This window comes from Pantoea ananatis PA13 (assembly GCF_000233595.1).
Lineage (GTDB): Bacteria > Pseudomonadota > Gammaproteobacteria > Enterobacterales > Enterobacteriaceae > Pantoea > Pantoea ananatis.
In genome coordinates, this window is the sequence record NC_017554.1 from 3,902,634 (window position 1) to 3,960,304 (window position 57,671).

Consider the following 57,671-nt stretch of genomic DNA (forward strand, 5'->3'; position numbering starts at 1 on the left):
CCTGCCCGGCCGTTTCATTAGAAATCGCCGGGCACTTCGCCCCTGTTTAACGTCGAATTGACTGTACTGTGAGTCTGCAGCCAAATCTGCGCAGAGATGTTGCAGCCTGATGACAGCCACTATAGATTGAGTCAAAAATCCATGGAATGTCCCCCTGTTGATAAGAGACATATTCATACGATAAGAGGATTTGACGTTGTCTGAATTCGTGTCAGTGATACTTTTTCTGACCGCGATTGCTGTTTATTCCTGTAAAGCAGGCCGAAGCAGAATCTGGTTTTCCCTCACCTTGTGCTTGTTAATGCTGTTCGTGCTGCTCAACGCCACGCTGTTCGCCAGTAATTATTTTACCGGCGACGGCATTACTGACGCTGTAGTGTATACCCTAACGAACAGCCTCACCGGTGCGGGCCTGAGTAAATACGTTGTGCCCGCCCTTGGGCTGGTCATCGTGCTGTTTTTACTGTTTTGTGCCCTGTCATGGCTGCTGTGCCGCCGTGAGCGGCCCTTTCATTCAGGCTGGAGCCTGGTGGCTTTTGCCTGTGCCGCCGGCGCGGTACAAACAACGCCAGCCTTTCAGCAAGTGAGTTCTCTCATTACCTCGCACTCACTGCGCGAAAACTCCGACTTTGCCACCGTCTATAAAGTCCCGAAAAAGCGCATTGCGCAGCCCGCACTTAACGTGGTGTATATTTATGCTGAAAGCCTGGAGCGGACCTACTTCGACCCGATTGCCTTCCCTGGGCTGGCTCCCGAACTCAGCCGGGAAAAAGAGCAAAGCATCGACTTCACCCAGACCGAGCAGCTTCCCGGCACGGATTACACCATTGCCGGTATGGTCGCATCGATGTGCGGTATCCCGCTTTTTGCCCCTTTCGACGGAAATGCTTCCGCCTCCCTTTCCAGTTTTTACCCACAGAACGTTTGCCTGGGCGATATTTTAAAAAATTCCGGTTATGAAAACTGGTTTATTCAGGGCGCTGACCTGCGCTTTGCGGGTAAAGATGTCTTTTTACGTTCTCACGGCTTTGACCCTGCGCGCCTGTACGGTTCACAGGAACTCAAAGACAAGGTTAGCGATCCCACCTACCGCAACAACTGGGGTTATTACGACGATACCGTGTTGGACGAGGTGTTTGAAACCTATGAGGCACTTTCGCGCCAGCAGAAACGTTTTGCGCTGTTTGCGCTCACGGTGGATACGCATCATCCTGATGGGTTTATTTCCCGAAGTTGCCAGCGCAAAAGTTACAGCTATGCGGGCAAGCCAAATCAGTCGTTCAGCGCCGTATCCTGCTCGCAGGAGCATATCGCACGCCTGATTGCCCGTATTAAGGCCTCTCCCTGGTTTAAGAATACCGTGATTGTGGTGGCATCCGATCATCTGGCCATGAACAACACGGCGCATCCCTTTCTGATCAAGCGTCCTCGTCACGATCTGTTTATGGTGATCCGTGGCGATCAACCGCAGGCAGAAGTGATAGATATGAAACGCAGTACGCTGGATAACGGCGCGACGTTACTGGATATTCTGGGCGGCGACAATGCGATAGGTTTGGGACGTAGCAGCCTGTCTGCAGTGTCGTTGTCGAGCCAGTTTGAGGATATGAAAACCAAAGTGTTGAGCTGGAAAGCCGATATCATTCAGCTGTGGAACTTTCCCAAAAAGATCGACAGCATCACGCTGGATCAGACGAAAAATACGCTCAGCTTTTCCGGGGCCAGCTTTGCCTTGCCCATTCTGCTGCGGGTGACGGAGAAGCATGTAGAGCCACTGCCTGAGGGGGAATATTCGGCGCCTTTACGTTATCAGCTGGCCGACTTTACCTCGGCGGAAAAGTTTGTCTGGGTCGATCGCTGCTTTAAAATTGCCCGTATCTGGCAACCGGCGCTGGCCCTGTCCAGCGACTGGTGCCTGGCAATGGGCCAGCTCGCGGGCCATCCCTCCGTCATGCGTATGGATAGCCCCCTGTGGAAAGGAAAGGTGCAGTTCCCGGCAGGCCCCCAGAACGATGCAAACTATCAACATGCCGTGGCGCAGCTGCGCATCGACGATAATGCGATTCGTTATGATGCCGACAGCTTTCTGTTCGCGGTTCCCGGCGCACCCGCAAGCGTGAAGCAGTTCAGCGGCCTTTCCCGTACGGAAAACTGGGGCCGCTGGTCAAACGCCAATCTTGCCCCGGAAGTGACCATAGAATTCGTTAACCCTTTGCCCGCCAGATTTGATCTGGTGATTACCGCTCGCGCCTATGGCCCCAATGCGCACCGACCCACAAGGGTGCAGGTAGGCGACACAAAACAGCCTCTGATGCTGGGAGAAGAAGCATCAACCCAGACGCTGCGTTTTGATAACACCCGCGGAAGCCATCGGTTAACGTTTACCCCACCAGAGCCGCAACTCAGCAATCTTAACAACATCGCAGGTCAGGACCCACGCAAACTCGGCATCGGTCTGATTACGTTAAAGGTTGTCCCCGTTCCCTGATGTTTATTCACGATGACGGTTAGCCCCCACCTTTTACACTGCCTGGTAAGCGGGCTGTGTAAAAGAGGCTAACTGACAACTTTTTTTTTGCGGCCCACCCCGCAAAAAGATGAAAACTACGCGTTTAACTAATTGATATAATGGAATTTATTTCGCAATATGTTTTTTATCTTCTGTGACCAGACCGGCTCTCCTGACATGATATTCAAATAACGTGATGAATCGGGAAGGCTCTTGAATGACACTCACCATGATGAATACACACAAAGCGTTTAAACGTTTACAGCGCGCAGGCATCAACGATCGCCAGGCAGAAGCGATGGTGGATATTTTTTCGGCATTAAAGCAGGACAATGCGCTGTCCCGTGCTGATGTCATGCAGGCTTTTCAGCGTCAGAATCAGCATATCTTTTCGCTAAGCACGCAACTGAAGAAAACGGAGTCGTGCCTCAGAACCGATGTGGATGAACTCAAGGCAGACGTCAGCGTACTCAAAACGGACGTTGCCGTGCTCAAGACCGATGTCAGCGTACTCAAGACCGACGTCGCCGAGCTCAAAACGGATGTCAGCGTACTCAAGACCGACGTCGGGAGTTTAAAAAACGATATGCGTTGGGTACAGCGTCTGCTGATGATCATGACCACCACGTTGCTTATGGCGACCATTAAATATGTGCTTGCCTGAGCCGTTACCCGCGCTTCAGGCCTTAACCTCGCAGAGTTTCCAGCTTTTCACGCTGTCGCCCGTCGGCTGTAAAGTTAGCCTCTGCCAGCCAGCGTTCCAGCCCATTTTTAACAGCTGGCCATTCACTGTCGATGATTGAGAACCAGCTTGTATCGCGCGTGCGGCCTTTATAAACGCGGGCCTGACGAAATTCACCTTCAAAGCGAAATCCCAGCCGAAGCGCGGCCCGACGCGAAGGCAGATTACAGCTGTCACATTTCCATTCATAACGCCGGTAGCCCAGTTGCTCAAAGGCATAACGCATCAGAAGAAAATGCGCTTCGGTCGCCATTCTTGTTTGCTTTAGCAATCGGGAAAAGGTGACATATCCCACTTCCATCACCCCATTTTGCGCATCAACACGCATCAGCGATAGCGTTCCGACGGCCTTACCGGTTTCAACATCAATGACGCTGAAATGCAACGGATCCTGACTCGCCTCCATCGTAGCAGCATGGGTGAGCCAGGCGGCTTCATCATTAAACGGCCCATCAGAAAGATAGGTCCAGTCACGGCCATCTTCTGCCAGCGACCAGGCCTGCCAGAGTGCTTCAGCATGCGAAGCCACGCTAAAGGGCTCCAGACGGCAAACCTGACCTTGAAGCACCTCACGCTGAGGTAAGGGACGTGGCTGCCAGTCGGGCATGGATTGCCCTACAGGTTGACCATACTGATTGACGTGTTGCGACATCATGCCTTCTCCATTGCAGTGAATAAAAACACGTTGCCATGTTGCAAACACGTTGAGAAGTCATCACTGATAAAAAAGACAGAAATAGAAAACGGCCGCTTAACGCGGCCGTTGAAAGAAGAGATAACTAACAAAGCGCCGCAGGACTATCCGCGGAAGAAGATATCGCCGGATTTACCCATAACGATCTTACCGGTGTCGTTAGTAATCAGAATGTAATTGGCATTGATATAAGCCCAGTGGGTATCTGGCTGAGGCGCAGGCAAATTACGTTTCTGCCACTCGGTGATGGTGTAAGTCTTGCTGCGGTACTTATCAGGCACGGTATCACCGATTTTATGCTCTTTATAATCAATGATAATAGTGCTGAGATCGTAATTTGGCTTGCCTGGATTGCCTGCTGACTGCGAAGGCGTTGTTGGGGTAATACCGTCGTTAGAGTCAGAACTCATCGGCGCCTGCGGCTGGGCAGGTGCTGCAGCACCGGGCTGCGCGTTGTTATCGCCAGGTTGAGCGGTTGGATTAGCCGGTTGAATCTGCGGCGGCGGTGGCACATTGTCGGTGGTTTCACCCGCAGCCTGAGCGGCGGGGATCAGGCTCAGCGAGCCGAACAGTAAACCAGCTGAAATAAAAGCAATTTGAGTCCTGCGCATAATAATTTCCACATTGAATTGATTTTAATAACAGTAGACTACTCTGAAGACAATCTAAACAGGGCTGCGGTTCCGTCACTCATAAAGGTAAGTGTAAGGAATCACGACTCATTCTGGACCCAACCTACACCTTACCTGTCTTTCTCTGCCAGGTTAAGCAACAATGTGATACCAAGATAGTTGCTCCAGGTAAACGCGTTTTGCAGTACCACGATGGCATTGCCTGCCTGCTTGTCAAAACCGATAAAAGCCGAATAACCACCAATATAGCCGACCTGATAGGTAATGTTCCTTCCTGCCAGCCTGTCTGTAACCCAGGCGATATTCTGCGTCTGTGCGCCCTGCTGATACACGCCTTTATTGATCTCAGCAAAGGCACGATTACGCGCCGGATCGCTGCCCGCAGTGAGATGTGCACGCAGATAGACGCTCAGATCCCGTGCGTTGCTGTAAAGACTGCCCGCCGCGACCATATTACGCTGGAAACGCCAGTCCGGGGTGAGATCACCGCGCGGGATAAGCTTTGGCTGATCGCCAGCATGCCCTAACGCCCGTGTGGAAAAACCGCTTAAACGCTCAGGCACAAAGCTGGTGTTGTTCATTCCCAGCGGTCGGAAAATCCGTTGGTGGGCAAGCGTTTCAATATCACTATGGCAGCGTTCACGCAAAATATAGCCCAGCAGCGCATAGCCAAGGTTAGAGTATTGCGCTCCCCGCTGACGCGGCGCAGAAAAATCCGCCAGGTATTCCAGAACGTCATCACTATCCAGGTTGCCATAAAAGTTCTGACCGCTGCGCAGATAGCCCATAAACTGCATAAACATCGGCAAATCCATATCCTGACGCGGCAAACCCGAGGTATGGGTCACTAACTGTAATAGCGTGATTTGACGTGCATCCTGGCTCAATCTGACGTCAGAGGGCAACAAATCGGCCAGCGTGTCACTCCAGTGCAGTTGGCCTTCGTTAACCAACTCAATAATCACCTCTGCGGTTACGCCTTTACTCAGTGAGCCGAGCGCAAATAAGGTTTCAGGCGTAATCGGATAGCGATGTACGTCATCGGTGACACCCGCGCTGTAAAACAAGGTGGGATTAAGATGATGGATAATTGCAATACTGATGCCGGACACCTGTTTACGCTGCATATAATGGCGCACCAGATCGTCCAGGTTGTCATGAAAATCGCTGTGCGTCAGATAAAGCTTGTCGCCTGCTGGCGCAGAGGTCTGCGACAGCGTGCCGCAGGCAGCCAATAACAGCGCGCTTATCATCAGAACTGCACTGCGTCTAAACAGGTGCCCGCATTCGCTCAACAGGCGGTGTAACCTCTGGGGGTATACTCTTTTCTGGTCACGTCCTCGCGCCCATTTTATTGTTGTTATCAGGCACTGACGAACGTTCATATCAGCATCATGCTGGGGGATTATTCCGCTGTGCTTATATCGACACAGATTAGCCAAATCTTTATGCTTCTGGTCATCGTTTCCTACTGAAGGATGTCACCCCTGGCAGGACATACGTAAGGGAAACGAAGCAGGTTGGCGCCCGATAGCCACGATCGTGCAGAAAAACGCATTGCAGGCCGCGAAGAGTAACATAACAGGCCTGGTAATGCCTCTGCTGAGTCCGCTGCCGTTCAGGGTAACCCGACGACACTGCCATCAGCGCAATAAGCGTGTACACTGCGCGTTTTTACACGCAGTAAATTTTCTGCTGCACCAGATACGTCCGGAGATATCCCATGAAAGAAGGCCCGTTAAGCGAAAAAGAGCTGCAATGGCTCGAAGATATGCTGGAAAAATACGGTAGTGAAGCGTCGATTCTTGATGTTTCAGAACTGGATGGCCTGCTTACTGCCGTGCTTTCAGGTCCGACGACGGTAGAGCCAAGCCGCTGGCTGGTCGCGCTCTGGGGCGGCGAAAAGCATATTCCCAAATGGAGTAATGAGCGCGAAATGACGCGCTTTATGGAACTCAGTTTCCAGCACATGAATGACATTGCTGACCGCCTGTCTGAGTTTCCAGAACAGTTTGAACCCCTGTTTGGCGTGCGCGAAATGGAAGGTCTGGAATTTACCGTCGTTGAAGAGTGGTGCTACGGCTATATGCGCGGCGTGGCCTTAACCGACTGGTCTGCACTCCCTGCTGAACTCCAGGACTCACTGGACGCCATCGCCCTGCACGGCACAGAAGAGAATCTGGAAAAGGTTGATGCGCTCACGCCTGAAGAAATGGAAAGCAGCATTGATGCTATCCGCCCTGCCGCCCTGGCGCTTCATGATTACTGGATCTCACAGCCCGAAGCGATTCCTCAGGTGCAGCAGCCGGTCACTGCGGAAAAACAGCCGGGCCGCAACGATCCCTGCCCCTGCGGCAGCGGAAGAAAATACAAGCAGTGCTGCCTGCATTGATTGAAGAGGGAGCCCGGTCCACTGGCTCCCTTGTTTATTCTGCCACCGTTAACTTCACCACTCACGTCGGAAGAGCCTTATGGCTAACCTGCCGCTTCGCCCTCATTTCTGACAGAATGCTGGATCGCTACGTGCTCATGACCCAGACCAGCGCGTTACTGGCGATAAAACGGACCAGCAGGGCAATGGCAATAAGAAGCCTGTCACGGTGAATCCTGTTTTCCTCAGCCTGCAGAAGGGGGTGGCTTTTTTCGCGTTCCCGCAGCGCGAAACAGCCTATTCCCCCTCTTCTTTTTTAATCATATCGATGGCGACCACGTTATGTTTCATCGCCTCATTCAGCACCTGTACCGCCGAGGACGCATCGCGGTTTTTAATCGCCATAAAGACTTTGATGTGCGCCTCAACACTTTCAAGCGTAATGCCCAGTGAGCGATTCAGTTCTTCAAGATAATAGTAATAAATATCTTTGATTGACTTCATCACGTTGTAAAACACGCTGTTATGAGAGGCACGGATAATCGCCAGATGAAATTCGTAATCCGCTTCCGAATATTTCTTATAATCGCCTTTATTAATAAGCATGTTATTGAGCGCCTGCTCCAGCAGGCCAATATCCTCTTCAGTGGCATGTTCCACTGCCAGCTCAACACATTTAAACTCGACGGTCTGGCGAAAAACCATCATGTCGTTAAAGGCTTCCCGGCTCAGATGCATTAACGGTCTGGCATTGTGATTAAGCATCTGTGGCGAAAAGTCTTCACACACGTAACTGCCGCTGCCCTGACGGGTAATCACGATACCCAGATCGCGCAGGCGCTGCACCGCGCTGCGTATACTGACCCTGCTGACATTAAAAGAGTGCGTCAGCTCCGCTTCAGAAGGTAAACGCGTGCCTGCGGACCAGCTACCGTCCAGTAGCTTCGCCTTAATTTGCTCGAACACTTCGTTAACGACGTTCTGTTTCTGAATGGATTTTATGCTCACAACACCTTCTCATATGATGTCCTACATGACGCCATTCTATCTTATCCTTTCCAGCAAAGTCCTGCGCTAACGCAGTGACAGACAGGGTTCAACCTTGCCTTACTCGCCGCTTCCTGCCCGGATCGAGGGGGCAACAGGATGACAACCATCCGGCACGCCGCCCGAGGCATCGGCCTCTGCGGTAAGATCCCGATCCACCACCTCTGGCATTATCAGTGAAGCCAGCAGGCCGATACAGGAATAGCCGATCAGCATGATCGCAATCGGATACCAGGTGCCCGTGAGCTGGCAGAAAATACCGGCCAGGAGCGGCCCTAAGCCAGTGGCAAACAGCCCACCGATCTCCTTAGAGATGGCCATTTGCGCGAAACGGTTTCTGGAACCAAACATCTCTGCCATGGTGATCCCTTCAATCGCCGCCTGGCCCAACACTGCGATATTGTGAATGACGATCAGGCAAACCATGATGGTACTCACCGCCTGCGCGTTATCGACGATGAGTGAAATCATCGGATAAGCCAGAATAATCGAGCCCAGCGTCAGAATGCGGTAAGGAATACGGCGCCCTATCCGGTCTGAGAGCCAGCCGATAAGTGGAATTGTCATAAATCCTATTACCGAGCTCACCATGATGGCATCGGTGGGAACCGCCTTATTGAACAACAGCGTCTGAACCATATAACCCGCCAGAAAGGTCTGGATGATGCCCGAGTTACCCGCCTGACCAAATCGCAGCCCGGTAGCAATCCAGAAGGCTTTGCCTTTGATTAACTGAAAAACAGACTGTGCCGGCTGATCGTGGGGCTTGACGGTGGCAGATTCGGCAACGTTTTCAAACACCGGACTTTCTTTCAGGTTGAAGCGCAGCCAGATAGCAAATCCCATCACGACGAAACTGGCCAGGAAAGGAATACGCCATGCCCAGGCAATGACTTCGTCATTGGTGAAGAAAAAGAACATAGCCGCCCAGATGGCGGTTGCACTTAACGTGCCGCAGTTGGTGCCCATGGCAACCAGCGAGGCAATAATGCCCTTTTTCCCTTTGGGCGCATATTCAGCCAGCATAGTGCTGGCACCCGATATTTCTGCACCGGCGCCTAATCCCTGAATAATACGCAGCGCCACCAGCAGCAAGGGCGCTAAAATACCCACCTGCTGGTAAGTGGGTAATACGCCAATTAAGGTGGTACAAACGCCCATTAAGGCGATAGTGATAAACAGGACTTTTTTTCGGCCAACACGGTCGCCCATTTTCCCAAAAAAAACGGCGCCGACGATTCGCGCGATATAACCTGCACCGTAGGTTCCCATTGCCAGAATCAGCGCCATCGCACCCGACTGTTCGGGAAAAAAGACTTCATGAAAAACTAACGCCGCACCAAGAGAATAGAGCTGGAAATCCATAAATTCTAACGTTGTACCCAGCCATCCTGATACGGATGCCCGGACCAGATCAGAGGTATTACGTTCTGTGGTGTTGGTATTTAAATGACTCATGTTTTCACCCTGAGGTCGACGATGCGTTAACAGGCGACTAAATGACAGGCGAGTGCCGCTTACGCGGAGCGTGAGGATTTCTTCACCCGCGACAATCACCGATGTTTTAAGCCAGAGTAATAACTACAGGTTCTGAGATATTTTATGAAAACTGAACTAATACTTTTGAATGTTGTGTTTTATCACTGGCCGCCTTTAATGCCGCCTCAATATCGTGATAGGCATAATTGCCGGAAAGAATCGGACGCGGATCGATAATGCCTTTTTCCAGCCATTTCACCGCCACATCAAATTCATCGATAAAACGGAAGGAGCCTTTCCAGCTAATTTCTTTTACCAGCATCTGCGCTACCGGGAAATTAAGCGGACTTTTTCCCATCCCAATTTGAACCACAACGCCGCCAGGCCGCGTAACCAGAATACTGGATTCAATCGCTGCTTCGGCTCCGCTGGCTTCCAGCGTAACGTCGAAATATCCCCGATTTTCACCGTAGCGGGCAACGGCGGCACGATCGCTCGCATCCACTGCCGAGTCAGCCCCCATTTCTAACGCGATGCGGCGGCAGCGCTCGCTCGGATCGAACGCCACGATCTCTGCCGCGCCGGAAGCGCTTGCGGCGGCAATCGCTAAGGCGCCGATGGGGCCCGCACCCATCACCAGCACCCTTTTCCCGACGATGCTGCCTGCCACGTTGAGCGCATGGATCACGACGGCGGTAGGCTCAGCAACGGCCATGACGCTGGCCGGAACCTGCTCATCATAAGCCACGCACTGCTTCGCAGGCACCACGACATATTGTGCAAATCCACCATTCACGTGCGGAGTGAACTGGGCGCTCCCCATAAAGCGCATGGTGGCGCAGGCATTCTGTTTACCTGCCCGACAATACTCACACTGACCACATGGCTGTGATGGATTAATCGCGACTTTTTGTCCCGGTTCTAACCCTGATGCTGCCGGCGCCTGGAAAATCCGCCCCACAAATTCGTGACCTATCACCAGTGGTTGCTTAATCACGGATAATCCGGCACGTCCTTCATGGTAATAATGAATATCCGAGCCGCAGATGCCGCCGCACTCCACTTGAACAACGACATCATCATCCGAATACTTCAGTTCGCGCTGCTCAACCGCGATCTCTTTTTTACCCTTTGCCACGCAGGCATGCGTCATTATGCTGTGCACATGTTTTTCCTCTTCCGGGTCAATAACGCTTACAGCACGGCCAGCCAGCCGCCATCCACGTAGATAATCTGACCATTGATATAATCTGAGGCAGGCGATGAAAGAAAAACGGCCGTACCGGCCACTTCTTCTGGCCGTCCCCAGCGCTGCGAAGGGTTACTGCTTTTCACCCAACTGTCGAACCGGGCATCGTCCACCAGCGCACTGTTCATGTCCGTCAGGATATATCCCGGCCCAATCGCATTGGTCTGGATATTAAACTGCGCCCATTCGGCCGCCATTGAGCAGGTCAGCATCTTAATGCCGCCCTTGGCAGCGGTATAAGGTGCAACGGTTGGCCTGGCCGCCTGGCTGGTCAACGAACCGACATTGATGATTTTGCCGCCCCGATCGCGGGCAATCATGCGTTTGGCTGCCGCGCGCGAAACCAGAAAGGCGCTGGTGAGGTTGGTATCAATCACCTTTTGCCAGTTTTCCAGTTCCAGCTCCAGCATGGGTTTGCGGTACTGGATCCCGGCATTATTTATTACGATATCGACTGCGATGCCCTGCTCATCCAGACTGGCGAACACCTGCTCTATCGCGCTTTCACAGGTCACATCAAACACCCGGCCGGAGACGCGATAGCCTTTATTTTTAAGCTGTTCAACGGCCTCGTTCAGCACCGCTTCACGCGTGCCGTTCAAAATAACCTCTGCCCCGGCAGCGGCTAATGCTTCGGCGTAGGCAAACCCCAGGCCGCGGGAGGACCCCGTTATCAAAGCCGTTTTACCGGTCAGATCGAACATTGCAGTCATAATCCACCTTCAAATATGTATGACAACTATCTTATTAAGGTGAATTTGCCGGCAGATTAAATCAATACACAAAGCGTATTTATGAGGCACATATCACAAATGCTTAACAGAAAAATCCATCAAGTCATTGTATTTAATAGACATAAAAACAATACATTTAGCCTGAGACGTTTCATTAGATCGCCGTCACAAAAATAGCAGTGCAGAGTTCAAGCCGGATAAATTTATGATAGAAAGGCAATGTTGTATGACAACATACCATTAAACCCTGCGTAGCAGCGATGAGTACGGTGCGGTTAATGTTCTGAATAATAAGGAGCTAGTGTGAGCAATCTGTTCATCACCAATGTAAAAACAATTTTGACTGCGCCGGGCGGCATCGATCTGGTGGTGGTTAAAATTGAAACTAATGAGCCCGGACTGTACGGTTTGGGTTGCGCCACCTTTACCCAGCGCATTTACGCCGTACAAAGTGCCATTGATGAGTACCTTGCCCCGTTTCTGATTGGCAAAGATCCCGCCAGAATAGAAGATATCTGGCAGTCCGCCGCAGTGAGTGGCTACTGGCGCAATGGTCCGGTAATGAATAATGCCCTTTCCGGCATTGATATGGCGCTATGGGATATCAAAGGTAAACAGGCTGGCCTGCCGGTTTATGAACTGCTGGGTGGGAAATGTCGCGACGGTATTGCGCTCTATGTGCACACCGATGGCGCCGATGAAGTTGAAGTGGAAGACAGCGCTCGCGCCAAAATGGAAGAAGGCTACCAGTATATTCGCTGCCAGATGGGCATGTACGGCGGTGCCGGTACTGATGACCTGCGACTGATTGCCAATCGCATGGTGAAAGCGAAAAATATTCAACCCAAGCGCTCGCCTCGCACCAAAGCCCCGGGGATCTATTTTGATCCGGAAGCCTATGCGAAAAGCATTCCGCGTCTGTTTGATCATCTGCGCAATAAACTGGGTTTCAGCGTGGAGCTACTCCATGATGCCCATGAACGTATTACGCCGATTAATGCCATTCATATGGCTAAAGCGCTGGAGCCTTATCAGCTTTTCTTCCTTGAAGATCCAGTTGCTCCCGAGAATACGGAGTGGCTGAAAATGTTGCGCCAGCAGTCTTCCACGCCGATCGCAATGGGCGAGCTGTTCGTTAACGTGAATGAGTGGAAGCCGTTGATCGACAATAAGCTGATTGATTATATCCGCTGTCATATCAGCTCGATTGGCGGTATCACACCGGCGAAAAAAATCGCCATCTACAGTGAATTAAACGGTGTTCGCACCGCCTGGCACAGCCCTGGGGATATCTCCCCGATTGGGGTTTGCGCAAACATGCATCTGGATCTGAGCTCGCCTAATTTCGGCATTCAGGAATACACGCCAATGAATGATGCGCTACGTGAAGTCTTCCCGGGCTGTCCTGAAGTGGATCAGGGCTATGCTTACGTCAATGACAAGCCGGGGTTAGGGATTGATATCAACGAAGCGCTGGCGGCGAAATTCCCCTGCGAGGGCGGCAATCCGACCTGGACGATGGCCAGGACTCCGGATGGCACAGTCTGGCGTCCCTGAGTCATCAGGTCTTTTTGCAGAGGCTCAGCAATGGGCCTTTTTGCTTTTCCCTGGCATTGTTGGCCTGGCCGGCCTGGACCACAACAGGCCGTTCAGGTCGGCTTTACTGTGTTCAGGGACAGATAAATAACCAACAAGAACACGCTTCTCTGCTTTTTTAAGCCTGGTCTGCGCGCTGTTTAAACCTCCCGTCCCCTCGCGAACATTCCCTCTGTTATGGCGATTATTCTTCGGGTTTATTCACGATATTATTGTCCTCATCCATCTGGTAAGGCATATCCGCTTCTATTCCCCCCTTTCCGGTTTTAGCGACCACATTAGTGTAGCGCTTTCCATCCCAGCAGCGAAAAATCAGAACTGAGTTTTCCCCGGCGGTCAGGGTTGAACCATTGCTTCCTATCAGCTTGCTACGGCATCCGGCGGTGAGAATGCTGTTGATGCCCGCCGTCAGCTTGCTTCGGTCTCCCGCCATGAGGATGCAGTCATTGCCTGCCGTGAGTTTGCTGCGATCGCCAGCAGTAAGGTAGCTGTTGTTGCCTGCCAGAAGCTTGCTGCGATCCCCGGCGGTTTGGGTGCTGTCCGCTCCGGCAATCAGCTTGCCGCGCTCTCCGGCCATTTGCACGCTGTCTGCCCCGGAGATCAATGTGCTGCGATAACCCGCCGTTTGTGAGCTGCCCTTTCCCGCAATCAGCATGCTGCGGTTGCCGGTGATTTGGGTGCTTTCCGGGCCAGCAATCAACGAGCTTCGGTGGCTGGCGATCTGATTACTGCCATATCCCGCCGTCAGACTACTGCGTCTGCCCGAAATCAGGCTGCTTCCGTAACCGGCGGTGAGTACGCTGCGAAGTCCGCTGATCAACGTACTACCATAACCCGCCGTCAGGAAGCTGCGAATACCGCTGGTCAGCGAACTGCCGTAGCCTGCGATCAGGGAGCTGTCGGCGCCCGCCGTTGCGGTACTGCCGTAACCTGCCGTTAGCGTACTACTGTGCTCGGCCGTTTGCGTGCTGCCGTAACCGGCTGTCAGCGTACTTTGATAACCCGCCGTCTGGGTACTACCGTAACCGGCAATCAATGAGCTGTCATAACCGGCCATTGAGGTACTTCCGTATCCGGCAGTCAACGAACTCTGTTCTCTGGCAGTCTGCGAGCTCCCGTAACCAGCCATCAACGTACTTTTAAAACTGGCGGTCTGGGTGCTGCCGTAGCCTGCGATCAGTGAACTCTCATAACCTGCCGTAGAAGTACTGCCGTAGCCGGTCGTCAGATCGCTATTCTCCTGCGCCGTCTGGGTGCTGCCGTAACCGGCCGTCAGGATGCTGTTGTAACCCGCTGTCTGCGTGCTGCCGTAGCCCGCGATTAACGAGCTGTCGTAACCCGCCGTCGAGGTACTGCCGTAGCCCGTGGTCAGATCGCTATTCTCCTGCGCCGTCTGGGTGCTGCCGTAACCGGCCGTCAGAATACTGTTGTAACCGGCGGTCTGCGTGCTGCCGTAGCCCGCGATCAGGGAACTGTCGGGGCCTGCCGTCGAGGTACTGCCGTAGCCCGTGGTCAGATCGCTGCGCTCCTGCGCCGTCTGGGTGCTGCCGTAACCGGCCGTCAGAATACTGTGATAACCGGCGGTCTGCGTGCTGCCGTAGCCTGCAATCAGAGAGCTGTCGGCACCGGCGGTTGAGGTGCTGCCATAACCTGCGGTGAGATCGCTGCGCTCCTGCGCCGTCTGGGTGCTGCCGTAACCGGCCGTCAGGATGCTGTTGTAACCCGCTGTCTGCGTGCTGCCGTAGCCTGCAATCAGGGAGCTGTCGGCACCGGCGGTTGAGGTGCTGCCGTAGCCGGTCGTCAGCACACTCTGTTCGCGCGCCGTCTGCGTACTGCCGTAACCCGCCGTCAGGCTACTGTGATAGCTGGCGGTCTGGGTGCTGCCGTAGCCCGCAATCAGGGAGCTGTCGGCACCGGCGGTTGAGGTACTGCCATAACCTGCGGTGAGATCGCTGCCCTCCTGCGCCGTCTGGGTGCTGCCGTAACCGGCCGTCAGAATACTGTTGTAACCGGCGGTCTGCGTGCTGCCATAGCCTGCAATCAGGGAACTGTCGGCGCCGGCGGTTGAGGTGCTGCCGTAGCCGGTTGTCAGCACACTCTGTTCGCGCGCCGTCTGCGTACTGCCGTAGCCCGCCGTCAGGCTACTGTGATAACTGGCGGTCTGGGTGCTGCCGTAACCTGCAATGATTGAGCTGTCCGAGCCTGCCGTGCCGGTGCTGCCGTACCCGGCAGTGAGGTCACTGCCTTCTCTCGCCGTCTGGGTACTGCCGTAGCCCGCCGTTAGCACACTGTTGTAGCTGGCTGTCTGCGTGCTGCCATAGCCTGCGATCAGTGAACTATTTGCCCCGGCTGTAGACGTACTGCCATAGCCGGTGATGAGATCGCTTTCGTTCTGCGCGGTCTGCGTACTGCCGTAACCCGCTGTCAGCGTGCTACCGTAACCCGCTGTCTGGGTACTGCCATAGCCCGCGATCAATGAACTTTCATAGCCTGCCGTAGAGGTACTACCATAACCGGCCGTAAGATCGCTGCCCTTCTGCGCGGTCTGGGTACTGCCGTAACCGGCTGTCAGCGAGCTGTCTTCGCCCGCCGTCTGGGTACTGCCGTAACCGGCGATCAGAGAGCTGTCGTCACCCGCCGTACCGGTACTGCCGTAACCGGCCGTAAGGTCGCTGCCCTTCTGCGCGGTCTGGGTGCTGCCGTAACCGGCTGTCTGAGTGCTTTCTTCCCCGGCCGTCTGGGTGCTGCCGTAGCCCGCGATTAGTGAACTGTCGGCACCCGCCGTGCCGGTACTGCCATAACCCGCGGTAAGATCGCTGCCCTTCTGCGCGGTCTGCGTGCTGCCGTAACCGGCTGTCAGCGAGCTGTCTTCGCCCGCCGTCTGGGTACTGCCGTAACCGGCGATCAGGGAGCTGTCGTCACCCGCCGTGCCGGTACTGCCGTAACCGGCGGTGAGATCGCTGCCTTTCATGCCGGTCTGCGTGCTGCCGTAACCCGCCATCTGGCTGCTCTCTTCACCTGCGGTTTGGGTACTGCCGTAGCCCGCGACTAATGTGCTGTCTGATCCCGCTGTACCGGTGCTACCATAACCGGCAATTAATGTGCTGCTATCACCCGCCGTCTCAGTACTGCCATATCCGGCAATCAGCTGACTCTGATGCGTGCCGCTGAGCGTACTGCCATAGGTTGCGATTTCAATCGTTTGTGTCGGCTGCGTACTGCCTGATTCGATGGTCGCATCAATATCATCTGTTACAGGGAGCGATCGATTGCCTGCCTTTACCTCTGAAATGACATCAGGCGCTCCAGGCCCGGCCTGCATTTCCGTACAGGCAACGTAATCAGCCCGATGGTGCAGGATAAATTGCATCGCACTGGTTTTCGTTCCAACGTGAAGAACCTCAGCACGGGGAAATTTAATCCAGCCATGAGTTTCAATAGCGATACACTCATCGGCATCCACTTCAGCGACAACCCACCTGGCATCAGCGTGCAGGCTCAGCGGTGAATCCGATCCTTTTCCCCAGATTAGCCCCGTTAGTCCGTTCTCAAAGCCTTTAACCGGCTTCCAGTATTTACACTCTACGATACCGCTTAACGGCCAGATGATTCCGCCGTGATCGGCCATATTATTAGCACAGGTACGTAATATTAAAACCTTGTCTTCTTTCATGTCTAAACCTTCATTTCATTAGGGCATGAAAACAGTCTTACTCCTCTGGTTCTAAAAGAACCTAATCCTAATTGTTTAACCATCGCCCAACTCACAAACATTAATGAGATCACGAAATATTAATAAATAATAAATTACCGCCACTTAATTTTCAGAAACCATAAAATTAATAAATAAAACAGAATTAAATATTCACCAATAATCAATTCACCCCAAAATAATAAGAGAAAAAAACACGAACAAGCCAGTTAAACAACTGGCTTTCAATGTGCAGGCAATGAATTATAGTTATCAAATACCACAATAAACCATTTACCTCTGAGGAATAAGAACAGTGTAAACCGCGTTTATTTATCTTTCAGAAAGGATTATTGCCTTGAGAATCTTTCAGGCACCATCCCGTGCAGAGTAACGGGATGGTGTAAGGGATAGCGCAACGTTTTGCTGAGCGAGCAGAATTAAAACTCAACGTCTTCCAGACTAAAATATTCGGTCTGATCGTTATAAGAGAAGATCTCTGCATAGCGGCCCCAGTTGATCACGCTGTCCAGCGTCTCTTTGGCGGCGCTGTCAGCCAGTGAGTCTTCCAGCTCCTGCTCGAAACGCATGCGTGGCGCACGATGACCGGGACGTTCATCCAGCACGGTTTTAATCAAGGCGGCCAGCGGCACATAGCGCAGCAGATGATCGGCAAACATGACTTTGCGCTGCTGGGTATCCGATTCGGCAAAAACCCGGGCAGGTGGCGTCAGGAAAATATCCCCTTCCCTGACGTCGGCAAAGCCCAGTGACTGTAGCACTTCGGCTATCGGGAACAGCTCATCGACCTCCAGATGCAGCGAACGCGCAACATCCGGCATGTCTGCACGACCGTGATAGGGCGCGGCCGCCAGGGTTTCAATCAGGCCGGCCATCAGGTTAGTTGATACCTGCGGCAGGTGCGTGCCCAGCCTGAGGCTCTTTTTCACATTATCGCTGGTTGGCCTGGCGGTCATCTGCGTGTACACATCATCAACCAGACGACGGAATGCGGGATCAAGGCGATTGCGGGGATGGCCAAAGGGCACTTTGATTTCAGCCACCACGCGTCCGGGATTCGACGACAGCACCAGAATGCGGTCGCACATAAACACGGCTTCTTCGATATTGTGAGTGACAATCAGCACCGACTTCATCGGCATCTGCCCTTCGTTCCACAAATCGAGTAAATCCGTACGCAGCGTTTCGGCGGTTAATACGTCCAGTGCAGAGAAAGGCTCATCCATTAATAAGAGAGTGGGATCGACCACCAGCGCGCGAGCAAAACCGACACGCTGACGCATTCCGCCTGACAACTCGCGTGGGTAGGCGTTTTCAAAACCGTCCAGGCCGATCAGGTCGATGGCTGCCAGGGCGCGTTTTCTGCGCTCCGCTTTTTCCACGCCCAGCGCCTCCAGGCCAGCTTCCACGTTTTGCAGTACCGTCAGCCAGGGAAAAAGCGCAAAGGTCTGGAACACCATCGCCACGCCTTTGGCCGGCCCATTAAGCGGCTTGCCCAGATACTCAACCGCGCCCGAACCTGGCGTGATCAGGCCAGAAATGATGCGTAACAACGTGGATTTCCCTGAGCCTGAGCGGCCCAGCAGACCGACAATTTCCCCTTCCTGCAGGGTGAGATTAACGTCATCCAGAATCAGTACTTCACCATGCGTTTTATCATAACCGTGCTTAATGTCTTTCACCGTCAGGACCGCTTTGCGCCCTTCTGGTTTCCTGTTCGACACGTCTGGGTTCAGTGTGGGTGGATTATTTAACATCAGGTGTCCCTTAATTGGCACGGAATTTTGATTCGGCGTACACGTACAGCGGTCGCCACAACAGACGGTTGAACAGGGTGACAAACAGCGACATCACCGCGATACCAAGAATGATTTTGGGGAAATCCCCGGCGGCGGTGGTTTGTGCGATGTAGGCACCTAAACCGTGCGCCGTGACCTGCGTATTCCCCCACTGCACAAATTCAGACACGATGCTGGCGTTCCACGCGCCTCCGGAAGCGGTAATCGCGCCCGTAATGTAATAAGGAAAAATGCCGGGCAACATCACCTGGCGCCACCATTGCCAGCCACGGATATGAAAGTTCGCTGCAGCCTCTTTGTAGTCATTCGGAAACGCAGTAGTCCCTGCCACAACGTTAAACAGAATGTACCACTGGGTGCCAAGCACAATGAGCGGTGACAGCCAGATATCGGGATTAAGATGAAAATGCACAATCATAATCACGAAAACCGGGAACATCAGGTTTGCCGGGAAGGCTGCCAGAAACTGAGCCACGGGCTGAATCTTGCCCGCCAGAGCAGGCCGCAGGCCAATCATTACGCCTAACGGCACCCATATCAGCGACGAAATCAGAATCAGCACCGTCACGCGCAATAAGGTAATCAGCCCCAGCGTGAAAACGTGTTTCACCTCATCCAGCGTCACGCCGATCTGAACGTAAGTAGTGACCCGGTACACCACATACAGGGTCAGTAAAATGACGAACGCGCCCCAGACAATGTCACCCAGCCTTGAAGCGCGGCGAGTATTGTTCTCGAAACGCACGGTTGCCGCTGTCGGCCAGCGCCATGAGATACGCGCCAGCGCGGACAGCAGCAGCCGTAACGGCGTGAAGATCTGATGAATCAGACGGGTTCGACGCATTAAATCGCGCACCCAGGAGGTTGGCGCATTTCCTGAGCGGGTGTTTTCCATGCGGAACTTATCTGCCCAGGCGACCAGCGGTCTGAACAGCAACTGGTCGTAAGCCAGAATCACAATCACCATGGTGAGTAACACCCAGCCTACCGCGTGGATATCTTTATGCAGAATAGCCTGCGCCAGATAGCCACCGACACCGGGCAAGGTAAAGGTGTTATTGCCGACCGTGATCGCTTCAGAGGCGACAATAAAGAACCAGCCGCCTGACATCGACATCATCATGTTCCATACCAGCCCCGGCACAGCAAAAGGCGCATCCAGCTTCCAGAAACGTTGCCATCCGGTCAGATGAAATCCGCGCGACACTTCCACCAAATCGGCTGGCACGGTGCGCAGCGACTGATAGAAGCTAAAGGTCATGTTCCACGCCTGGCTGGTGAACAGGGCAAAGATGGCCGCCAGTTCTACGCCCAGCACCTGCCCCGGAAAAAGCGCAATAAAGAAGGTGACGGTAAAGGAGATGTATCCCAGCACCGGCACGGACTGCAGGATATCCAGAATTGGCACCAGCACCTTTTCAGCACGGCGGCTTTTGGCGGCCAGCGTGCCGTAAATCAGGCTGAACACCAGGGAAGCCAGCATTGCCACCAGCATGCGCAGCGTGGTGCGCATGGCATATTCCGGCAGATTAGTGGGATCGAGCGAGATAGCCTGGGTTTTTAAACTGTCTATCGGCATCAACGTTTGATGAAAGCCGACCGCGACCATAGCAATCAGACAAATGATCAAGGGAAAAGCCACGGCATCCCAGACGTTAGGCAATAACCGTCTGTTGGCCGCCAGCATGGTGAATCGGAAGTTCATGAACCCTCTCTTCTTTTCATCACGGGAGCGACTGAATTATTTCAGGTGAGGGATTATCAGGCAGGATTGTTAAACGTATGCTCACCTGATGACCGGGTTTTTATTAATTTTTTGTGAAAGCCCGGTCCCGATTTTGGCGGGCTCATCTGGTGCAGCCATTTTCTTAACACCATCAAACCTGCCATAGCGGAAATGGCACCAGAGACTCACGCCCAAAACTCTGGCAACTGAAGCGTACTAAGACGGCAATAACCCCCGTTGTTTCATCACGGCCCACTCAGTCTTTGCCTGCGCGACGAACGACTGCACCTGTTACTTAAAATATAAACCCCATTAATATTTTTTGTACATCTTATCCAGACAGAAGCAGATTGCTGACTCGATTTTTCTGTAAATGCATTTGCGGGACTAATCGGTTATTGAGACTATTCTTAATTTATCAGCTTCCGCTACGCTTTATCCTTTAGGGTTGACAACCCGGCTTTCATGATCAAGGAGTGAGCGAATGGCCTTACCAGAATCGTATTCAAATAACCTTCCGGATTACGGCCTTGGCCAACGGATGGGGATGGTGTCCGCAGATGACATTGATTTCAATGCTCTGGCAAATCGTTTAGATTGCACGCGGGACTTCAGTCAGGTCGGCATTATTTACTCTGATGGTCTTGCACAATGGCTGGTTCGCCCTTCACGTCGTCACGCTCAAGCCAGCAAGAGTAGTGTGAGCCATGTAATCATTACCAAGGTTAATGCCACAAATCCTCAGGTTGCTGCAAAGGCGCTGACGGAAACGCTTAGCAAACCGTCATTGGCTAGCGAGATTACATCGACGATGTTTTCATGTGGTGCTTTAGTGGTGACGGGATTCCTTGCATTTGGTTCTGCTGCAGCCGTGCCATTGACAGCAGGCGCATCGGGTGTTGTCGCGGGTATGATTATCGCAGGCGGATTGGCTACAGGTATGCAATGCGCTATCGGCACTGCACGGTTGTATGCTATCTATGAAGGCAACGAAGATTATGTCGCGTGGCTTGATTCACAATCCTGGTACGTTGCAACAACGACTGCGCTGGATGTGATATCGCTTGCAGGAGCGGGAGCCGGTCTGAAGAGCGCAATTGAAACATACAAGGTAATGAAAGCATCCTCTTCTGCAAAGGCCTTCGAATGGCTTAAAACGTTAAGTCGCGCTGAGAGAAAAAGAATTACAGAAGAAATAATACGCGCTCAAAATCCCGGTATTTCAAACGGGGGTATTAAGGCAGCGATGAAAGCAGGTGTTTACCCTAAACGTTACCCTGCTGAGGCTATACAAAAATCTCTGCAGCGCGAATTAACGTCAGCGCTGGTTAATTCATCGGCGTTTGCTGGTAGTGCGTTGACAGGCACATTAAGAAATCCACAAAACATTGTTCAATCGGGAAAGTATGTTATCGGCGTTATTCAGTCACTTTCCTCTACATAAGTTATAAAAATGAAATACATTAATAAAATAATCAAATTAAGCGAAAAAACAAATAAAAAAATAGAGGTTAGTGGTGTTGATGAACTAGAGAACATTAAAGATGATATGAAAGAAAAAATGGGCATGCCAATTGGATTACATACCTTTGGCGCACCATTAATCATTAGTATGGTGCTTACTGTGATCAGTTTTTCCCTGCCTCAATTTTCATTCTGGTTATTTATCTATGACCTGATGGGATGGGAACAACACGCCGTTTTTATCGGTATTATTGCCGCAGCCTTTATCTATGTACTCGTATTGTTTACGACAATGATGATGGTTTCGCGCGGAATATATTTGGCGCTAAGGGCTTATATTTTCATATTAATTCTGGCATTGATTACCGCTTTATTTTTTCTACTTATCACTATGATTTCATCAATAAGCGGCAACAATAATTACTCTCTTTCTTTTACTGGCGCATTATTAAGCATCGGGTTAAGTTTGATCGCTCTTAAGTGTCTTAATAGCGAGATGTTTTATAAGTCCTGCGCTTTTATTCTTCACAATCGAGCCTGGAGAAAACAGTTGGACTTGCAAAGAAAAACAACCGCTTTCCGATAGTGAAAATTTACCTAATTTAAATATATGGCCCCTTGCATGGGGCCCTGACAGGAAAAAGGACTTTCTTTCAAAAATTAACTTTATAAATAGAAAATTTAACATCATATACCCCTCCCTTTAATGAACTTTCTCTTCCCCTTCGGATAGTACTTATTTAAATTAACAATTAAATAAAACCGTCCTAATACACTACTTTTAAAAAATAAGAAGAATGCTGCAAAGTTAGCTATTACACTTACAAAAATCATTAATTCACCCAAAAAAACCAGAGCCATCTCACCAATTCAATTTAAAAATAAAACATTGTTTCAATTTTAATTGAAAAGAGATTTTTTGCCGAATAGGATGCACAAAAATGAATTCATGCTGCTTTAATTCATTACTGAATAAATTTACTTGCACCACTAACGGGAGGTTAACGTGGAAGTCAGACAAAGCATTCATAGCGCCCACGCCAACGCGCTGGATACACAAGGATTACGCGATGAATTCTTGATTGAGAAGATCTTTGTGCCCGATGAGTTCACCATGGTGTACAGCCATATCGACCGTATCATTGTTGGCGGCGTGATGCCGGTCGGCCAGGCTGTCGCGATAGGTAACGATGTGGGTAAGCAACTTGGCGTCAGCTATTTTCTGGAGCGTCGCGAACTCGGCATGATTAATATCGGCGGGCCCGGTCAGGTCACCATTGATGGCGAAGACTATGAGATCGGTCATCGTGAAGCGCTGTATATCGGCAAAGGTGCCCGAGAAGTCCTGTTCAGCAGCCTGGCCCCCCATCGCCCCGCGAAGTTTTATTACAACTGCGCACCGGCGCATAAAACATTGCCCATCCGCAAAGTGACGGCTGGCGATGCCGCTGCCGTCACGCTCGGCGATAACCTCACGAGCAATCGCCGCACGATCAACAAGTATCTGGTTCCTGACGTCCTGGAAACCTGCCAGCTCAGTATGGGGTTAACGCAGCTTGAACCCGGCAACCTCTGGAATACCATGCCGTGTCATACCCATGAACGCCGTATGGAAGTCTATCTCTATTTCGATATGGATGATGATGCCTGCGTTTTTCATATGATGGGTGAGCCGCAGGAAACGCGTCATCTTCTGGTTCACAACGAGCAGGCCGTCATTTCACCGGCCTGGTCGATCCATTCAGGTGTCGGTACGAAAGCCTATACCTTTATCTGGGGAACAGTCGGTGAAAACCAGGTGTTTGATGATATGGACCACGTATCGGTCAAGGATCTGTGCTAATCCTCACCAATGCGCCGCCTGTCAGAAGCAGGTAGCGCGTGAATAAGGAGTCCACATGATACTGAATGCGTTTTCTCTTCAGGACAAAATCGCGGTGGTTTCGGGCTGCAATACCGGCCTGGGTCAGGCTATGGCATTGGGACTGGCTGAAGCCGGTTGCAATATTGTTGGTATTAATCAGGTTGAACCCGACGAAACGATTAAACAGGTGACCGCGCTGGGACGTCGCTTCCTTAGCCTGAAAGCTGATTTGCGTAACATTGATGCTATCCCTGCCCTGCTGGACAGCGCCATCGCCTGCTTTGACCGCATTGATATTCTGGTGAATAACGCGGGCATGATTCGCCGTGAGGATGCCATCAACTTCAGCGAACAGGACTGGGATGATGTGATGGATCTGAATATTAAGAGCCTGTTCTTTATGTCGCAGGCCGCCGCCCGACATTTTATTGCCCAAGGGGATGGGGGCAAGATCATCAACATCGCCTCAATGCTCTCTTTTCAGGGCGGGATCCGCGTGCCTTCTTACACCGCGTCTAAAAGTGGCGTAATGGGCATAACCCGCTTGCTGGCCAACGAGTGGGCGAAGCACCGTATTAATGTCAACGCAATTGCCCCGGGCTATATGGCAACCGATAACACGCAGCAACTGCGCGCTGATGCACAGCGAAGTGCCGAAATCCTCGATCGCATTCCCGCCGGTCGCTGGGGAAAACCAGAGGACCTGATGGGGCCGGTGGTATTTCTTGCCTCACGGGCTTCTGACTATATGAATGGCTATACGATTGCCGTCGATGGCGGCTGGCTCGCGCGTTAAGGCTGAGCATTAAGCCTTTACGTCTGCCCGGGCGAGCCTGTCGTTATACGTAAATAATGATGGCAGGCAGCCCGATTAATCAGGCAGGCAATCGCATCATTAAAGCCGGTTTTACTCTCTTATGAGAAAGAATAATGATTGAGGCCAGAATAGTGACCCTGAACGCCAACCGTATGAATAAGTCAACATATCTGGTTAATGTAAAACTGGCTTCTTGAGGCCAGCCGATAATGATGACGTCATGGGATTTCATTTCCCAGAGAAACCTATGGATAACCGTTATTCCCGCCTGTCGAGGCGAATAAGGACTTCACGGTTACGGTTACGGTTACGGTTACGGTTACGGTTACGGTTACGGTTACGGTTACGGTTACGGTTACGGTGAATAATCACAGAAATATAAAAAAACGAGTAAGGATTTATACAGCATTGAGGGAAATATAATGGAATTATTATCAACAGCCCGCCAACTTGATCTGTTACTGAATGGATTTACACAGCTAAAAGACGAAGGCAAATTTAACGAACCCAATATAGATGGCACAGCGGGGGATTACATCTCATTTGCTCACTGGGAATGGCCGCAGGGCGTTGGCCTGTTCGGTCTGGTGAGATTATGGGAGTTGACCCGTCGCGACGATATTTACCAAATCATTGAAAACTGGTTTCAGCAAAATATTCAAAAAGGCCTGCCCCCGTTAAATATTAATACCACCGCCCCCATGCTGCAGTTATCCCTGCTGTGGGCACATAACCGGGCACCACATTATCAAGCGGTGCTGGATAGCTGGGCCGACAGGGTGATGACAGAACTGCCGCGCACCCCGGAACAAGGCTTCCAGCACGTGGTGTCCGACGGCATTAACCCCATGGAGATATGGGATGACACGCTGTTTATGGTGGTGCTGTTTCTCGGCCATTACGGTGTAGCTTCCGGACGACAGGCGCTGGTCGATGAGGCCGTACGCCAGTTTTTACTGCATGCCCGTTATCTTAACGATCCGCAGACCGGTTTATGGTTTCACGGCTGGAGTTTTACCGAGAAGAGCCATTTTGCTCAGGCCCGCTGGGCGCGGGGAAATGCCTGGATAACTGTCGGCATTATTGAGTTTCTGGAACTGACCCAGCTTCGCGGCGGCGTCCGTGACTATTTACTCGAATGCCTGAAAACGCAAATTAATTCATTAATCACGCTGCAATCTGAGAGCGGTGCATGGCACACGCTGCTCGACCATCCAGACAGCTATGAAGAAATATCGGCTACCGCCGGATTTGGCTATGGCTTATTAAAAGGCGTTCGTCTTGGCTATGGCGATGAACGTTGGTTGCAGGCAGGTTTACAAGCCCTGGGCGCGGTACGGCGAAATATTGACAGCAGCGGCACAGTCCACAACGTCTCTTATGGCACCCGCATGGGAAGAACCCTGCAGTTTTATAAAGACATTCCGCTACAGCCAACCGGTTATGGCCAGGCGCTGGCTATTTTATGCCTGACCGAAGGGTTAAGACATTTAAAAAAATAACAGGACGTCGACACCAGGAGAATATCATCATGGACCAGAACCAATATTGTTACTTCCCCCTTAACCAGAATGAAGCCGTTCGCTACTGGCAGTTATCCGCGATTTCTTCACAGCGCTATGATGTGCCCAATGCGCCGATGTCCGGTGAAATGGATCCGTTTTTCTTTCTGAGCCAACATAAAAACTTCATTCCCCATACCTATCCCTGTCGTATGCAGTTTCAGCAACACTATGCTGGAAAAAAGCCCACTCCTTTCGGCGATACTACCCTGAAAAACTGGTGGTTCCCTTTTGGTTCCGATCGGGTCGATTTATCAGGTTTCTGGTTCCGGGCCACGCGCATCGGCGCTCAGGCAGAAACCTACCTTGTTGCGGAACAAGGTGGCCTGTACCGTTTTCGGCTGACCACCTGCGGTGCCGCCTGTATTACGCTGAACGGCGGTGATGTGGCATGGCAGGCAGACTATCAGCGTAATCTGGAAAGCACCGTTGAGTTCGCGCTCATGCTGGATGCCGGAGTGAACACTATTGCGGTCTGGTTCGATGACCTGGCCGAACGCGATGCGCGCTTCTTTTTTCAACTGGACTATGTTGAAGGTGCGCCGCTGCAGGTGGCACTGGCAACACCGATTGAGGCAGATCGGGTGCGGCAAATGGAAGCCCTGCTCGAAGGCATGGCGTTTGAACAGCCGACCTACACAGGCGGCACCGTTCGCCTGTGCTTCCCAATCCCAGCCCCGGAAACGCTGAACCTGAATATCCGCGTGCAGGGCGACTTTATTTCGCTAGACCAGCCCGTACTGCTCAACGCGGTTTTACATCAAGGCGAAACGGTAGCTGAGATTGCCGAAAGCGACGCGTTGCCGGCTGATTTTCGTCATTTCGTTATCAGCATGGAAAAAGACAACTTTCATATCAGGCGCACCCTGGGCGTGGAGATCTGCCATGCAGAGCAACAGGCGCAGGTGCCGAAAACGGCAGACGCGCGTGCAGACGAAGCGCTGATGCATGTTGCCCTGCACGGCGAATACAGCAGCGTAAAAGCGCTGGCCCGGCTAGCCTGCGGGATGGATGACACCGAAACCCAGAACATGCTGGAAGGCGTTTTAACACCGGTTGAAGAGTGCCATGACTGCGCCGACTTTACGCTTGTGCCGCTGCTGTGGTGTCGGATCCAGTGGGCGGATCGCATTGCCGCTCCCGTTCGCGAGAAAATGGATCGGGCGATTTTAGCCTTTCGTTACTGGATGGATGAGCCGGGAAATGACGTGCAGTGGTATTTTTCTGAAAACCATGCGCTGCTGTTTCATACCGCCGCCTACCTGGCGGGAAGCACCTTTCCGGATAAAACCTTTGTACGATCCGGCCGCCTGGGCAGCGATCAGGCAGAGGCAGGCCGTCAGCGCGTGCTGGCATGGCTGGATCACTTTGAACAATGCGAGATGGCCGAATGGAATTCCGCGCCTTACTTCCCTATCGATCTCAAGGGATTAACCGCCCTCGCCGCCCTGGCACCGGATGCCGATATCGTTGCCCGTAGCCAACGCGCTATCCTTCGCCTGCTGGAACAGATAGCACGCTCTTCCCACCAGGGCATGCTCACCGCATCGCAAGGTCGTTCATACGAGCACACGCTGCGCGCAGGTCGCTCGCTGGAGCTGTCCGCAATTTCGCGCCTGTTGTGGGGCAAAGGCAACGTTGGCTGTCGCTTTCATGCCTTACCGCAGCTGGCACTACTGTTAAAGCAGGGCAAACTGACGCACTCACCTGAACTGGCAAAGGTGGCGGTATGGCGAGGTGACAGCGCGCTGGAATGGTATTTCGCTCAGGGGCTTAACCGCATTGCGCGCCTTTACCACTATAAAACCCGCGACGTGGCAATGGGTTCCCTTGCCGGATACCGCTGGGGCGAATGGGGCTATCAGGAAACCCCGATTCATCTGAGGATCGGCGAGACGCCTGAGGCGCAGATCTGGATCAACCATCCAGGTGAACGCCTGCACAGTGGCTTCGGGCGGCCTTCCTACTGGGGAGGATGTGGCACGCTACCGCGCGTGCAGCAGTATCGCGGCCTGGCGATCGTTCTGTTTCGTGTTCATGAAGGGCAGCCTGATTTTTCTCACGCCTGGCTGCCGCAGCGCTATTTTGAAGACGTGCGTTGCTACGATAAACGCATTCTGCTGCGCAGTGGTAAAGGTATGGTACAGATCTCCGGCAACCGCGCGTTCCAGCGGATCGCTCATGGCCCGACACAGCACTGTGAAGTCCGCTTGCCGGGGCAGGAAACCTGCTGGCTGATTCGCCTGAATGACGATCCGCGGCTGGATAACCTGGCGGATTTTGAGGCGCGATTTGCACAGCTCACCGTTGAGCGGCGCGAAGACGGCACCTTTTACGTCAACGATCCGCAATATGGCGAGGTGTTTTTCCAGCCAAACGGCTGTGTTTTCGGGCAGGGGCGGTTACTGGATCCTGACAGCTGGACAATTTCCGGCGACAGCCACGAACTCCCCTTGTAATTCTGCCGTGCCAATCCCTGGCATCAGGTTTTACGGATATCGCCAGCCCGGCTGACGTCGGGCTTTATCCGTGCAGTGATGACGGGCGTTATGCGACGCGTGCAGCATTCAGCAAAATCATCCCGTTACCGCCCTGTCCTGTGCCCGGCAGCGGCCTATCCCTGCAGTTTTTTCAGGCAGCGATCCATCGCGCTGACTACCCAGTCGATATCATGCGTCTGGAAGCACAGCGGCGGCCGAATTTTCAGCACGTTGCCGTAAGGCCCGGCGACAGACGTCAGCACACACTCTTCGCGCAGCGCCTCGACCAAATCGAGCGCCAGCCGTTTGTCAGGCTGCTTCGTCTCTCTGTCCGTGACCAGCTCAAAGCCAATAAACAGGCCAGCGCCGCGCACGTCGCCTACGCAGGCATAGGTATCCTGAAGGGACTGCAGGGCCGCTAACAAAGCTTGCCCGGTTTTCAGGCTGTGCGCCTGAAGCGATTCCTGCTCGATCACATCCATCACCGCGTGCGCCGCCGCCATCGACACCGGATTACCACCAAAGGTATTAAAATACGGGAGCGAGTCGCTGAAGGCCGCCATAACCGGGGCTTTCGCCATCAGACCGGATACGGGAATACCGTTGCCCATCGGTTTACCCGTGGTCACCACGTCGGGCACCACGCCGTGGCGCGCAAATCCCCAGAATGATTCCCCTGTACGGGCAAAGCCGGGCTGAACTTCATCGGCAATAAAAATTCCGCCGTTTTGATGGACGACGTCGATAGCCTGCTTTAAAAAGCCCGGCTGGCCGGGCAATACGCCGTCCGAAGAGAAAATGGAATCCGCCAGAAAGCCCGCAAACTTAATGCCGTGCGCGGCCATATCATCGATCTGTTTCTGAATTTCGTGGGCAAACCAGGCCCCCTGATCGGCGGGCTGAATGCGGTAAAAATCTGGCGATGCTACCAGCCGGGTATGCGATGACAGCGGCTGGCCGCTGCCCAGTGCCGGTGATACGCCGGACGTCAGCGCGCTGGTGCCGTGATAGGCCTCTTTCGAAACGATAATGCCCGTGCCGCCGCTCCACGCATGCGCCATACGAATCGCCAGATCGTTTGCCTCGGACCCTGTGCACATGTACATGGCCCGATCGATGGCCGCCGGCATCGTTGCCAAAATGCGTTCGCTGTAGTCCAGAATAGACTCATGCAGATAACGGGTGTGCGTATTCAGCCGCATCATCTGCTGGTGCACGGCTTCCACGACCGCCGGATGACAGTGGCCGATGCTGGCGACGTTGTTATACATATCCAGGTACTGTTTGCCCGCCTGGTCCCAGAGATACTGCCCCTGCCCGCGCACCAGATGCACGGGGTTACGGTAAAACAGCCGATATGACTCGCCCAGCACCTTGCTGCGTTTGTCGGTTAACTGGCGAATCGCCGGGGCCAGCGCTTCCGCATTTTCTGCACGAAAGCTGTTGGTATCCATAATGGTTGAACGTACCGTCATCATCACTCCTCGGATTCAATACTGTCGCTGCCGTACATCAGTGCGCGGCAGCGTCTGTCTGCGTTAGTCGATCTCCGCCGCGACAGAGGTTTGCGCGATCGTGCCGCGCCGGGACTGGGTCGTCAGGAAATAGAGGTAACCCACGACCATAAAGGCCATAAACAGCGCGCCAATCTCTGGGTTAAACCACAGCATCGCCGCCAGGCAGATCAGCGATCCGCACAGGGCAATGGCAGGGATCACCGGATAACCCGGCGCACGGTAACTGCGCTCCAGCGTGGGAGCGGTACGACGCAGCTTAAACAGGCTCAGCATGCTCATGATGTACATCACAATGGCGCCAAACACCGACATCGTGATCATGGCGGCGGTCAGGCTCATGCCCTGAAAGCTGATCCCGTCAGAGAAAATGGCCAGAATGCCCACTACGCCACCGGCCAGAATGGCGCGGTGCGGTGTGTTAAAGCGTGAAAGCTTCGCCAGGGCGGGCGGCAGATACCCTTCGCGGGCCAGCGCAAAGAACTGGCGGGAATAGCCCATGATGATGCCATGAAAACTGGCGATCAGGCCGAATAAGCCAATCCACACCAGCATGTGCATCCAGCGCGAGTCATTCCCGACCAGCATTTTCATCGCCTGAGGCAGCGGATCGTTAATGCCCGATAACGTACGCCAGTCGCCTGCTCCACCGGCAAACACCATCACGCCAATCGCCAGCACCACCAGCGTTAAAATACCGCTGATATAGGCGCGGGGAATGGTGCGGCGGGGATCTTTTGCCTCTTCTGCCGCCATCGCGACGCCTTCAATCGCCAGAAAAAACCAGATGGCAAAGGGGATCGCAGCGAACATACCGGACACGGAAGCCAGCGAGAAGGTTCCCTGGCCCGCCCAGCCGTTCGCGACGAAATTCGCCAGGCTAAAGCCGGGCGCCACAACGCCCATAAACACCAGTAATTCAATCACGGCAAGCAGCGTAACCAGCAGTTCAAAGGTCGCGGCGATGCTCACGCCGATGATATTCAGCCCCATAAACACCAGATAGGCGCACACGGCGATAAGCTTGGGATTAATTTCAGGAAACTGTACGTTGAGATAGGCGCCAATGGCCATCGCGATAGCGGGAGGCGCAAACACAAACTCAATCAGCGTGGCGATTCCGGCAATCAGCCCGCCGGTGTCGCCGAACGCCCGGCGGCTATAGGCGAACGGGCCGCCCGCCTGAGGAATAGCCGTTGTCAGTTCGGTAAAGCTGAAGATAAAACAGGTATACATGACGGCAACAAAAAACGTCGTGACCAGAAAGCCCAGCGTGCCCGCTGCGCCCCAGCCGTAGCTCCAGCCGAAATACTCACCCGATATCACCAGCCCCACGGCAATGCCCCAAAGTCGCAGGGTGCCCAGGGTGGGTTTCAGTTTCTCTTTCATCACTGCGTTCCCCGTCTGTGTTAATTGAAAAATGCTGCACAAAAGCTGTCGGGTAGATGATGGACACAGTGGGAAGGGAAAAACTTGACCGCAGAAAACAGAACGCCGTGATTTAAGGTCAACTTGCCCTTGGCCTGGCTGCCAGGTGCCTGCCAAAGTCAATTTTCCCCTGCTTTCAGGTCAAGCGTGCAGGCAGGGTTCAGCGCCATGCTGGCCCTACACGCAGAAACCCGGGAGCCGGACATGAGCCATAAACAGTACGATACGCTGAGTAACGACACCATCCTTCAGCTTGCCCACCGGGCATTAGTGAACTATCCCGCCTGTGCACAGGCTGAGGTCAGGCTGCTGTGTCGCTCAGAAAACGCGACGTTATCTGTCAGCACGCCGCAGGGCCGCTACGCGCTGCGCATTCACCGGGGCGATTACCACGCGAAGCAGGATATTGAAAGTGAGCTGCTCTGGCTGGACGCGCTTCAGGCGGCGGACATCAGCGTCCCCGCTGCCGTAGAAGATCGTCAGGGTGAACGCATTCAGGTCCTGCCGCTGCCCGATGGCGGCGAACGCTATGCGGTGCTGTTTCACTGGATAGAGGGCGATATGCTGACCGACAGCGTCGATCCGGCTGCGTTTCGTCAGCTCGGTGCCATTACTGCCCGTCTGCACCATCACAGCCGGAAATGGCAGAAGCCGCAGGGGTTTCGCCGCATCATCTGGGATCATCATACGATGGTGTCTCCGGCAGGCCACTGGGGCGACTGGCGGGACGTTGCGGGGTTACCCACCGCTGAACACGCGGTGGTAGAAGAAACGCTGGAACACGTGCGCCGCCAGATGCTGGACTTCGGACAGTCACCTGAACGCTATGGGCTGATTCATGCCGACCTGCGCCTGACCAACCTGCTGGTGCATAAAGGCGAAACCCGGGTGATCGACTTTGATGACTGCGGCATGGGCTGGTACCTGCACGATCTTGCCGCAGCCATCAGTTTTGTTGAGCATCATCCGAGTGCGCCGCAGTGGGTGGAAAACTGGTTACGCGGTTACGAACAGGTCGCACACATCAGCGATCGGGAACTGGCTATGATCCCTGCCATGCTGATCCAGCGGCGTATCCAGTTGACGGCCTGGGTGGCTTCCCACCGCGAAACCGAGATGGCGCGCAGCCTGGGCGATCGCTGGGCCAGCCACACCGTCCGGCTGTGCCAGCGCTATCTTGAAGGTGCCGCGCTGCCGATTGGCGTTTAACGCACCGCCGCAGTGCCTGATCGCGGTGCAACACGGAAAGCGAATCAGGTAAGCGATTGTTATCGCGTGGTTTCCAGCTGGTACGTTTTTTGCAGAACCTTGAGACGTTCACTTTTTGCGGAAAACAAGATGACCAGCAGAGTTCCAGAGGCCGCGTTAACGGCCATCTCCGGCGCAGGCGGCCATCGCGGTGTGTTGTCTGCCGCCGCAACGGGCTTAGGCGAATTTATCAATGCACAGGGCGGCGATGTCGATCGCATTTTCGGGATCAGCGGGATCGATCCCGACATGCTCGCCTGCCCAACGCTGAGCCTGGACCTGGTCAGCTATTGCCGGGTGCTGGAGGAAGCAGCAAGCCAGGCTGGCGTGGACAACTTTGGTCTGCAATACGGTCATCAGTTCCGACCCCAGTCACTGGGGCTGATCGGCTATATTGGCTTGTGTTCAGCCACGCTGGAACAGGCGCTGCGGAACGTCGTCAATGCCTTTCCCTTTCATCAACACAACACCTGCATCCGGCTGACCGAACGCGGCGACTGCTGGCAACTGGATTATCAGGTTCGCCATGGCGTGATCCTGATGCGCCGCCAGGATGCCGAGTTAACGCTGGGCATGTTCCTCAACCTGATCCGCCATGCCGCAGGTCGGCACTGGGCGCCGCGGGAAGTGCATTTTGAGCATCCGCGCCCTGAGCACTGGCACGAACACTGTAAAGTGTTTGATGCCCCGGTTTACTTCGATCAACCCTTTAACTCGATGATCATCGCGAAAGCGGATCTGAACCGGAAAATGCCGGATCATGATCCGATGCTGCTGCTGGTGATGCAGGATGCCATCCGTCGGCTCAGCCCGCCCGTGGTGCGTCAGGACACCGTTAATCAAACCCGAACGGACATTCATCTGCAACTGCTGAACGGCGAACCTTCACTGGAAATCATCGCGGAAAAACAGGGGTTATCCGCCTGGTCATTGCAACGGCGCTTACGTGATGAGCAAACCAGCTTCTCGGCGCTGGTGGACAGCGTACGCAAAGAAATGGCCACGCATTATCTCAAACAGCATCATCTTTCTGTTTCCGAGATGGCGCTGCTGCTGGGCTACTCTGAAGTCAGCGCTTTTTCACGCGCCTTTCGCCGCTGGTTCGGCTGCAGCCCGCGCGATTGCCGTAAATCACAGGAGGGGCTGTTCTTGTAGTTAAGCTATCCAGCCAGAACAGCATTCGTTACGCTGCGTGCTTCAACAACCGGCTGTAGGCTTTAACCCTCTCAGCCAGTAATAAGACAGTGAGCAAATTTACGATCAGAATAAATCAAAACGAGCAGGCAGCGACGTTAAGAATAAAAGCGTCGTCAGGTAATGGCATCAAAAGAAAAGGCTTTAAAAAGATAGCCCTGAAATGCGGCAGCATGGGGTTTAGCAAACTGGAAGTAGGTGTCCTTTTCTACGCCTTCGACAATGATAAACTGGCAGTAGTCTTTAATTTGCGTCAGCGTCTCTTTCCAGAGTGGACGATTATGATGTTCCCAGAAAAAGTGCTTATCGATTTTAACCGCCTCATATAATCCCTCCTGCAAACAGGGAAAATGAGACGATGCACTGCCAAAATCATCCAGCCATAAAGTGTAATTATTATATAACTTTCGCAGTAAGGGATTATTTAGCCCCTCAGCCAGGTTGGGAAAGTCTTCTGAAACCTCGATGCGAAGAAAAGAATGCGCTGTGGCGAGCTCGTAAATATCCCGTTCTTCCAGCAGCGCAAAAGCCATCTCTACATCTACATTGACAGAACACAGCAACTGGTTACGTTCAAAGAAATGTCTTTTTTGGTGAATTAAGCACAACTGCTCTCTCAGGAGCCTTATTTTTTGTTCTTTATTCATTTTACTTATATGTGAAAAAGGCGTCCCTGGTGCGGCAAATCGGGTTAAGACTTCAACGGCAATACGTTCGGATTTCAGGTTTACGATGGGTTCAGCAATGAACCGCCAGGCACGGTTATTATTATCAAGATTCTGGATTTCCATTCCCATGCTCTGATTAACGATGTTGAAGTGGATTGATTATTGATCGCCTTTAGCTATCAATCAAATGAATTTTAACGGATTAAACTATGATTAAACCTATCAAATCCCAAAAATCGATCGTTAAACCCTTGTTATTTAATGATGAATGGCAAACTATAAAACTCCAGTTTTCCATGGACCGCATTTTTTGCCGGTCATCCCTGTTGGGCAATGTGTCCCGATTAATTCCTTTCAGAGTACAGGGGAAATGGGAACAGGGCTGGGTTCAATCGTCCCGGCGGCCTTAAGGCCAGCGTTAAACAGAAGAAATTGACAGACCGATGACAGACCGATGCCAGCCAAATGAAAAAAGCGGGTTAAAAACCGCTTCCGGGAAATACAGAGGTCAACCCAAATATTGGCGACTTGAAATACCGCGGTCCAGACGATAATGTGTTCCAACTTCACCGTCATGTTATACAGAACGACCATGTCTCTTTCCTTTTTTAAACTTGAACCCCGGCACCTTAAAGAAATATATGAAATACGCTTTTCCGTAACGGAAAACCGGCTTCACGCGCATCAAATTCACTATTTACAGCGTGAGCAAGCGCTGGAGGATATATGTCAGGGCGGCGGCTGGATTTGCCAGGTTGGGGATGATTATGCAGGTTATGGATTGGGGATCTATGCGCCCGAACCGCTAATTGGCGGACTGTTTGTTAAACCTGAATATCAAAAACAGGGCATCGGGACGCACCTGCTGAATGCGATCGTCCAGTGGTTTAGCGATCGGGGCGCAGAGACGATTATGCTGACCACCGATCCCGGCTCGAACGCGGAGGGGTTTTATCAGGCAAATGGTTGGGTCGCAGAAGGCAGTGATGCGTTTGGGCAGCGGGTGATGCGTAAGCGCTTACCGCGTGGCTGATATGACGCAATCAGCCGCCAACGAAACAGCAGCGTTCCCGCCGCGTTGGGGAGAATGCGCACAGGATACACAGGATGCCCTGCTCATCCTGTGCGCGGTCAGCGTTGAAGCCAGAATTAGTGCGACTGTGGTTTAAACAGCTGCTGCACAAACTCCACATACGCAGGTCGCCAGACGTCCATCTCATGTCCCAGCCCCGGATACTGGGTGTAATGGAACTTCACGCCCTGCTTTTCCAGTTCGGTTTTCAGCCCGGCAATGTCTTTGCCTGTCACGATATCTTTATCGCCCACCACCAGCGTAAAGTTTTTCAGCTGTTTATTCACGGTCTGCGGCTGGCTCAGCTGACGCGTCACGAACTCATTAGGCACTGTACTGGTGGTTACGCCGCTAAAACTGGCCAGCCAGGCAAAGTCGTTCAGGTGCGTCATGCCGGACACCAGCGCCTGATAGCCGCCCTGGGATAGCCCGGCTATCGCCCTGTCAGCCGGTTTGCGACTCACGGTAAAGCATTTTTCCACCAGCGGGATAATGTCCTGCATTAACTCTTTATCCGCAGCAGCGGCATTCAGCGGATAGAAGTCCTTGCGGCGATCGGCTGGCGGGAAGTTTTCGGGAATAGCCTGCACGATGTCGGTTTCGGTATCGGGCACCACCACCAGCATCGGCTTAATTTTGCCTTCTGCCAGCAGGTTATCCATGATCTGCGGCAGGCGGAGCTGAGAGATGGCCGACAGCCCGGTATCGCCAAAGCCATGGTAGAAGTAGAGCACCGGGAGCGGCTTGCTATCGGCCTTGTAACCCGGCGGTGCCCAGACAAACACCTGACGTTCAGACTTCAGGGCGGTGGAGTGATAGGTCAGGGTCAGTACATCGCCGTGCGGCACGTTGCGCTCATCCAGAATACTGCCCGGCACCAGAATCATACTGGTGTTTACCTGGCGCTGCGGTTTCGGGAAACGGCTGCCGGTATCCGGCGTGCGGAAACCGTCTACGTCAAAATAGTACTCATACAGGTTGGGCTTCATCGGCTCGCTGGTCCATGACCAGATCCCCGTGCTGTCCTTTTTCATGTCATGCGACTGCTGGCTCAGCGGCGTGGCGCCGGTCACCACGGCAACCTGCTTCGCGGCAGGGGCAAAAAGACGAAAGGTAATGGAGTGATCCGGATTCAGCGCCGTAATGTAGCGACTTACCGGGATGCTCGTGTCTGGCGTTAACGGCAAAGGGGCGGCAATCAGTGCAGGTGCATATCCCGTGAGCAGGCTGCCTGCCAGGAATGAAAAACAGGCTAAAGTTCTTTTCATCGTGGGTTCCGGTTGTATGTATGGCGAGGTAGTTATTGCATCTTTACGTTCAGGAAGAGAGCAAAGGGATACGCGAAAAACGCAGGGTGTGATGCGGTTCAAAAAATTCAGTCCCTCTCTGGCATGAAAAGTCCGTCGCTTTTTCTGCAACAGTCGCGCAACGACTCGCATTTTTTTATCCGCCCGCCTCGCATTCGCGTTATCGTCGCAACATGAACACTTTTCCCCCTTGATAAGGACTGAGTATTGATGCGTAAACTTCCCTTCCTGCTGGTCACGCTGGGCCTTTTGATGTCGGTTACCTCTCAGGCGCAGGCTGAAGGCTGCCTGAAAGGCGCGCTGGTGGGCGGCGTAGCGGGTCATCTTAAACATCATGCGGTTGCCGGTGCCGTGGCGGGTTGCGCAGCAGGCCATTACCTGGCGAAGAAGCATAAAGAAGAAGACAGCAAACAGAGTCACTAAACAATCAGGGCTGCCCGGTGAGAACGTGGCCAGCCCTTTATGCCAGCCGCCGCAGAGTGGTCGCGCTCAACTCAAACGGCGTCGGCGTACAAACCGCCAGCGCCAGTTCGCCTGCCTGGAGCGTGCTGAACGACAACGTAGTCGGTGCCGTGCTGTCGACGCGGGCCATCTGCCAGGCACTTGCGCCACGCTGCTTGATGATCGCCTCTTTTAACGTCCAGATGCGCCAGAAGGCCGCTAACTGCTGCTCTGGGGCTTCCGCCGCTATTTGCGCCTGTTCCTGCGCGCTGAACAGGTTTTCCGCCAGGCTGCGCCAGCCCGCTCTTGGACGCAGTACCTCAATATCGCAGCCGACGTCCCCTTCATCGCTGAGCAGCAGGGCAATATCGTCGCCGCTGTGGCTAAGGTTAAACCAGAGCCGCACATCGGTGGAAAAAGCCGGTTTGCCGTGCTGGCCAACGACAATCTCCGGCAGGGGCGAAATCACAGAGGCAAGCATGACGCGACCGGCAAGCCAGCCTGCGCGGCGGGCGCCCAACGCCCAATGGGGCACGATCTTTCAGCACAGACGCTGTCGGGCCAGCGCTGAGCGAGGAGATTTTCCCCAGAAAGATCTGATACATATCAGTGCCAGCGTTTGATGATGATGGAGGTGTTAATGCTCCCGGGAGCAGTTGTACCAACCGGGGATTGCTTGCAGGCCAGTCGCTCAACATGCGTCATCCGGCATTTCAGCTCGCGGCAAATGAAACGTTTAACCTGAATAGCAGAAAGCCCCTTCCGGGCGATGAACACTTACTCGCCCGGAAGGACCTTTTTCTTGAAGGACAATCGACTGGCCGGCCATCCTGAAACCGCGTCACAGGCAACCGGCCGTGCCTTTTGCGGTGGTGAGCCATTTCAGGTGCTTTGATTTCAAGGCGGTACACTATGACAACCTCGACGCCTCGCCAACGGCACCACTCAGCGTGCTTTTTCCATTAAGCCGCCTTGCCACCCTGGACCGTGGTTGGACTTTCTATCCTGCCTGCAGCGGTTTACGCACAAACAGGCCGTAGCTCAGCGCGCCCAGCATCAGGAGCGCTGCACCAAGCAAAAACACATTGGTGAATTTACCGGTGGTATCCAGAATAATGCCGGTAACGATCGGTGCCATTGCCGCCCCCAGGAAACCGCCAAAGTTCTGAATAGCGCCCAGCGAGGCCACCTGCGACTTCGGTGCGATGTCACTGGCCAGCGTCCAGAGCGCCCCCTGCGGCATCTGCGAGAAGAAATAACCCAGCGCCAGCAGGCCAATGGCCAGCGGGGTGCTGTTTACAAACGGAATCGGCGCCACGAAGCAGGCCGCCAGGGCCGCACCCGATACGATTGGCACCTTACGCGCGGTGATGGCCCTGACGCCCCGGCGCACCAGGTTGTCTGAAAGCATACCGCCCACCAGCACGCCCAGAATACCGGCCAGAAACGGAATGGAGGCAATCCAGCCGGTGGCTTTGAGGCTAAAGCCCAGCGATTTTTCCAGATAGCCCGGCAGCCAGGTCAGATAGACCCAGATCGTGAACATAATGGAGAAGTTGCCGATCACCATAAACCAGGTGGTGCTGTGTCGGAACAGCGCACGCCAGCGCACCTCGCCCTTCGCTTGCGGCACTGCGACGCTGGGTTGTCCGGCATGCAGCAGCGCATCTTCCCGGGCATTGGGATCGCGATAAAACTTCCACCACGCCAGCAGCAGAGGAAGCCCCATTACGCCGATCGCCACAAACATGCCGCGCCAGCCTAAGGTCAACAACAGCACGGTCAGAATGGGCGGCGCAATGGCGTTGGCAATTTGCGAACCGGTATTAATAATCGCAGTGGGTAAACCGCGTTCACTGTCGCCAAACCAGCGATGGGTGATTTTAATTCCCGAGGTAAAGAACGGGGATTCGGACACGCCCAGCAGCATACGCAGACCGTAGAAATAGCTGTAGCTGTTGGCAAACGCCGTCAGCACGGTAAAGCCCGACCACAGCCCCAGCGCCCAGGAGAACATCTTTTTGGGGCCTAACTTGTCCACCAGCCAGCCTGCGGGCAGGTTAGCCAGCGCATAGGGCCAGAGAAACGCCGACAACAGCAACCCCATTTCGGTTTGCGAAAAGCCAAATTCCGCCGCAATGGTGGTGTTGGCAATACTCAGGTTGGCGCGGTCCAGGTAATTCACTATCGCCGCCAGCAACAGCAGCGTGACAATGCCCCAGCGCAGCTTCCCTTTCAGCGTGCCCTGCCCGCTCAACGTTGTTTCTGACATCGCCGCAGAGGGTTTCATGATGCCTCCCGCCCGGCAAACAGATCGAGATGGATTTTAATCACCGCTTTACGGATAGTCTGCGCCACCGGCGACGCACAGCCAGGGCGATGAATATCGTGAGGGAAAAACAGCGCAAACTGCCCCGGCGTCAGCGCGATGCTGTACTCATCCGTGATGTCCTGATAAAACACCACGTCATTTTCCTCCCGCCGGTCTTCCGCTATCACATGCTGCGGATGGGCACGCGTCACGCCGATCGTTTCGCGTCCGGCCAGCAGGTACTGAATATCGACATAGCGAAAATGGGATTCGGCCCGGCGGTCGCTGGCGGGCTCGGTCGTCATTTCCTGTAGCAGGCAGAACATCTGGTTGTCGGGCAGTAAATCGTATTTCCCCGTTTCCATCTGGCTGAAATCGCTGGCCGCTATCCAGCGAATCGCCTCGTCAACGATGGGATGAAACGCGTGACGCTCACGCGCCCAGTCAAGTTGATCGCATACAATCATGGTGTTTTCCCTTGTGGTAAAACGGTGCAGGAACAGACGGTGTCCGGTTTTTTTATGAAAGACGGTGTTGCCACAGCGCACTGCCATCACGAATCTGGTCAAGCAACACGCCAAGCCCCCAGAACTTCTCCAGCACGTTGTCCCGGTTAACGCGGCAGTGCTCGCTGGCGAAGGTGCCGAGGCGCTGGTGATAAATTTTGGCGTTTTTGGGATAGCCGAGAGTTTCGGTAACGGCGCTCAGCGACAGGAACAGCGACAGCTCATGGGCTTTCTCAGGCTGCTGGGCGCCCTGGTGATAAAGCCAGACGTAGAGGTTCGGATGAAAGTTCGTGAACACGCCGCTGAAGCCGCGCGAGCCCGCCTGAATGGCCGGCCACGCAATGGCCGCATTGGCGTTAATCACCGCCAGCGGAGTGCCTTCCGCCAGCCTGACGCGGCGTTGCACCGTGGGCAGATCACAGCTCACGTCTTTCAGCACCACAAAGCGGCCGCTGTTGGCACAGAAGCTGAACTCGTCGTCGCTCAGCAGACGACGATACGGCGCCGGGCACTCGTAGAGCCCCAACGGCAGCCCGGCAGGTAGCGCGTCCAGAATGTGATTCAGGTGAGCATAAAAGGTTTCGCTTCCCTGATTGTGCGGATCGAGGTGATTGGTCACCAGCACCAGCGCATCGATGCCCGTTCCGGCCATCGCCTGCAATTCCTGAGTCTGCTCGCTTAACCCATCGCTGATGTGGCCGGAGGCAATCACCGGCACCCGGCCCTGCACTTTCTCCACCACAAAACGCGCCAGCGCAACGCGCTCGTCCAGGCTTAGAGACTGCATTTCGCTGGACTGGCACACGGCGAACAGCGCATCCACGCCCTGCGCCAGATACCAGTCGATCAGGCGTGACAGGCCGGGATAATCGATCTGATTCTCTGCGGTGAATGGGGTCAGCATGACCGGGACAATACCTTCAATCTTTTTCATGGTTTCTCCTGCCAGCGCCAGCGCGCGGCTGTTGCGTTACGTCGGATTACGTTGGTTAAGTCGGGTGATGACCTGATGCCGCTTGGGCATATTGCTTGCGCCTTCCCGCTCTACGGCCAGGGACGCAAAGGCCGATGCCCATGTGGCGGCCTGCAGTAACGGCTGCCCCTGCGCCAGCGCGGCGGCCAGCGCGCCGTTAAAGGCATCGCCCGCGCCGGTGGTGTCCACGCTGAGCGCAGGAAAGGCAGGAATGACGTGACAGTGCGGCGCATCGAACAGCAGCGCGCCGCGCGCGCCCATGGTGATGATCACTCGCTGCGCCCCCTGCGCCACAATCGCCTGCGCCGCCTTACGCGCACTCGCCATGTCACAGATTTCAATGCCCGAGAGCCGCGAGGCCTCGGTTTCGTTGGGCGTCAGCACATCGATCATCGGCAGAACGTTCACGACCTCAGACGAGAACGGCGCCGGGTTCATGATGATGCGGACGCCCAGTGCATGTGCCAGCCGGATAGCGCTGCGCGTGGCCTCGACGTTGTTTTCCAGCTGCAGTAACAACACATCCGCATCGGTGAGTTCATGGGTCAGCTCGGCAATTTCGGCATCCGTCAGGGTTTTATTGGCACCGGGGTAGATGGCAATCATGTTCTCGCCGTTTTCCTGCGAGACATAAATGATGGCGCTGCCTGTGGGTTCGGTATCCGTCTGGTATAAACGGAAAGAGTGAATGTCCGATGACGAAAGGTGATCAAACGCAAACTGGCTGAACCGATCGGTTCCGACCTTGGCAACAAAATGGACGCGCGCTCCGGCCCGGCTGGCGGCCATGGCCTGATTGGCCCCCTTGCCGCCGGGCCCGAGTGTGCTGCCTTGCGCCATCAGCGATTCACCACTTTGCGGAAAACGCGCCACCCTGGCGACGATATCAACATTGAATGCGCCAAGGATGCAGACTTTTCCCTGCCTGCTGGTGGTCTTTACGGTGGTTTTACGCGCCTGCAACCGCTTGAGTAAAACATCAAAATGGCCACTTTCGCTGATGAGCTTTTCCTGCAGATTACGGCGTTGCACTATGGCACCGCCGTAGCAGCGCTGAACCAGCCCCTGCTCTGCCAGCGCACGCAGATCGGTGCGAATCGTCTCCCGAGTAACACGCAACTGGCTCGCCAGCCCGTTAACAGTGACGCGTTCATGTTCGTCCAGCCATTGCAAAATTTGATTGCGTCGTTCTTCCAGAAACATCATCCCCCCTCCTGCCTCGCCGTTAAGCGTAAGGGAGCGCACGCAGCGTGAAAGTGATGCAGATCTCAGCACCTGGGGAAAAACGGAAGTAAACGGAAGTGAAGGGTTGTGTCGCTAAAGCGTTATCAAAGCGGGCAGTGTGATGGCTGAAAAGCAGAAAATGTGAGTCGTGAAGGGCGCGAAACAAAGGGTCTGTGGACGGTAAACGCGTGTTGAATGCGGATGATCATCTTCAGGAAAGGCCTGGCTTATCGCGCTGAGCATCTGTCGTGCGTCCCCGCCAGGCACCTGAGCGCGGGCTAACGTTTTCGCTTTCGGTATCCCCACGAGGCCAGGACAGCCAGCACGAGAGACAGGACGAACTTCACCACGATGAACGTAAACGAATAGCTGTTCATCGCCTCTTCGCCATCGCCTTCAATAGTGATATGGCTCATGAATAACGTGTTGATCCAGCTATCCGGGATCAGCACAAAAGCCGCCAGCAACACAATAATAAATATCGCAATTTTCATCTCACACCACACCGACTAAAATCTGGAATGCCGCGCACATCAAGGCGGCCATAAGCCATCAGATCTTTCCCGCCAGGCACTTTTATCTTAGGTATCCGCAGCAAAGCATTTCTGAGGGTTTGAAAATCCGATGAACTGTACAGCGTTACGCAGCCCCAAGAAACCCCGGTGCCGTCGCTGTTCAATGGGTGAAGCCGAAAGCTGCCCCGACGTGTGCCATTGACGTAAGCATGATCACTCATGGTTTCTGCGTTATATAAACCAAACCATTCGGAATGATGATTTCTGTACAAATGATACGCATCAATCACTTCTGCACGCAGTTGATTTAGCACGCTTCCTTTCGGGCGGTCGACTATCCAGTATGTGCCCGGCGGGATCGCGGCCTTTTCTCTATCTGAACAGTCTGGGTTATTGAGATAACGGTCAATTCCTGACAAAACATCAAATGAGCCGATGCCGTAACAGTCAAGCTTGACCCTTTTTCCGTCTGGCGAGAGAGGAGCATAGTCCATCGTACAGATTTGCATCTCACATCCTTTGCGGGTGGCACAGGGTGAAAATAATACTGAATCCCTGTTCAACATCAAACGACGACCTTTTAAGATTCCTCTTATAAAGTTGCAACCTATTCCTTCACGCTCGTATTTCCATGAACGATTAACATCGCCATCATTTCTGTTTTTTCAGCAGGAATAAACGCTCCGCACCGGCAGCGTAAACGAACAAAAGAGAAAAGCGTCTGAATTAAAAAATATTCATAAAAGCGCGATCTTATTTGCGTTAAAAACGACAGGCTGCCTTATTGACCATCAGGCATCCAACCCGCTGTGGTGATTAACATCACGTCTGAATCAGTCGAAATAAAAACGCACCTCGCCTCTCAACCTGCAAGGGACATGCCCTTATGCACGCCAGCAAGTGGCTTCAGGTATAAAGATTTGGCTGCAACGTCTTAGTGTTAACCTGATTCCAGGCCATCTTGCCGCTATTTAATCTTTTTATCTGTGTGGGTTACGTTGATCACATTATTTACCAAAAGTGATTTTCACGGCATTAAACAATGCGCCTCATCACACCACGCAATTCCGTGTTTATTGCAAAATCGCTTACCTAATAATAACAAGGTGCAATCACGAGATTTACTAACACTCAATTAATTAACCTGCCTCTAATTTAAAAACCATGTCACCTGTTTAGCAAAGTCATAAGGAAAAGGTAACAATGAGGGAGCAATCATGAAAACAATCAAACATTACCGATGGCACATGATATTACTGGTGTGCTTTATTACGATTATTAATTACCTCGATCGCACTGCCTTGGGCGTTGCCGCCCCGACAATTATGAAGGAGCTGGATATTACCAAGGAGCAATATTCCTGGGTCGTCAGCGCCTTTCAGCTGGCTTATACCATCGGCCAGCCCGTGATGTGTTATTTCATTGATACCATTGGCCTGAAGCTGGGCTTTTTTATCTGCGCCATCGTCTGGGGGCTGGCCACCTTAGCGCACTCACTGACGGGTTCCTGGCAGGGCCTGGCGTTTATGCGCGCCATCATGGGCTTTAGTGAAGCCTCGGCGATTCCGGCCGGGGTGAAAACCGCTGCCACCTGGTTTCCGGCGAAGGAGCGCGGCATTGCCACTGGCGTATTTAATATGGGCACCTCTTTTGGTGCCATGCTGGCACCGCCGCTGATCGCCTGGTGCATACTGTTTCACAGCTGGCAGTTTGCATTTCTGGTTGCCGGTGGACTGGCTATTGTGGCGGCCTTTATCTGGCTCATCTTTTATAAAGATCCCAAAGAGGCCAAACGGCTGTCGGCGGACGAGCGCGCCTATATTGAGGGCGGTCAGGAAAAACACCTTCATACCGAGCAGAAAGAGAAGACCTCTAAATTAGCCATCCTCAAACAGCGTAATTTCTGGGGCATTGGCCTCTCACGTTTTCTGGCCGATCCGGCCTGGGGCACCATCAATTTCTGGGTGCCGATCTTCTTTGTGGAAACCCTGCACTTCAGCCTGAAAGAGATTGCGATGTTTGTCTGGCTGCCGTTCCTGATGGCCGATCTGGGCTGCCTGGCCAGCGGCTTTGTGGCGAAGTTCCTGAACGATCGCGGCATCGGCCTGATCAATTCGCGCCGTATTACCTTTACGCTCGGGGCGGTGCTGATGACCACCATCGGCCTGGTCAGCATTGTTCAAAACCCCTATGTCGCCGTGTTGCTGATCAGCATTGGTGGCTTCTCGCACCAGTTGCTTTCTACCGTAGCTGCCACGCTGGGCGCAGACCTGTTCAGGAAGGATGAGGTCGCGACTGCCGTCGGCATGGCTGGCGCCTGTGCCTGGTCCGGTCAGTTGATCTTTAACCTGTTTATCGGCGCGTTTGTCAGCATCATCGGCTTTGGTCCGTTCTTTGTTGCGCTGGCGGTGTTTGACCTTATCGGTGCGGCGGCTCTGTGGATTCTGATCAAAGAACCAAAGGAACCTGGAGAACCGGATGCCGGGTTAGCGGTATCGCAGTAGTGTTGTCGCGGAATGTGTCCCGGGGCACGTGAAGGGACGTGCCTCCTTTTTCAGCTTCAGGCGACCAGTACGACGCGGGAACATTCTCATCGTCGAAAGTGCGGGATTCAGTGCTGAACAGCGTTAATCACGTGGGGTCGAGCATTGCTGTGCACGTCCATCCAATACAAGCCGTTATGTATGTTTTTTAAAATTATGTTAATACATGCTTATGCTTTCTGTTGGGGTTGGATAGATGTGGGATATGTCTTCATTCTTTGCAGCATTACTGGTTTACAGCATAGGGACGGCATCGCCTGGCCCGGGCAATCTTTCCATTGCCAATGCGGCGATGAACTATGGTCGTAAAGCTGGTCTGGTGCTGGCCACCGGTGTGATTTCAGGTTCGATTTGTTGGGGCCTGTTAACCGCCTTTGGCGTGTCCGCGATTTTGGTTTCTTCCCACGGTTTTATCGTCTGGTTAAAACTGCTCGGCGCGGCTTATCTGCTCTGGCTGGCCTCGAAAGCGCTGCGCAGTGCCTTTCGCCCTAGAGAACTTTCGGCACGACCAGCCCAGGCCCACGCGCGTTTACGCGGCTATTATTTGCAGGGTTTGGGATTGCACCTGACCAATCCCAAAGCCGCGTTAACCTGGTTCACCGTGACCAGCGTGGGCCTGACGAACTCTGCGCCACAGTGGCAGAGCTATATTCTGGTCGCCACCTGCGCACTGACCGGCGTGATGATATTTAGCCTGTATGCGCTGATTTTTGCTTCGCAAATGGCGGAGACGTATCTCAATCGGGCACGGCGCAGTTTCGATCTGATTTGTGCGGGGTTTTATGCGTTGGTGGCGGTGGGGTTTTTAGTGTCGCTGGGTTAAAAAAGCCCCTTTCACAGGCGGTTGTTCGATCTGCCTGGCGCGTCAGCTTCGCAGATAACAACCTGAGGATACGACTTGAAAATGGCATGACGCTGGCTGCACTCATCCTGAACTTCAGAAAAGATGACGATCTCTGATTTAGCACCGCTCGCGGTTCAGCCGTTGGAAAACGCGTTCTGCCAGCAGGTTATCGCAACCATTAACGCGATGCCCGCTAACCGCATAGTTTCATTGCTACCCATGGCTTATGTCCTGACAGCCCTTATCGCGACTGGCTCACCTCATGACCGGCACTGAGCCCGTCCCCAAAGAATGCTCAACAAGATGCCAGCGCGACGCGGTTTCCACTCGCAATCTGCCATTTTCTACTGCGGGCAGAGCCATAAAAAAACCTATAGATAAGAAATATTAACAGACCCGCGAGAGGGGTTTTCCTGTAAAAGTTTATGTCGTGATTGCTTACATTTTAATTATCACGGCCGGGATAAAGATTGCCGGGTCTGCGCCGAAAGATCGTCGTCTCCCCTCCCTTCTTCAGGAAAGATTTATGAAAATCTCAACACGGCTCGGCTCGGGTTTTGGTACGTTAATCGTCTTCTTTTCCCTGTGCATAGTGGTTGCCATTCATTCTTTGTATCAGTCCAAAAACGCCCTTGAATCCATCGTTCAGGGAGATATGAAAAAAACGAAACTGATAACAGACCTGACGCTAATCCAGCGCGACATGGCCATTACAGTCAGGAATCTGTCGTTATTTACCGATGAAAAAGGCATTGAGGAGCAATCCGCGCGGCTTGGAAAATTAAAGACCCGCTTTGTCGACAGCAGCACTCAACTGGGGCAGATGATTGACCAGTCTGGCAGCAATGAGGAAAAAAAAGCGTTCGACGCGATTAAAAACAGTGAAAAAGAAGCACTGGAATCATTCAGTAATACGGTTCCACTCGCACTGGGAAAAAACAACGCCGCGACCGTGAAGTTTCTTTTGGATACCGTCAGGCCCGCCCAAAATCCCCTGATTGACGGACTGACGGCGATGGGTCAGGTGCTCACTCAGCGGTCTGATGACGCCGTCAGTGCAAACAGTAAAACGACGGAACAGGCTTACGTCATTTTACTGGTACTGCTCGCTGTCGCGGTTATTTTTGGCCTGTCCACGGGCATCTATTTAATTCGTAAGCTGATGAGTGAACTCGGTGGTGAACCCGCTACCGCACAGCGCCTTGCCTATGCAATTTCTCAGGGAGATTTAACCTCAGCCGTTCAGCTACGCAAAAATGACACCCGGAGCCTCATGGCCTCTTTGTCCAGTATGCAGGCGCGGCTCCGCGGGGTGGTATCCGACATTAAATCTGGCTCGGCTTCCGTTGCACTTTCAGCAAACGAAATCTCTCAGGGTAACAACGAACTGGCTTTCCGCACTGAAGAGCAGGCAGCAGCACTCCAGCAGACAGCGGCAAGTATGGAACAGCTGACGGCCACCGTGCAGAGTAACAGCGCCATGGCCAGACAGACGGCCAACGCCGCGAGGGATACGGCTTTACACGTAAAAAATGGTGAAAACGATGTCCGCCGTATGTCTGGGACCATGGGCGAAATTTCACAAAGCGCGTCTAAGGTCAGAGACATTACCTCTGTCATCGAAAGTATTGCATTTCAGACGAATATTCTGGCGCTTAACGCGGCAGTAGAAGCGGCACGCGCGGGTGAAAGCGGGCGTGGATTTGCCGTGGTGGCAGCGGAAGTCAGGACGTTGGCACAGCGAAGCGCCACAGCGGCAAAAGACATTAAATCACTCATTGAGCAGGCGGTGGGTCAGGTGGAATCTGGCGTCACGGTGGCGAATGAAACAGGCCAAAATATTCTTAAAGTGATCGATCTGGTTGACGAACTGGCCACATCAATGGATACCATCGCCCTGTCGTCCGCTGAGCAGATGCAGGGGATCTCTCAGGTGAGCGTGGCGGTAAGCCAGATGGATGGTGTAACGCAGAACAACTCTGCGTTGGTTGAAGAGTCGTCAGCCGCCTCACAGTCGCTTTCTGAACAGGCTCAGACGTTGCGTCTCATCGTAGAGACATTCAAGGTCTGAATGAAAAAACGGCCGACGATAGAGATTCCCGCCGTCGGCAGTTATCGCCTTTGTTCTGTAAACTGATGACGGTATTGTTAGCGGTGGCTCACCATTACCCAGAATGGGCGGACCCGCAGCGCGCCGCAGTGGCAAAGCTATGTTCTGGTCGCTACCTGCGCACTAACCGGCCTGATTATATTTGGCCTGTATGCGCTGATTTTGGCCTCGCATACGGCGGAGAAATACCGTAATCGGGCACGGCGCAGTTTCGAACTGATCTGTGCGGGGTTTTATGCGTTGGTGGCGGTAAGGTTTATGGTGTCGCTGAGATAAAGCCGTTCAGAGGCCTTCATTATATTCTCGGAGGTGTGATCCGCGCTATATCGCCTCCGTCACCAGTGATTGTAAAAGAAAATCCTCGCTGGCTTGCTAGCCCTCTCTTTATAGAATGCCATGGAATTTCAACTTTCATTTCTGTCACGGAACAAATAACTTTCACATCTAACAATATGAGTTACGGAAAAAATTCATCGAAACCACTGAATTGGTATACAGTTCACACTATTATTAATTTAAAAAACAAACCACATAACTTAGATTTTTAAAATAAGATCACATGCAATTCAACAACAACCATAGCTCGTAACAAATTAAATCGTAAAAATAAACCCACAACACATTAATTGAATATAAATTCAAATTCGCGAAAATAAAGTTGATAGCTTAATCTTTCATTTATATGATAAGCCACAAACCCTCACTATGGAATGGTACATCATGGCATTACAAGGAAAAGTGACGCTTGATGGTGCAGATTATGCACCTTTTAATTTATATGGTGTGGGTGTATTCATGGCCTTTTCTGGTAATGGTATCTACCGTAATAACGGTGCATGTGGTGCCGTTAAAAGTAACGGTCCGTTACCACTGGGTAAATACTGGATTGTAGAACGTGGCTCTGGTGGATTTTTTTCTAAAGCAAAGACGGAAATCCACGATACATGGAATAAATTTTATCATGGGACGGCCTTTGGACGCGATGAGTGGTTTGCTTTGTACAAAGATGACCTGAGTATTGATGACGGAACATGGATAGAAGGCGTTTACCGCGGATTATTCAGGCTTCATCCTGGGCAAGTATCAGAAGGATGTTTAACCATACCCCATAATTCAGATTACTCGCGCATAAGGGATGCAATCCTTAAAACGGATCCTGTTCAGGTCCCCTGCATGCGTGATCTTATGGCTCGTGGCTGGATTGAGGTGGTAACTAATGGTTATAGCTCTTGCCCGTAAGGCGGTTAAGATAATATTTTTTTTAATTATAACGTTTGCTGCTGCTCGCTCACTCGGTCATCCAGAGAACTACGCAGGCCATGAATTTCCCCGTCAGTTAGCCCTACTATTAACTGGTGATGTCAATGCAGAATCCATCTACGATGCCTATTTCTACATAGACGTCTTCACTGTCATAACGCTCAGCATTGTTTTTTATTTAATAACCATGATATTAATTAGAAAAATCAGGAGAAGTTAGTATGCCAATCCCTCCCTATATGTGGCTTAAAGACGACGGCGGTGCAGATATTAAAGGATCTGTTGACGTTCAAGATCGAGAAGGAAGTATAGAGATCATCGGACTGGGCCATGGTGTCAACCTCCCTGTTGATAACACTAACGGGAAGATTACTGGTACGCGTCAGCATTCATCAATGATGATTGAAAAAGATGTAGATAGTTCTACACCTTACTTTTATAAAGCAGCAGCTACTGGTCAAACATTAAAAAGTGCAGAAATAACGTTTTATCATATAAACGATGCAGGACAAGAAGTTTGTTATTACACTGTCCTGATGGAAAACGTTAAAGTCACTGGTGTTAACTGCGGCGTACCTAATGTCCGATTATCGGGTAATGATAAAATGAACCATATTGAAAGTATCAGTCTGCAGTATAAAAAGATCACCTGGCGAATTATCGATGGAAATATCCAGTTCACCGACGCATGGAACGAACGTGCTACCGCGTGAAAGTATGATATTTTTAAAATTGATAATGGCCAGCAAGAGACAATTTTTTGCTGGCATTTTTCAATGCCAAAATCTGCAATTCGATTATGAATAATTTATAAAATCATCATCACTTCTCGAAAATAACGACTATTTGAAGATTATCGCTGGCACTCAGTCATACAACCATTTTCCTGCCTTAGCTGATTCTATCAACATACCGATCGTAAAATCAGGCACGAGTATAGGTTCAATTTTCTTAAAGGGGTTCCACGAAAAAGGGACATCTGGATAGTACGTTTCAATCTTAAAACTGCCCCTCTTCACCTGGAATTCTTCGAAAAAATTATCCATCAGCTCTTCGGCTTCACCAGCATCTAATTGCATATCAGAGTCGATATCAGTATTGCAGTTTAACAGTCGTTGATTCTTTTCGTTGTTAAACAGGTAAAAGCCGTTGTGGCGGCGCGCAAGCGCAAAAACACGCTGTTCGATATCATCTGTCATAGTTAATCGCTTCCTGAATCACTGGGTTGTCTTCATGTAATGCGGGACAGGTAATTCTTGATACATCCCAAGCAAAACCTCCTGTTCAGCCAAGGGAAGCTGCGTAACAATGATCACATGACAGGGAGAAAGCATACTCAGTCTCTCGATAAACTGGAAAAGGGTCTGGCTGGCTGGTTACGTTAGTTTATAAAAAACCGTATAGTTTAACCCTTAGTGAAGGTATATGATTTTTTATAAACCAGCACCGTGCTTGTGCAAAAATTCGATTTTCCACTGCCTTAACTGTGCTTGATCTAATGCACCCGACTTCTCATTTTATTAACTCACCTGAGTCAATGGTAATATTACGCCACTTTCAAACACCTTCTAAAAAAATCTATTACTCTTTTAATTGAACAAGATGGATTTAATTACCCCCCCATTAAATTACTATAAATCAATCTTACCCTTTAATATAATCAGAAAAAAACAAGAAAAATCAATTAGCTTTGGGTTACAATAAAATTACATTCAAACATTATTCACAAGATTGTAAAGCGCTCCAGGTGTGATGCCGAACATATTTTTAAAATTACGTGTGTAATGAGCTTGATCGCTAAAACCAAGATCTGCAGCTACCGCCGAAATGGCATCCCCACTAAGAATAAGCTGCTTCGATAATTTGAGTTTTTCACATCGGAGCCAGGAAATAGGCGGTAAACCATAGGTGTGGCTAAAAATACGAACTAATTGCACTGGTGTAACGAAATTTTCGGCAGCTAAATCAATAAGGGACGGTGGAGATAACATTTCACTTTTCAAACGGCATGCGATTTTCTCCGCCAATAAACTATCATTATGACCAAGCTCACATTTATAGCGGACACCCGCTCTTTTGATCACGGTGTTCAAAAGGCACGCCAAGTGTTCAATCACTTCTCCGTTACTGTTACTGGAATCAAGGCAAAATCGGGCCGTTTCCCGAATCTGGTGAGCGGTATCCGGAGCGCAAAAAATGCTACGTTTAAACTCTTCATCATCGTGAAAACCCGACAGGCTTCTTAACATATCGGGTTGAATATAAAAACTATAGTAAAGCCATGTGTAAGGCGTAGGAATCGCTGACTGTACCTGGCCTGGGTTATAAATTGTGATTTCGTCTACGCTTGCTTCATCACTCTTACCGTCCAGCCAGATTTTTTCACGTCCTGAGACATTGGCACCAATGTAAAATTCATCATGTGAATGCTTAGGAAAAGCATGAGCAGTGCTGTCTGAGAAAGTAATCTCAACTCCGCTTATCTTCCGGTACGCCGTTATAGCCATTGTCCAGAGTGCTTCCTTTATGTCTGATTTGCCAAATCTCAGTGGCGAGTGAAAAACAACACAATAGCAAGATGGCCACGAGCGATGAATAGGTTGGAGACAACCTGGGATCTAAAAGCTGAAACACATAAGTAAACACAGGGCTTATGGACATAAAAATCATAACCTTAGCTGGTGCTAAATGTTTAATAGCATACTGAAGGCACCATAAAGGCAATATCACTCCCAATATAGCCAGAAAAAGGACGCCCGGGAACAGGCCACTATCGCTTAGATGTTCAATATTAACATCATAAATGTAACTAAAAGTAACTATTATGGTCAGGTAAAATCGGTGAGCCATGATTGATTCAGGAATACATTTTCTGTCACTCAGTTTCTTACTCAGTATATTCGACAAGATACTGAAGAAAGCACAGGAAATCGCTAAAACTATTCCAGCCACTATTTCATAGTTAGTGTAACTATGATTTTTATTATCCACTTGCAAGCTGATGATGCTCAACCATAACGAACACAGAGCAATCCCCAGAAGTAAACTTAATCTATATTGCCTTTTCTCATTACGGTATAAAAATGGAGAAATAATAACAATAATAAGTGGGGCAAATCCTGTAATTATTGCTGAAGCAATAGCGGGCTCTATATAACGAAGGCAATAAAAAAAAGTCACCCAAGAACCCACAGTAGTTATATTTAAAAGTGTAATGATAACAGGGTACTGCAAAGGAATAATATAATCCCTGCTTAATTTCACCAAGCATATGCATTGAAAAAAAACCAGCACTGTTGAAAATACAATAAAAGTCACTAGCATTGGATGCAAACTTTGCACCAAGTGGCCAGAATAAACTTCCTTTCCTGCATCAAGGAAATTATAAATTAACACCATAATGAGGCCAAAAACAGCACCAGTTTTTATTTCCATGATTTTCTCACATCAATTCAAACAATAAACCATCACTTTCAAGCTCGCGTATCTTTATATAATCACGTTTAATTTGATCTTCACAATCATGACAAAGATAAATAATTCCAGGGTTCGTAAAAAGATCAGTCGTGCGAAAAATATTTTCACCTTTTTCTGGCGTATGCATTAATCCAAAATAGGATGGAAACTGGCCGATTAACTCTTTACATCTGTTATTTTTGACAACGCCATCTTCTTTTGAAGAAAGTGTCACACAATAAAGATTTTTCTTGAGATTATACTTATCATTGATTTTCCCTAAAAAAGCATTCGGGTTGATATATCGCTCAGCAGTCAGGGTAACGTGGCTGTACCCAAGAGCAGAAATTACCGCATCATGCATAATCGTACCTTGCATTCTCGCAGCTGTTTCAATCAAAACAGGCCCCTGTTCAGTGATGATTAACTCGCTGTGTGAAGGACCATTATCAACACCCAGAAGTGTTAACGCCTTTTTCATATATGAAACAAGTGTATTTTGTATTTCTCCCCTAAAAGGAAGAAGGATTTCTTTTTCACATATCAAGGAAGCATCTGAAACGGGTATTTTATCATCTGTCCATATTTCAGTGATGAGATGCATGCCATCCATGCTGACGGCATTGACGATAAACTGTTGACCACGCAGTCTTTTCTGAATCAGTACAGTGCTGTTAAACAGACCGAGTTTATTTTTCTTACCAAGAATATTATTGAAAGCGTCTTCCAGCTCTACGTGGTTTTCACAGAACCTGACACTATCAGCTCCAGCACTGTCAACAGGTTTAACAACCACCGGCCAGCATTGATGCTGTTCTGCCCAGTCTACCGCTTTAATGACATCATCGGTGACAAATTGAGGAATAGATAAAAGTCCGCCATTATTAAGCGCCTCCTGCATTTGAAATTTATTTCGTCGCAGGGTACTGCTTTCCCAAGCGTTACCGGGTTTAGATAATCGATGGGAAAGATAGTCAGCGATTTTGACGCCTGTCTCTGTACCCGGGATAATATATGCCGGGTCAAAAAGTTGTAATTTCTCAACGATACTTTCGAATCCACTTAACTCATCTGAGTCAGGCACCATCAGAAAATCAAAGTTTTTGGGAATAAATGAAGGCAGATAATTATCCGGAATAACAGCATTAGACTGAACGTGTATACATTGCCATCCTGACTTCTTAAAAACTGGAGCCAGATCTGCGCCCGTTGAATAAGCATCCACAATGCAGATAATATTTTTCATAATTATAATCCTTTACGCGCAATGATAAGCAAATTATCGTCTTTCCCCTTCGGATTTTGTGAAAAATCACCATAAAGCTCGACACTGGAAAAACCACAATTTAGTAACGCATTTTGTAAAAATTCTTTTTCGTAGAGTCGTGTTGAACACGTCCATGACTGACCATCTTTGTCGTAATTTACCGTCAGAATCCTTTGCTCCCAATCCATAAAAAGCGTTTCAGTAACACCACTATTCATACGTATTAATCTGCCAGATACATCTATTCGATTCCGGGCTCTGTCCATATCGGCCAACTCCATTATCAGTATGCCCCCTGGATTTAGGGCTTCATACCATTCGGGCAAAACGGCCAAATCTTCATGTTCAGTGCTGCAGTAGCCAAAACTCGTGTAGACATTAATAAGAATATCGAATTTATCTTTAGGCAGATTACCCATGTCTGCATGGATATATACCGGTCCTTTACACCTCTTTTTAGCAACAGACAACTGCTCAAGAGATAAATCTAACCCCACAACCTCGTAGCCCAGTTCAAAAAGTGAAACGCTCATTTTTCCTATGCCACAACATATGTCGAGCAGACGAGGAAACTTACTGGGAGGAAATTTTTCTGCTATTGCTCTGGCTGCATCCTTGTAATTTTCATAGCGTCCCAGACAGTCTGATATTTCCGTAAAAAACACGGGAAAACCTGTGTCATCGTTCATTCCGCCCAGTGAAGTTTCTTTCGACATTTTCACTTCCCTTTATTTAATTAAGCCTGTGTATCCTGCGGATAAATTGCTTCCATTGAATCATGCGTAAGACCTTCATCCGCCAGATCGAAGTCATTGGCATAGGTGAAGACAATAACCGTCCGGCGAGACTCATAAGTGAGAGGAGAAATTCGATGCAGGGCATCCCGAGCCCTCAACAGATAGCATTGTCCCTGTGAGACATGGTGGCTAAAAATTGTATTATCTTTTAAAACGTTTTTAATCCACTCACGTGTTTCTTTTTTCTTCCAGGGAATACGTGGAACATATTCAACGCGAGCACCTGAAAGAACATCTGGCTCATCAATGACCCAGACCAATGCATAGGAATAATCATCCCAATGCCATCCATGCGTATCACCACTTTTATTTTGTGAATTAATTATAAACTCTTCGGGCTCATAAGGTACACGGTGTAACTTTTCACCGGTTATTTGCATAAAAAAATTAAGAATGCTTGGGCTATCAAAAAAAGCAGGTATATACTTCCCTCTTTCCCGAATCGCATTTCTGCCCACGCTATCATAAGCGCGCGGTGTATGACCACTTTCAGCAATAATTACTTCCCGACGCAACGACTCCTCTGCCAATAGTTCGCGCGCCTCATTTTCCATTGCTGTTTTTATATCACCAGGTAGTAAATCATCTATAACCACCATTAAGTCTTCTTCATAGTCGCTTTTCAGGTAGTTAATTAATGATGCTGGAAATGATTGAATATGCCTTTCAATTTTTTCTTCGATGTTAATCACTTTTTCGCCCTGTCCATAAGAAGTGTTGTATTTGCCCTTCTCATTCTCCGGCTATACGCGATTTTTTCTTGTACGTGATTTCAGAAAATGTCTAAATTTTGAGCAATCACACGACGCGATCACATCTGTTTAAAAATTTATTGGCATTTCTTTGAGAACAATGAATCACATCAGACATAATACGCTCTACTCTGCATCGTACCAGCCGTCTAAAACATATCGACGGCAGCTGGCCGTCTCCCGACAACGCCCAACAGCGCCGATCGCCTGCACAAGTATCTGGCTCGCTTTGCATTGAGTTGGGAAAACATCAAAGCCTGAGGCTCTCCCTACTGCCCCTCATAGCCATAGTAATCCACCGACAGGCGCTGGCCGTTAATCTCCAGATCGCGCCACGCTTTTGGCACTATGTCAGGCATTGCTTTACGCATAGCGCTATCGGCGCTTTGCGGCACGTTCGCGCTGCCTGTCTGCCGCCATGTGTTGCCGCGCAAGGTATAGATAACAATGAGGGATGAATGTGGGCTGTATAACAGCACTTCTGGCGAGCCATCGTTGTTGAGATCCTGCATCCACACCAGACAGGAACCCACATCCATCAGACAGGTTCTCAACGCCTGTTCTGAGCCTTTCTGTGCCTGCCACCAGCTTTCTGGCGGCGTTTCGCTACCCGGACGCACCGGGATAGCCTGCCTGAGCGTGCTGATATCGTGCTGAATGTCTGTCTTGTTATGCCCTGCCAGGATCTGCATCAGCATGACTTTTAATCTTACAGGATCCTCAAGCCACTGAGGATGGTCATTCAGCGTCTGCAACAGCTGGTTCCCACGTATAGAGATCCCCCGCGTCCGCTTTTGCTTTGCCCTGTTCGTAACGTGCCTGCTGGCTTGTGACCATAATGCGCCAGGGATCGATCACCGGTGAATGCAGCAAAAACCAGCCGCCGGACGCTAACGCCAGCATCAGCACGATATAGGTATTCATGCTGTTGGCGTTCTGAAACCAGACTGGTCGCTGGAACCACACCATCAGCAGCGAGCCGGCAAACGCAATAAACGCGATTACCGCGCCATAAACCCGATCCACCGTCCAGCCATAATCGGCAACACGCAGCCATACGGCCCAGACAGCCAGACCGGCCAGGAGCGGCGTCAGCCACAGTGCAGCCAGCACCAGTTGGGCGCTTACGCGCTGCCAGCGTGGTTCGCTCTGCTCTTTTATAACGACCATCGCGCTGAATATCAGCATCAGCAACGTCATGGTCAGCAGCAGCGTGGCGGCCGAGAACGATTTGGGGATAATCGCCAATCCGGTAAAGGGCAAACAGGCCAGGAACAGCAGCAAGGCGATCGCCTGCAACGGCACTATCACGCCCACCGCCAGCGTGACGACGTTGCGGTAAACACCGACAGCGCCAGGCAGACATCGACAAAATACAATGCCCGCCGCTATGACCGCACCGGTCGCCATCGACGGGAAAAAGTCATTTCTGAAAAAGAGCCGCTCGAACAGGCTAAGGCCGATCAGACTGAAGAGTTTGCTCCATAGCAACAGCACCAGCCAGAACAGCCCGGTCATGATGGCGGTCACGCATAGCGTAAAAGTGTTGCGCCACATCGCTTCGACGATGATTGCACTGCGGGAGAGGTTATTGTGCGGCGTCGGCGATTCATGGCAGATAGCGGCGAGAAACGGCATCGCCAGCACGAGCATAAGCAGGACCGCACCACTGTTTCTGAAAAAAGCATCATCATCATGAGACGCAGGAAAATTCCAGTGCTGCCAGCCGGTCATCAACGCAATCAACGGCAATACCGCAAGCGC

General features: G+C 51.7%; 49 protein-coding genes and 1 pseudogene (1 of these 50 only partly in view). 20 read left to right on the forward strand and 30 right to left on the reverse strand.

The window, feature by feature from the left end; all coding sequences use genetic code 11:
* Window positions 1–196: 196 nt before the first annotated feature.
* Together opgB and PAGR_RS18455 are read left to right on the forward strand one after the other, a co-directional pair.
* Entirely contained in the window at window positions 197–2,488 is a 2,292-nt protein-coding gene (opgB, locus tag PAGR_RS18450) for a phosphatidylglycerol--membrane-oligosaccharide glycerophosphotransferase (protein ID WP_014606655.1), read from the forward strand.
* Window positions 2,489–2,738: 250 nt separating this feature from the next.
* Window positions 2,739–3,173 carry a CCDC90 family protein gene (locus PAGR_RS18455; protein ID WP_230957789.1) on the forward strand — a complete coding sequence of 145 codons (435 nt, stop codon included), beginning with the start codon at window positions 2,739–2,741 and terminating at the stop codon, window positions 3,171–3,173.
* A 22-nt stretch (window positions 3,174–3,195) separates the two neighbouring features.
* Here PAGR_RS18455 and PAGR_RS18460 read toward each other — a convergent pair whose 3' ends face one another.
* From PAGR_RS18460 to PAGR_RS18470, 3 genes are all read right to left on the reverse strand, one after another.
* Entirely contained in the window at window positions 3,196–3,903 is a 708-nt protein-coding gene (locus PAGR_RS18460; protein ID WP_024472367.1) for a GNAT family N-acetyltransferase, read from the reverse strand.
* Window positions 3,904–4,049: 146 nt separating this feature from the next.
* Window positions 4,050–4,556, reverse strand: coding sequence for an RcnB family protein (locus tag PAGR_RS18465; protein WP_014595268.1), 507 nt, complete (start codon window positions 4,554–4,556; stop codon window positions 4,050–4,052).
* A 131-nt stretch (window positions 4,557–4,687) separates the two neighbouring features.
* The gene (locus tag PAGR_RS18470; RefSeq protein WP_014606657.1) at window positions 4,688–5,830 is read right to left on the reverse strand and encodes a serine hydrolase domain-containing protein; all 1,143 of its coding nucleotides are present in this window, start codon (window positions 5,828–5,830) and stop codon (window positions 4,688–4,690) included.
* A 470-nt stretch (window positions 5,831–6,300) separates the two neighbouring features.
* Here PAGR_RS18470 and PAGR_RS18475 point away from each other — a divergent pair, with 470 nt between their 5' ends.
* Window positions 6,301–6,969 carry a YecA/YgfB family protein gene (locus PAGR_RS18475; RefSeq protein WP_014606658.1) on the forward strand — a complete coding sequence of 223 codons (669 nt, stop codon included), beginning with the start codon at window positions 6,301–6,303 and terminating at the stop codon, window positions 6,967–6,969.
* A gap of 276 nt (window positions 6,970–7,245) precedes the next feature.
* Here the strand turns inward: PAGR_RS18475 and PAGR_RS18480 are convergent, their stop codons facing one another.
* From PAGR_RS18480 to PAGR_RS18495, 4 genes are all read right to left on the reverse strand, one after another.
* Window positions 7,246–7,956 (reverse strand): FadR/GntR family transcriptional regulator, encoded by a 711-nt coding sequence (locus PAGR_RS18480; protein ID WP_013024491.1) that lies wholly within the window; start codon window positions 7,954–7,956, stop codon window positions 7,246–7,248.
* Between the two features lie 99 nt (window positions 7,957–8,055).
* Complete coding sequence (locus PAGR_RS18485) at window positions 8,056–9,453, reverse strand: MFS transporter (protein ID WP_014595264.1); 1,398 nt, start codon at window positions 9,451–9,453, stop codon at window positions 8,056–8,058.
* A gap of 142 nt (window positions 9,454–9,595) precedes the next feature.
* On the reverse strand, window positions 9,596–10,627 hold the full coding sequence (gene idnD / locus PAGR_RS18490; protein ID WP_044042459.1) for an L-idonate 5-dehydrogenase: 1,032 nt from the start codon (window positions 10,625–10,627) through the stop codon (window positions 9,596–9,598).
* A gap of 41 nt (window positions 10,628–10,668) precedes the next feature.
* Window positions 10,669–11,436, reverse strand: a complete 768-nt coding sequence (locus PAGR_RS18495) for an SDR family oxidoreductase (protein ID WP_014595262.1) — start codon at window positions 11,434–11,436, stop codon at window positions 10,669–10,671.
* A 324-nt stretch (window positions 11,437–11,760) separates the two neighbouring features.
* Between PAGR_RS18495 and PAGR_RS18500 the strand changes: the two genes are divergently transcribed.
* Complete coding sequence (locus PAGR_RS18500; protein ID WP_013024487.1) at window positions 11,761–13,014, forward strand: enolase C-terminal domain-like protein; 1,254 nt, start codon at window positions 11,761–11,763, stop codon at window positions 13,012–13,014.
* 223 nt (window positions 13,015–13,237) lie between these two features.
* Here the strand turns inward: PAGR_RS18500 and PAGR_RS18505 are convergent, their stop codons facing one another.
* From PAGR_RS18505 to PAGR_RS18515, 3 genes are all read right to left on the reverse strand, one after another.
* The gene (locus PAGR_RS18505) at window positions 13,238–16,726 is read right to left on the reverse strand and encodes a beta strand repeat-containing protein (RefSeq protein ID WP_014606660.1); all 3,489 of its coding nucleotides are present in this window, start codon (window positions 16,724–16,726) and stop codon (window positions 13,238–13,240) included.
* Between the two features lie 458 nt (window positions 16,727–17,184).
* A complete protein-coding gene (locus tag PAGR_RS18510) occupies window positions 17,185–18,522 on the reverse strand; it encodes an ABC transporter ATP-binding protein (RefSeq protein WP_014595259.1) in 1,338 nt (445 codons plus the stop codon).
* A 10-nt stretch (window positions 18,523–18,532) separates the two neighbouring features.
* Window positions 18,533–20,269, reverse strand: a complete 1,737-nt coding sequence (locus tag PAGR_RS18515) for an ABC transporter permease (protein ID WP_014606661.1) — start codon at window positions 20,267–20,269, stop codon at window positions 18,533–18,535.
* Between the two features lie 505 nt (window positions 20,270–20,774).
* Here PAGR_RS18515 and ssp4 point away from each other — a divergent pair.
* The 6 genes from ssp4 (at window position 20,775) to PAGR_RS18545 (ending at window position 28,456) form a co-directional block, all read left to right on the forward strand.
* Window positions 20,775–21,734, forward strand: a complete 960-nt coding sequence (gene ssp4 / locus PAGR_RS18520) for an Ssp4 family T6SS effector (protein ID WP_014595257.1) — start codon at window positions 20,775–20,777, stop codon at window positions 21,732–21,734.
* A gap of 9 nt (window positions 21,735–21,743) precedes the next feature.
* Window positions 21,744–22,340: a hypothetical protein gene (locus tag PAGR_RS18525; RefSeq protein WP_014606662.1), complete on the forward strand. Its 597-nt coding sequence runs from the start codon at window positions 21,744–21,746 to the stop codon at window positions 22,338–22,340.
* 420 nt (window positions 22,341–22,760) lie between these two features.
* Window positions 22,761–23,597: a 5-dehydro-4-deoxy-D-glucuronate isomerase gene (kduI, locus tag PAGR_RS18530; RefSeq protein ID WP_014606663.1), complete on the forward strand. Its 837-nt coding sequence runs from the start codon at window positions 22,761–22,763 to the stop codon at window positions 23,595–23,597.
* Window positions 23,598–23,652: 55 nt separating this feature from the next.
* A complete protein-coding gene (gene kduD, locus PAGR_RS18535; RefSeq protein ID WP_014606664.1) occupies window positions 23,653–24,414 on the forward strand; it encodes a 2-dehydro-3-deoxy-D-gluconate 5-dehydrogenase KduD in 762 nt (253 codons plus the stop codon).
* A 443-nt stretch (window positions 24,415–24,857) separates the two neighbouring features.
* A complete protein-coding gene (gene bglB / locus PAGR_RS18540; RefSeq protein ID WP_014606665.1) occupies window positions 24,858–25,937 on the forward strand; it encodes a beta-galactosidase BglB in 1,080 nt (359 codons plus the stop codon).
* A gap of 29 nt (window positions 25,938–25,966) precedes the next feature.
* Window positions 25,967–28,456, forward strand: a complete 2,490-nt coding sequence (locus PAGR_RS18545; protein WP_014606666.1) for a hypothetical protein — start codon at window positions 25,967–25,969, stop codon at window positions 28,454–28,456.
* Window positions 28,457–28,611: 155 nt separating this feature from the next.
* Here the strand turns inward: PAGR_RS18545 and PAGR_RS18550 are convergent, their stop codons facing one another.
* Window positions 28,612–29,952, reverse strand: coding sequence for an aspartate aminotransferase family protein (locus PAGR_RS18550; RefSeq protein WP_014606667.1), 1,341 nt, complete (start codon window positions 29,950–29,952; stop codon window positions 28,612–28,614).
* Between the two features lie 63 nt (window positions 29,953–30,015).
* Complete coding sequence (gene eat / locus PAGR_RS18555; RefSeq protein ID WP_014595250.1) at window positions 30,016–31,380, reverse strand: ethanolamine permease; 1,365 nt, start codon at window positions 31,378–31,380, stop codon at window positions 30,016–30,018.
* A gap of 243 nt (window positions 31,381–31,623) precedes the next feature.
* Here eat and PAGR_RS18560 point away from each other — a divergent pair, with 243 nt between their 5' ends.
* Window positions 31,624–32,628, forward strand: a complete 1,005-nt coding sequence (locus tag PAGR_RS18560) for a phosphotransferase enzyme family protein (protein ID WP_014606668.1) — start codon at window positions 31,624–31,626, stop codon at window positions 32,626–32,628.
* 129 nt (window positions 32,629–32,757) lie between these two features.
* On the forward strand, window positions 32,758–33,822 hold the full coding sequence (gene qhpR, locus PAGR_RS18565; RefSeq protein WP_014606669.1) for an AraC-like transcriptional regulator QhpR: 1,065 nt from the start codon (window positions 32,758–32,760) through the stop codon (window positions 33,820–33,822).
* 155 nt (window positions 33,823–33,977) lie between these two features.
* Here the strand turns inward: qhpR and PAGR_RS18570 are convergent, their stop codons facing one another.
* Together PAGR_RS18570 and PAGR_RS23940 are read right to left on the reverse strand one after the other, a co-directional pair.
* Window positions 33,978–34,652, reverse strand: coding sequence for an EAL domain-containing protein (locus PAGR_RS18570; protein WP_227008667.1), 675 nt, complete (start codon window positions 34,650–34,652; stop codon window positions 33,978–33,980).
* 231 nt (window positions 34,653–34,883) lie between these two features.
* Window positions 34,884–35,123: a hypothetical protein gene (locus tag PAGR_RS23940; RefSeq protein WP_044042461.1), complete on the reverse strand. Its 240-nt coding sequence runs from the start codon at window positions 35,121–35,123 to the stop codon at window positions 34,884–34,886.
* Here PAGR_RS23940 and PAGR_RS18580 point away from each other — a divergent pair.
* Window positions 35,083–35,562 (forward strand): GNAT family N-acetyltransferase, encoded by a 480-nt coding sequence (locus tag PAGR_RS18580; protein ID WP_014606671.1) that lies wholly within the window; start codon window positions 35,083–35,085, stop codon window positions 35,560–35,562. The genes PAGR_RS23940 and PAGR_RS18580 overlap by 41 nt on opposite strands.
* A 116-nt stretch (window positions 35,563–35,678) precedes the next feature.
* On the opposite strand, the gene PAGR_RS18585 is transcribed toward PAGR_RS18580, so the two are convergent.
* Window positions 35,679–36,869 (reverse strand): alpha/beta hydrolase-fold protein, encoded by a 1,191-nt coding sequence (locus PAGR_RS18585; RefSeq protein WP_014606672.1) that lies wholly within the window; start codon window positions 36,867–36,869, stop codon window positions 35,679–35,681.
* A gap of 249 nt (window positions 36,870–37,118) precedes the next feature.
* Between PAGR_RS18585 and PAGR_RS18590 the strand changes: the two genes are divergently transcribed.
* Entirely contained in the window at window positions 37,119–37,331 is a 213-nt protein-coding gene (locus PAGR_RS18590; protein ID WP_014606673.1) for a hypothetical protein, read from the forward strand.
* A gap of 37 nt (window positions 37,332–37,368) precedes the next feature.
* On the opposite strand, the pseudogene acpT reads toward PAGR_RS18590, so the two are convergent.
* The 7 genes and pseudogenes from acpT to PAGR_RS23310 form a co-directional block, all read right to left on the reverse strand.
* Window positions 37,369–37,954 (reverse strand): annotated as a pseudogene (acpT, locus tag PAGR_RS18595) (4'-phosphopantetheinyl transferase AcpT).
* A 395-nt stretch (window positions 37,955–38,349) separates the two neighbouring features.
* Window positions 38,350–39,639 (reverse strand): MFS transporter, encoded by a 1,290-nt coding sequence (locus PAGR_RS18600; RefSeq protein ID WP_014606675.1) that lies wholly within the window; start codon window positions 39,637–39,639, stop codon window positions 38,350–38,352.
* Window positions 39,636–40,127, reverse strand: coding sequence for a NanQ anomerase/TabA/YiaL family protein (locus tag PAGR_RS18605; protein WP_044042578.1), 492 nt, complete (start codon window positions 40,125–40,127; stop codon window positions 39,636–39,638). The genes PAGR_RS18600 and PAGR_RS18605 overlap by 4 nt, the downstream gene beginning before the upstream one ends.
* Window positions 40,128–40,179: 52 nt before the next feature.
* Window positions 40,180–41,100 carry a dihydrodipicolinate synthase family protein gene (locus PAGR_RS18610; RefSeq protein ID WP_014606677.1) on the reverse strand — a complete coding sequence of 307 codons (921 nt, stop codon included), beginning with the start codon at window positions 41,098–41,100 and terminating at the stop codon, window positions 40,180–40,182.
* A gap of 36 nt (window positions 41,101–41,136) precedes the next feature.
* On the reverse strand, window positions 41,137–42,342 hold the full coding sequence (gene rbsK / locus PAGR_RS18615) for a ribokinase (protein ID WP_044042580.1): 1,206 nt from the start codon (window positions 42,340–42,342) through the stop codon (window positions 41,137–41,139).
* Between the two features lie 299 nt (window positions 42,343–42,641).
* Window positions 42,642–42,857 (reverse strand): hypothetical protein, encoded by a 216-nt coding sequence (locus PAGR_RS18620; protein ID WP_014606679.1) that lies wholly within the window; start codon window positions 42,855–42,857, stop codon window positions 42,642–42,644.
* Window positions 42,854–43,387 carry a DUF2778 domain-containing protein gene (locus tag PAGR_RS23310; protein ID WP_014606680.1) on the reverse strand — a complete coding sequence of 178 codons (534 nt, stop codon included), beginning with the start codon at window positions 43,385–43,387 and terminating at the stop codon, window positions 42,854–42,856. Before PAGR_RS23310 ends, PAGR_RS18620 begins: the two co-directional genes overlap by 4 nt.
* Before the next feature lie 708 nt (window positions 43,388–44,095).
* Here PAGR_RS23310 and PAGR_RS18630 point away from each other — a divergent pair.
* The 5 genes from PAGR_RS18630 (at window position 44,096) to PAGR_RS18655 (ending at window position 50,348) form a co-directional block, all read left to right on the forward strand.
* Window positions 44,096–45,382 (forward strand): MFS transporter, encoded by a 1,287-nt coding sequence (locus PAGR_RS18630; RefSeq protein WP_014606681.1) that lies wholly within the window; start codon window positions 44,096–44,098, stop codon window positions 45,380–45,382.
* A 235-nt stretch (window positions 45,383–45,617) separates the two neighbouring features.
* Window positions 45,618–46,244 (forward strand): LysE family translocator, encoded by a 627-nt coding sequence (locus tag PAGR_RS18635; protein ID WP_014606682.1) that lies wholly within the window; start codon window positions 45,618–45,620, stop codon window positions 46,242–46,244.
* 547 nt (window positions 46,245–46,791) lie between these two features.
* The gene (locus tag PAGR_RS18640) at window positions 46,792–48,336 is read left to right on the forward strand and encodes a methyl-accepting chemotaxis protein (RefSeq protein WP_014606683.1); all 1,545 of its coding nucleotides are present in this window, start codon (window positions 46,792–46,794) and stop codon (window positions 48,334–48,336) included.
* A 759-nt stretch (window positions 48,337–49,095) separates the two neighbouring features.
* On the forward strand, window positions 49,096–49,614 hold the full coding sequence (locus PAGR_RS18645) for a DUF2778 domain-containing protein (RefSeq protein WP_014606684.1): 519 nt from the start codon (window positions 49,096–49,098) through the stop codon (window positions 49,612–49,614).
* 242 nt (window positions 49,615–49,856) lie between these two features.
* Entirely contained in the window at window positions 49,857–50,348 is a 492-nt protein-coding gene (locus PAGR_RS18655; protein ID WP_014606686.1) for an Hcp family type VI secretion system effector, read from the forward strand.
* 153 nt (window positions 50,349–50,501) lie between these two features.
* Here PAGR_RS18655 and PAGR_RS18660 read toward each other — a convergent pair whose 3' ends face one another.
* The 6 genes from PAGR_RS18660 to PAGR_RS18685 form a co-directional block, all read right to left on the reverse strand.
* Complete coding sequence (locus PAGR_RS18660) at window positions 50,502–50,834, reverse strand: DUF1493 family protein (RefSeq protein ID WP_014606687.1); 333 nt, start codon at window positions 50,832–50,834, stop codon at window positions 50,502–50,504.
* A gap of 513 nt (window positions 50,835–51,347) precedes the next feature.
* Window positions 51,348–52,142, reverse strand: coding sequence for an AraC family transcriptional regulator (locus tag PAGR_RS18665; RefSeq protein ID WP_014606688.1), 795 nt, complete (start codon window positions 52,140–52,142; stop codon window positions 51,348–51,350).
* Window positions 52,105–53,070 carry a DMT family transporter gene (locus PAGR_RS18670; RefSeq protein ID WP_014606689.1) on the reverse strand — a complete coding sequence of 322 codons (966 nt, stop codon included), beginning with the start codon at window positions 53,068–53,070 and terminating at the stop codon, window positions 52,105–52,107. Before PAGR_RS18670 ends, PAGR_RS18665 begins: the two co-directional genes overlap by 38 nt.
* A 7-nt stretch (window positions 53,071–53,077) precedes the next feature.
* On the reverse strand, window positions 53,078–54,337 hold the full coding sequence (locus tag PAGR_RS18675; RefSeq protein WP_014606690.1) for an ATP-grasp domain-containing protein: 1,260 nt from the start codon (window positions 54,335–54,337) through the stop codon (window positions 53,078–53,080).
* 2 nt (window positions 54,338–54,339) lie between these two features.
* Window positions 54,340–55,074 carry a class I SAM-dependent DNA methyltransferase gene (locus PAGR_RS18680; protein WP_014606691.1) on the reverse strand — a complete coding sequence of 245 codons (735 nt, stop codon included), beginning with the start codon at window positions 55,072–55,074 and terminating at the stop codon, window positions 54,340–54,342.
* A 20-nt stretch (window positions 55,075–55,094) separates the two neighbouring features.
* The gene (locus PAGR_RS18685; protein ID WP_014606692.1) at window positions 55,095–55,847 is read right to left on the reverse strand and encodes a HalD/BesD family halogenase; all 753 of its coding nucleotides are present in this window, start codon (window positions 55,845–55,847) and stop codon (window positions 55,095–55,097) included.
* A gap of 216 nt (window positions 55,848–56,063) precedes the next feature.
* Between PAGR_RS18685 and PAGR_RS24480 the strand changes: the two genes are divergently transcribed.
* Window positions 56,064–56,168, forward strand: coding sequence for a hypothetical protein (locus tag PAGR_RS24480; protein ID WP_494400764.1), 105 nt, complete (start codon window positions 56,064–56,066; stop codon window positions 56,166–56,168).
* Between the two features lie 8 nt (window positions 56,169–56,176).
* Here PAGR_RS24480 and PAGR_RS18690 read toward each other — a convergent pair whose 3' ends face one another.
* Together PAGR_RS18690 and PAGR_RS18695 are read right to left on the reverse strand one after the other, a co-directional pair.
* A complete protein-coding gene (locus PAGR_RS18690; RefSeq protein ID WP_014606693.1) occupies window positions 56,177–56,662 on the reverse strand; it encodes a hypothetical protein in 486 nt (161 codons plus the stop codon).
* Window positions 56,646–57,671, reverse strand: partial view of a DUF4153 domain-containing protein gene (locus PAGR_RS18695; protein WP_014606694.1) — the 3' portion only. 204 nt of this gene lie beyond the right edge of the window; only the last 1,026 of its 1,230 coding nucleotides appear in the window; its start codon lies beyond the right edge, outside the window; the stop codon is at window positions 56,646–56,648. The genes PAGR_RS18690 and PAGR_RS18695 overlap by 17 nt, the downstream gene beginning before the upstream one ends.

Excerpts from the sequence above, each read along its gene's own strand:
- PAGR_RS18455 (WP_230957789.1), top strand. The coding sequence starts at position 2,739 with ATGATGAATACACACAAAGCGTTTAAACGTTTACAGCGCGCAGGCATC.
- PAGR_RS18460 (WP_024472367.1), bottom strand. The coding sequence starts at position 3,903 with ATGTCGCAACACGTCAATCAGTATGGTCAACCTGTAGGGCAATCCATG.
- PAGR_RS18465 (WP_014595268.1), bottom strand. The coding sequence starts at position 4,556 with ATGCGCAGGACTCAAATTGCTTTTATTTCAGCTGGTTTACTGTTCGGC.
- PAGR_RS18470 (WP_014606657.1), bottom strand. The coding sequence starts at position 5,830 with ATGATAAGCGCGCTGTTATTGGCTGCCTGCGGCACGCTGTCGCAGACC.
- PAGR_RS18475 (WP_014606658.1), top strand. The coding sequence starts at position 6,301 with ATGAAAGAAGGCCCGTTAAGCGAAAAAGAGCTGCAATGGCTCGAAGAT.
- PAGR_RS18485 (WP_014595264.1), bottom strand. The coding sequence starts at position 9,453 with ATGAGTCATTTAAATACCAACACCACAGAACGTAATACCTCTGATCTG.
- idnD (WP_044042459.1), bottom strand. The coding sequence starts at position 10,627 with ATGACGCATGCCTGCGTGGCAAAGGGTAAAAAAGAGATCGCGGTTGAG.
- PAGR_RS18495 (WP_014595262.1), bottom strand. The coding sequence starts at position 11,436 with ATGACTGCAATGTTCGATCTGACCGGTAAAACGGCTTTGATAACGGGG.
- PAGR_RS18505 (WP_014606660.1), bottom strand. The coding sequence starts at position 16,726 with ATGAAAGAAGACAAGGTTTTAATATTACGTACCTGTGCTAATAATATG.
- PAGR_RS18510 (WP_014595259.1), bottom strand. The coding sequence starts at position 18,522 with ATGTTAAATAATCCACCCACACTGAACCCAGACGTGTCGAACAGGAAA.
- PAGR_RS18515 (WP_014606661.1), bottom strand. The coding sequence starts at position 20,269 with ATGAACTTCCGATTCACCATGCTGGCGGCCAACAGACGGTTATTGCCT.
- ssp4 (WP_014595257.1), top strand. The coding sequence starts at position 20,775 with ATGGCCTTACCAGAATCGTATTCAAATAACCTTCCGGATTACGGCCTT.
- PAGR_RS18525 (WP_014606662.1), top strand. The coding sequence starts at position 21,744 with ATGAAATACATTAATAAAATAATCAAATTAAGCGAAAAAACAAATAAA.
- kduD (WP_014606664.1), top strand. The coding sequence starts at position 23,653 with ATGATACTGAATGCGTTTTCTCTTCAGGACAAAATCGCGGTGGTTTCG.
- bglB (WP_014606665.1), top strand. The coding sequence starts at position 24,858 with ATGGAATTATTATCAACAGCCCGCCAACTTGATCTGTTACTGAATGGA.
- PAGR_RS18545 (WP_014606666.1), top strand. The coding sequence starts at position 25,967 with ATGGACCAGAACCAATATTGTTACTTCCCCCTTAACCAGAATGAAGCC.
- PAGR_RS18550 (WP_014606667.1), bottom strand. The coding sequence starts at position 29,952 with ATGACGGTACGTTCAACCATTATGGATACCAACAGCTTTCGTGCAGAA.
- eat (WP_014595250.1), bottom strand. The coding sequence starts at position 31,380 with ATGAAAGAGAAACTGAAACCCACCCTGGGCACCCTGCGACTTTGGGGC.
- PAGR_RS18560 (WP_014606668.1), top strand. The coding sequence starts at position 31,624 with ATGAGCCATAAACAGTACGATACGCTGAGTAACGACACCATCCTTCAG.
- qhpR (WP_014606669.1), top strand. The coding sequence starts at position 32,758 with ATGACCAGCAGAGTTCCAGAGGCCGCGTTAACGGCCATCTCCGGCGCA.
- PAGR_RS18570 (WP_227008667.1), bottom strand. The coding sequence starts at position 34,652 with ATGGAAATCCAGAATCTTGATAATAATAACCGTGCCTGGCGGTTCATT.
- PAGR_RS18580 (WP_014606671.1), top strand. The coding sequence starts at position 35,083 with ATGTGTTCCAACTTCACCGTCATGTTATACAGAACGACCATGTCTCTT.
- PAGR_RS23940 (WP_044042461.1), bottom strand. The coding sequence starts at position 35,123 with ATGGTCGTTCTGTATAACATGACGGTGAAGTTGGAACACATTATCGTC.
- PAGR_RS18585 (WP_014606672.1), bottom strand. The coding sequence starts at position 36,869 with ATGAAAAGAACTTTAGCCTGTTTTTCATTCCTGGCAGGCAGCCTGCTC.
- PAGR_RS18590 (WP_014606673.1), top strand. The coding sequence starts at position 37,119 with ATGCGTAAACTTCCCTTCCTGCTGGTCACGCTGGGCCTTTTGATGTCG.
- PAGR_RS18600 (WP_014606675.1), bottom strand. The coding sequence starts at position 39,639 with ATGAAACCCTCTGCGGCGATGTCAGAAACAACGTTGAGCGGGCAGGGC.
- PAGR_RS18605 (WP_044042578.1), bottom strand. The coding sequence starts at position 40,127 with ATGATTGTATGCGATCAACTTGACTGGGCGCGTGAGCGTCACGCGTTT.
- PAGR_RS18610 (WP_014606677.1), bottom strand. The coding sequence starts at position 41,100 with ATGAAAAAGATTGAAGGTATTGTCCCGGTCATGCTGACCCCATTCACC.
- rbsK (WP_044042580.1), bottom strand. The coding sequence starts at position 42,342 with ATGTTTCTGGAAGAACGACGCAATCAAATTTTGCAATGGCTGGACGAA.
- PAGR_RS18620 (WP_014606679.1), bottom strand. The coding sequence starts at position 42,857 with ATGAAAATTGCGATATTTATTATTGTGTTGCTGGCGGCTTTTGTGCTG.
- PAGR_RS23310 (WP_014606680.1), bottom strand. The coding sequence starts at position 43,387 with ATGCAAATCTGTACGATGGACTATGCTCCTCTCTCGCCAGACGGAAAA.
- PAGR_RS18630 (WP_014606681.1), top strand. The coding sequence starts at position 44,096 with ATGAAAACAATCAAACATTACCGATGGCACATGATATTACTGGTGTGC.
- PAGR_RS18635 (WP_014606682.1), top strand. The coding sequence starts at position 45,618 with ATGTGGGATATGTCTTCATTCTTTGCAGCATTACTGGTTTACAGCATA.
- PAGR_RS18640 (WP_014606683.1), top strand. The coding sequence starts at position 46,792 with ATGAAAATCTCAACACGGCTCGGCTCGGGTTTTGGTACGTTAATCGTC.
- PAGR_RS18645 (WP_014606684.1), top strand. The coding sequence starts at position 49,096 with ATGGCATTACAAGGAAAAGTGACGCTTGATGGTGCAGATTATGCACCT.
- PAGR_RS18655 (WP_014606686.1), top strand. The coding sequence starts at position 49,857 with ATGCCAATCCCTCCCTATATGTGGCTTAAAGACGACGGCGGTGCAGAT.
- PAGR_RS18660 (WP_014606687.1), bottom strand. The coding sequence starts at position 50,834 with ATGACAGATGATATCGAACAGCGTGTTTTTGCGCTTGCGCGCCGCCAC.
- PAGR_RS18665 (WP_014606688.1), bottom strand. The coding sequence starts at position 52,142 with ATGGCTATAACGGCGTACCGGAAGATAAGCGGAGTTGAGATTACTTTC.
- PAGR_RS18670 (WP_014606689.1), bottom strand. The coding sequence starts at position 53,070 with ATGGAAATAAAAACTGGTGCTGTTTTTGGCCTCATTATGGTGTTAATT.
- PAGR_RS18675 (WP_014606690.1), bottom strand. The coding sequence starts at position 54,337 with ATGAAAAATATTATCTGCATTGTGGATGCTTATTCAACGGGCGCAGAT.
- PAGR_RS18680 (WP_014606691.1), bottom strand. The coding sequence starts at position 55,074 with ATGTCGAAAGAAACTTCACTGGGCGGAATGAACGATGACACAGGTTTT.